The following is a 53,440-nucleotide window of genomic DNA, read 5'->3' as shown; positions in this document are numbered from 1 at the left end:
CCGAGACTAGCTTCGTGCTGCCTGCCCGCAACGCGGCGCATACGGCCCAGGTACGCATCTTCACGCCGTGCCGGGAGGTGCCGTTCGCCGGGCATCCGAACGTGGGCACCGCCGTCGTGCTCGCGCGCGAATGGGCGGCGGGCGGGCGCACCGTGCCGGAGACGTTCGTGTTCGAAGAAGAGGCGGGCCTGGTCCGCATTGCGCTGAAGACCGGCGCACAGGGCGTGGAGGGAGCGGAGCTACTGGCGCCGCTGCCGCTGGCGCGCGGCGCCGTGGCGCCGGCCGACGCGGCCGCGCGGGCGCTGGGGCTCGACGCGGCGGACATCGATACCTCGGCGCATCCGCCGCAGGTGGTGTCGGTGGGACTGGCGTTCCTGGCCGTGCAGTTGGCGAGCCGCGACGCATTGCGGCGCGCCGTTCCGAACGTGCAAGGCTACGCGGCCCTGCTGCCGCTGGATGGCGCAAAATCCATCTATGCCTACACCACGGATACCGCGGCGGAGCCGCAGACCGATATCCAGGCCCGCATGTTCACCGGCAGCATGACGGAGGATCCGGCGACGGGCAGCGCGACGGCGGCGGTTACGGCGCTGCGCGCGGCCTTGCGCGGCGCAGGGGCGTTGCACCTGCGTGTCGGCCAGGGCGTGGACATGGGCCGCGCCAGCCTGCTGTCGGCCCATGCCGAGCCGCGCTCCGACGGCGTCTGGGCGGGCGTGGCGGGCCAGGCGGCGGTGGTCATGGAAGGGACTTTGCCGGCGCCGGTCATGGATTGAGCGGGGCGCGTCCGTTGGCGGCCGCGCTGGCCTCCTGTATGCTTGCGCTCATGGAAGCACCGTTTTTTGCGCCACGCTGCGGCGCCTTCAGCCGACGAATCACTCGACGCCTGCGTTGAGTGGCTAGTCGCATCCGGGCGCTGAACGTTCAGCGCCTTTCCCGAAAGCCACGATACTCCTCGTGGCTTTTCTGTTTTTGCGCTGTTCTTCCCGCTGCCGAGGCGTATCGCAAGGTTTTCGTTTCCCTTACCGAAGGAACGAAGCATGAACTCTCAAGATATCGCCATCCGGCCCTACCATTCGTCGGACGAGGCTGCAATCATCCAGCTGTGGCACGACTGCGGCCTGACGCGCCCGTGGAACGACCCCAGCAAGGACATCGCCCGCAAGCTGACGGTGCAGTCGGATCTGTTTCTGGTGGGAGAGGCGAAGGGCGAGATCGTCGGGACGTTGATGGGCGGCTATGACGGCCACCGCGCCTGGATCAACTATCTGGCCGTGTCGCCGGCGCATCAGCGCCGCGGCTATGCGACGGCGCTGATGCGGGCCGTCGAGCGCAAACTGCTGGAGATGGGGTGCCCCAAGATCAATCTGCTGATCCGGTCCGGCAATGCCGCGGTGAAGGACTTCTATGAAACGCTGGGGTTTCAGCAGGACGAGGTCATCAGCCTGGGCAAGCGCCTGATCCCGGACCTGTGACGGGCCGGGGCCCGGGCGCCTGCCCGGGCCCGTCAGACCGCCACGGTCAGGTACACCGCTTCGCGGCCGACGACCGGCATGCGCGTGGGCATGAAGATCGTGCAGTCGTCGCAGGGGGAGCGGATTTCCTCGGTGCCGTTCATGGCGATCAGCTCGTTCTTGGCGAAGGTTTCGAAGCCGATGACCGGACGCGTGAACGTGAAGTCCGTGGACTTCACCATATGCACTTCCAGCAGCCGGTAGCGGCGCGGGGCCGGGGGCGGCGTTGCGCCGGCCGGGGCATCGATCAGGCCCAGGTGCGCCAGGAAACGCAGCGTGACGTCGGTGGCGAGCGTGGCGGCGGACTGGGCGAAGTGCTGGCCGCATTCCACCACCAGCGAGCCGCAGCTGTCGGAATCCGGATCGCCGTGGCGGCCATAGCCCATGACGCCCGTGCCGGGGAAAATGCCCGGCGGCATCACGAGATGGACTTCCGGCGCGCCGACCGCGCTGGCGAGCGCGGTGTTGCGGTCCATCTCCGTGTAGACCCAGAAGGGCTGAACGGGCGCGCGCGTGGAGTGGATGTCGAGCACGTAGTCGGCCGCGTCGAGCACGGGACGCAGCTCGCGGGCGCGGCGCAGTTCGGGGCTGTCATCCGGGCCATCCAGCATGTCGGCCGACCAGATGCGGTTCAGGTTGTGCACCAGCTGGCGGTTTTCGTAGGGCTGTTCGATATCGAAGGCCTCGTACGCCTCGACGTGGGCGAAGCTCACCGTAAGCGTGCCGATCTTGGGCCGCACGCCGTTATCGAGCAGATGGGTGGCGGCCACCATGCCGCAGATTTCATTGCCGTGCGTGATGGCGTTGATCAACACGTGCGGACCGGGCCGGCCCGACTCGAAGCGGTGGACGTAGGGAATGCCCACGTTGCCCTCGCGGTAAGCCGCGAGGTTGCGCGGCAGGACTTCCAAAGGAGCGGTATCGGGTTCGAAAGCGGGATTGTTCATGGAAATTGGGCCTATTCAGGTCGGATGCCGGCGCGGTTGATCAGGTCTTTGTACAACGCCAGGCGCTCGGACATCATGGCGGTGAACTGCTGGGGCGTCTGGTCTTCGGGCGGCAGGGCGCCGGCCTTTTCCAGGGATTGCGGCATGCCGTCCTGCGTGGCGGCGGTGCGCACGGCGGCCAGCAGCGTCTCGATGATGGCGGGCGGCGTGCCCGCAGGCGCGGCCAGGCCGATCCACGACATGGAGTTGAGCACCGGATAGCCCAGTTCCGCGAAGGTGGGCACGTCGGGCAGGGAGTCCAGCCGCTTGGGCGCCGCCACGGCCAGCGCGCGCATCTTGCCGACCTGGATGTGGGGCAGGAAGGGCGCGAGGTTGTCCAGCGCGAACTGCGCCTGGTTCGACAGCAGGGCATTGATCAGCGGCGAGCCGCCGCGATAGGGTACGTGCACGGCCTGCAGCTGCAGGGTGTTCTTCAACAATTCCGCGTTGAGCTGGCCCATGCTGCCGATGCCGGCGGTGGCAAAGTGCAGTTCATCGGGCCGGGTCTTCAGCAACGCCACGAATTCCGCGAAGGTGGCGGCGGGCACGTCGGCATTGGTCACCAGCACGTTGGGCGTGCGCGACAACTGCGAGATCGAGACGAAATCCTTGATCGGGTCATAGCCCAGGTCGCTGCGCATCAGGGGATTGGCCAGGTGCGAGCTCTGCGAGGACGCGACCAGCGTATAGCCATCCGGATTGGCGCGCGCGACGCGCTTGCTGCCGATGGCGCCGCCCGCGCCGTCACGGTTTTCGATGACGATGGTGGTGCCCAGCGCCTTGCCCAGCGATTCCGCGTAGATGCGGCCGATCAGGTCCACCGAGCCGCCGGCGGGAAAGGGTACGACCAGCGTGATGGGGCGCGATGGATAGGTGTTGGCGCGCGCGGCCAGCGGCAGCAGGGCGGCGCCCAGGCCGGCGGCGATCAGGCTGCGGCGGGTCAGGGACGGCCCCTGGGGGTGATGCTTCATGAAAGTCTCTTGTGGTGACGGCGTGTTTGGTCTATTTTGCAATGAAGATTGCAGAACGAAATATAAGATGCAATGTTGATTGTGAGATTTGGGGTTATCACCTAGGGCCTGTTGATACCAACTGGCCTGTGCAAAGCTCCAGTCAGTGTGAACAGGCCCTAAATGAATCTGAACCAACGCATCGCCGGCTACGGCAGAAAACTCAGCAAGACGGAACGCCTGCTGGTCGAGGAAATGCAGGCGCGCTATCCGCAGGGCCTGCTGGAATCGGCGACGGCGCTGGCGAAGAAGGTGGGCACGAGCGCCTCCACGGTGGTGCGGCTGCTGGCCAAGCTGGGCTACGAAAGCTATGCGCAGGCGCAGATGGAGGCGCGCGCGGAAGTGACGGCGCGGCTTGCGTCGCCGGGCGAACGCGCCGATGCCGTCGGGTCGGACAATTCCTCGGCGCGCGCCTGCCTCAACAACGCCTTGCTGCATGACCAGCACAATCTGAAGGAAACGTTCGCGTCGATCGACGTTGCGGCCTTCGAGTCGGCCGTGCGCTTGCTGACGCAGCGCAAGGCCCGCGTGCACGTGCTGGGGTTGCGGCAGGCCGCGCCGCTGGCGAGCCACGTGGCGCTGTACCTGAACATGTGCCTGCCCGCGGTGACGCCGATGGCGGCCGCCGGCCCGCTGCCGCTCGAAGACCAGTTGCTCTGGATCGACGACGCCGACGTCTTGCTGGCCTTCACCTTCAGGCGCTATTCCGTCGCCGCGGCCGGCGCGGTGAAGTACTTCCGGCAGCGCGGCGGCAAGGTGGTGCTGGTCACCGACTCGGCCTCGGCGCCCGCCGCCGCTTCGGCGCATCACGTGCTGGTCGCGCGCAGTTCCAGCGCGTCGCCCTTCGATTCCTACACGGCCGCGTTCTCCGTCTGCAACGCCCTGCTCGCGGCGGTCGCCCAGCGCCGCAAGCAGGCGCTGGGAGATGCGCTCGAGCGCGGCGAGGAGCCGTGGGACGCGCAGTGGATACGGCAGCAGGGCAGCGCATAAGCCGGCGCGCGGCATCGGGCAGGTTTTGTTGCGTTTGGCACAATAGTGTGCTTTGCGCTGGCGAAATAGCTCGGTACATTGGTACAGGTGACATCAACAAGGAGAATTCCATGTTTGATTCTTTTCCTGTCTTGCGCCGCACCGGCCTGGCTGCGGTGGCGATCGGCGCGGCCGGCTTGCTGTTCGCCGGCTGTACCACGACGAGTCCCAAGTCTTCCGCGACGGCAAGCGAGCAGCGCCAGTCGCTCAGCAGCGCGGCCGATGCGACGCTGGGCAAGCTCTACCAGGCTTCGCCGCAGTCCAAGGACCTGGTCGCGCGCGCCAAGGGCGTGCTGGTCTTCCCCGACGTGCTGAGCGGCAGCTTCATCGTCGGCGCGGAGCATGGCAAGGGCGTATTGCGCGTGGGCGGCGCCAATGCCGGCTACTACAGCACGACGGCGGGCTCGATCGGCTTCCAGGCCGGCGCGCAATCCAAGGCGATGGTGTTGCTGTTCATGACTGACGATGCGCTTAACAAGTTCCGCAACAGCAGCGGCTGGACCGTCGGCGCCGACGCCACGGTGGCCGTCGTCAATATCGGCGCTAACGGGCGCATCGATACCAATACGGCGCAACAGCCGATTGTGGGGTTCGTGATGAACAACGGCGGCCTGATGGCGGGCGTGTCGCTGGCCGGCACGAAGATCTCCAAGCTGGATCTCTGAGCGCGCCAGCCGGTAAAGCAAAACGCCGTGGATACCGTCCGCGGCGTTTTTTTGTCGCCGGGCCGCCCCAAGACAAAAAAGCGCCCCCTTGGGGGGCAGCAAGCGAGCGAAGCTCGCGCGGCGTGGGGGTATTTTTTGTCGCCGGGCCGCCCCAAGACAAAAAAGCGCCCCCTTGGGGGGCAGCAAGCGAGCAAAGCTCGCGCGGCGTGGGGGGACTTCCTGGCGTTGCGCTGGCGATTCAGCCGATCAGCGAATCGCTATTGCCGCGCACGGCGCTTTCGCGCTGCATTTCGGCGGCCTCTATGTTCGGATCCAGGCCGCGCCAGCGCTTGATCCGGCCACGGTCCTGTTCGGGTTCCCAGCCTAATAAGCCGTAGCGGGTGATTTCGGTTTCGCCGGTGTCGAATTCCACTTCGAAGTAGCCCTGACGATCGGGTAGCGTGCTGCCAGGGAACCAGTCGGTTTCAGGCATGGTTTGCTCCTTGCTAGACGATGGGAGGGGGCCGGGCGGCCCGCGCGTGGCGCTTTCATTGTGGGCCGGGCCGGTCGATCCCGCAAGCGGTGGCGTGGATATGGCCGCCGCGCCTCAGGAGAGCGGCACGGCGGTGGTGTAGAGCACCTGCTTGAGCGCGAAGCTGGACCGGATGCTGGCCACGCCCGGGATGCGCGTGATGTGTTCGACGATCAGGCGCTCCAGCGCGTCGACGTCGGGCACCAGGGCGCGGATCAGGTAGTCGGCATCTCCCGACATCAAGTAGCACTCCATGATCTCGGGCAGGACAGCGATTTCGCGTTCGAACACATCCAGCGCGGCCTTGCGCTGCTTGTCCAGCGAGATCTGGATGAATACGTTGACCTTCAACCCCAACTTGCGGGCGTTGAGCAGCGTGACGCGGCGGTCGATCAGCCCTTCGGCTTCCAGCCGGCGCACCCGGGCCAGACAGGGCGACGCGGACAGGTTCACGCGTGCCGCCAGCTCGACATTGGTCAGGCGTGCATCGCGCTGGAGCTCGTTCAGGATGCGGATGTCAGTGGCGTCGAGGTTGATTTCCGGCATAAGTCACCTAGGTACATTCAATATGCAGTTCAGATGTGCTGAGTATGCCGTGTGTTGCGGTGAATTGAGGTGAAATGTTCTGGGGTTTACCCTATAAACTATTCCATCGTTTTGCCATTCGGCCAAAACACGGAATATTCATGCGGTAAGTCGAGCAGTAATGAGTCAGCAGAATGCGTTGGGCAGGTTTTTGCCGCTGGTGGGCGCGGTGGCGATCTGGGGAGGCAATTGGCCCGTCATGAAGCTGGGGCTGATGCATATGAGTCCGCTATGGCTGGCCGCCAGCCGTTTCGGATCCGCCGCCGCGATCAGCGTGCTGGTGCTGGGCCTGCTGGGGCGTCTGCGCCTGCCCACGCGGCAGGAACTGCCCCTGGTCGCGGGCGTGGCGCTGTTGCAGATGGGTGCGTTCACCGCGCTGGCGTTGTGGGCAATGCAATATGTGGCGCCCGGACGCGCTTCGGTGATCGCGTACGCCACCTCCATCTGGGTGATCCCGCTGTCTTCGCTGGTCCTCAAAGAACGCCTGTCCCTGGCCCAATGGCTTGCGACGGCGTTGAGCTATGCGGGCATCGCCGTCATCGTGGCGCCCGCGTTCAGCCCATGGCAGACGCATACCGTCATCGGCCTGACGATGCTGCTGGGCGCGTCTTTCGCCTGGGCATGCAACATCATCCAGCTGCGGGGCAGCCGCCATGTCCGCCTGGGCGCGGACATGATTCCGTGGCAGACCGCCATCGCGGCGGCGCCGCTTGCCGCGCTGGCATGGATGCGTGACGGCGCGCCGGCGTTCCTCGCGGTGCCGGACGCCTGGCCCGTGATCCTGTACACGGGGCCGCTGGCCACGGCGCTCACCTTCATCGTGGTGCTGGGCATGACGCAGAAGATGCCGCCGGTGGCGACCTCGATCGCGATGCTGTGCGTGCCCGTGATCGGCCTGCTCGTGTCTTCGCTGGTCTTCCATGAACGCATCTCGGCCGACCTGGCGCTGGGCCTGGCCCTGATCGGCGCGAGCGTCGCGGCATCCGCCGCGGCGGCGCGCTACAAGCGCCCGCTGTTGCTGCGCACTTCGTAGAACGCTCTAGAATGGCATGCGCCGGGGAGGGCCCGGCTTCATGCAGGCATGCGGCGGATATGGATTCCCTTTATGTGCTGGTCGTGGTGGGCGCCATGACGGCCGGTTTCGTGCAAGGCCTTTCGGGCTTTGGCTTTGGCATGGTGGCGATGTCGTTCTGGGCGTGGACGGTGGATCCCAAGCTCGCGGCCGCGATGGTGGTGTTCGGCGCCTTGACCGGGCAGCTGCTGGCCGCGTTCACCGTGCGCCGCGGATTCGCTGTCGGCCACCTGCTGCCGTTCATCGCAGGCGGCCTGCTCGGCATACCGCTGGGCGTCAAGCTGTTGCCGCACCTGGATCCGCTGGTGTTCAAGACCTTCATCGGCGGGCTGCTGGCGGTCTGGTGCCCGATCATGCTGTTCGCGACGCGCCTGCCTCGCATCGCGGTGGGCGGAAAGCTGGCTGACGGCGTGGTGGGCGCGGTGGGCGGAATCATGGGCGGCATCGGCGGCTTCACGGGTGTGATCCCCACGCTGTGGTGCACCTTGCGCGGATTCGACCGCGACGTGCAGCGCGCGGTGATCCAGAACTTCAACCTCTCTATGCTCGTAGTGACGATGGCGAGCTATGTGTTCACCGGCGTCGTCACGCGCGACATGCTGCCGCTGTTCGGCGTGATTCTGCCGGCGATGCTGGTGCCCACGCTGTGGGGCACGCGCGTCTACGTGGGCATCAGCGACATGGCGTTCCGCCGCATCGTGCTGGGCCTGCTGACCGCATCGGGCGTGGCGTTGCTGGCGTCGGCGGTGCCTAAGCTGCTGGCCTAGGCGCGGGCCGCGCCATTGCGGTCCGCGGGCAGGTCCGTGACCCGGCGCCGCGGCATGCTATCGTTAGAGCGTTATAGAGAGAGTCACGCATGGCATTGCATCGTTTCCAGAAGGGTGAGCTGGGTCATTGGTTGCGGGTCGTCGCCGACAACGGCGAACCGGGCGCCGAACAGACCGAAGTGCCCGACCACGTTGCCAAGGCGCTGGAGACCTTGCGCTGCATCGAGGCCGGCGCCGACGGGCGCTGGCGCATCACGGACAAGGGCAGGCTTGCCCTGCGCATGGAAGAGCCGGGCGCCATCCACCTGGGATAGTCCGCGCAACCCAGCAAGTCCAGCCGCCGGCATCCGGCGCACACACGATCCCCCGGGCTTTCCGGCATTCCTGCCGCGTTTTGTTGCGTCTTGACCGTTTGCGGTACCGGATTTTGCACAATTTGCGAATGTTGTCGCAGTATTTCGCGCATTCGCGACGATTCACGGGCGCATACGGGAATCTCCTGAGACGGAATGCGCGATTTGGTCGCTTTCAGCATATCGCGGGCATCGTGTCGCCAGTAAGATGAACTTGCGTGACGTTTGCAGGTCTATTCATTTGCGCGGGAAAGCTGCTCCCGCAACGTCACGCGTGGTTCACGCGTTTAGGTAACCGACTGGGAGGTAGCACATGCAGCATCGTGACCAGGAAGTACTGATCGACGTTTCCACGGCGGCCATGGATACCGGCGGATATGGCGTTTTGCTGACGGTAACGGCCGAGGGCGGCACCGAGGTGGATGCCGCGTTTTCCCACTTGGGCAACTGCGCTTCGCTGGATGAAGCACGCGATCGCGCGGAAATCTTCGCGCAGAATTGGGTAGAGGAAAATATCTTCCGATAGGGCGTCCTGCCCTGGACGGAGTTGAACAGCAGGACCGGTCTGTGCGTGCATGAAACTACGGAGAATGCCCGGCGGTTTGCGGCGAAAATTTCGGTTATCGTTGCTGCTCCAAAACCTGGGGCTCCGGCCCGGCATGCGCCGTTCGAAGATGATTGCCGCACAGACCAACACCAATCTCGCGGCGCATATACGCGCATTGCGCGAGCATTTCGATTCCGTCGTCCTGCCCATGTGGATGGGGCGGGGCTTCAATGCCGCATTGGGTCTGCCTTTCGAATCGCTGGATTCGGCCTCCGGCGCGCCGCTGCCGGTCACGCGCTACCGCGCCATGGCCTGCGCGCGCCAGTTGTATGTTTTTTCCGGGGCGCAGGGCGCCGCTGCCGGCAAGCATGCGGACATTCTCTTCGAGTCGCTGCGCCGCGTGTTCCGCGACAAGGATCACGGCGGCTGGCGCTATAGCGTCGACGCCGGGGCGCGCCCGCTCGACGAGACGCAGGATCTGTACACCCATGCGTTCATCGTGCTGGCGTGCGCGGCTTATTTCCGCCGCAGCCGCCATGCGGATGCGCGCAAGCTCATGCTGGCTACCGCGTCGGCCATCGAAACGCGTTTCAAGACCGCCGATTCCCTGTATCACGCCGCGCTGAGCGCGGACATGGGCCAGGCGTTGCGCCCGCCCGCGCAGAATCCCATGATGCATCTGACCGAAGCGTATCTGGCGGCCGCGCAGGTGGCGGAGCCGGCGCTGTTCGCGCAGCATCTGCGCAGCCTGGCGCAAGGCATCAGCCATCACTTCGTGCATGCGCCCACGCAATGCATTTCGGAAGAGCGGCAGGGCACGGCCGGTAACCGGCTGGAGCCCGGGCACCAATTCGAATGGCTGTCGCTCGTGCAGGGTTCGGCGCCGGTATTCGAAGGCCTGGACCTGGCGGAATCGCTGCCGCGCGCCGTGCAATGGTCGCGCAGCCGGGGCGTGGATGCCGGCGGCGTGGTGGCTTCCCTGGACGAATCGGGCGCGGTGCTCGACGACACACGCCGGATCTGGGCGCAGACCGAATACCTGCGCGTGCTGGCGGTGCAGGGCGATCTGCCGGCGCTGGAGGCCGGCCTGGCCGGTTTCCGCGCCCGGTTCCTGCATCCGGGCGGCTGGCACGAATGCCTGGACGCGGGCGGAGCGGTCTTGCGGTCGGACATGCCTTCGACCTCGCCCTACCATCTTGCAACCTGCATTTCGGCGCTGCCCGGCGTTGTTTAATTGCGGCGTTAACAATTTTTTGTGGCGTTATAGACATAAATTGATAGAAAAGCATTGGTGAAATCCCTTACAATTTGGTAACTATGTTTGTGGGGAAGCATCAATGAGCGTTATGTGCTTGGCTTGCCAACGCATTAACCCGGGGCTTGCTGGCGTTGCGCCGCATGCTCAACTCGGACATCAAGGATTTACCAATCCGACGCAGAAAGGGCGTGAAGAAAGCCGCGAAGACCATTTCCGGTGCCTGAATTGCGGTGCGAAGTGGCTGCGTGAGACCGACAAGTGGGGCGTCGACCTGGGGTTCAAGCTCGCGCCTTGAGGGTTGCGGCGCGTCTATGAAAACAGGCTCCTTCCGGAGCCTGTTTTATTTCGAATCATTTCCCGGCGAATCAAGCAACCATGTGTTTCCGGCACGGGCCGCCGTGCGCGCGTTCACGACGCGGAGCCGGCCGCCAGCACATCGGGATCGCGGCCCGCGGTCTCCAGCAGCCATTGCCGGAAACAGGCCAGCGCGTAGTGGTCGCGGCGCTGGGCCGGGGCGCACAGGTGGTAGCCGCGGGCGATGCGTATGGGCAGATCGGGAAAGGGCGCCGCGACCCGCCCGGCCAGCAGGTCGTCGTGGACCAGGCAGCGTTGCAGCACGGCGATGCCCATGTCGGCCATGACGGCACGCACCAGGATGGATACCTGGTCGAAGCCATTGGACAACGTGATCGAACCGCGCGGCACGCCGGCGGCGGCGAACCATTGCGCCCAGTTGTCCATGCCGTTCGAGTGATACAGCAGCGCTTCTCCGAGCAGGCCGGCAGGCGTGTTCCAGAGGCCCTGCGCCCGGCGCGCGGCCAGCCGGCCGGGTTGGCAGATCACGACCATTTCGCGGCCGATCACATAGTCGGCCTGCCAGCCAGGCCACTGTTCGGGCGTGCCCGACAGGATGCTGGCGTCGGGCGTGGCTCCCGAGAAGTCCTCGTTGCGGCGGTAGGCCGCGAAGCTGAGCTGGATATCGGGGTGGCGTTCGTGGAAGTCCGGCAGGCGCGGCACCAGCCAGGTGCTGGCCAGTGTGGGGACCGTGGATAGCGTGAGGCGCAGGCGGCGGTCGTCCGCCCGCAATTCGGCGCTGAGCGCCTCGATCGCCTGCAACGGGGCCTGGGCGCCGTCATAGAGCCTGAGGCCGGTGTCGGTCAGGGTCAGGCCGTGGGCGTTCCGATGCATCAACGGCTGGCCGAAATGCGCCTCCAGCCTGGCGATGGCCCGGCTGACCGCGCCCTGCGTGACGCAGAGCGCTTCGGCAGCCAGCGTGAAGCTGCCCAGGCGCGCCGCCGTCATGAAGGCATGCAGTTCGGACATGGACGGCGATTGCAAGCGCATCTAGCATGACCATTGGTAATGAAAGAGTGCAATATAGTCGTTTGAAAGGGGACCGTAAAGTTTGGACACTGGCGGCCTTGTCGATTGACCTTCAACTTTCGGAGCCATCCCCATGTCCCGCCGTCCTTTCGGCCGGTCCGCGCGCTTCGCGCTCGCCGGCCTGTTTGCCACCCTGACTTTCGCCGGCGTCGCGCAGGCCGCCGACTATCCCGTTCGCCCGATCAAGCTGGTCGTGCCGTTTGCCGCGGGCGGTTCGACCGACATCGTGGCCCGCCTGGTCGCCGAGTACGCCGGCCGTGACCTGAAGCAGACCATCGTGGTCGAAAACAAGGCCGGCGCGGGCGGTTCGCTCGGCATGGAGCAGGTGGCGCGCTCGACGCCCGACGGCTATACGATCGGCATGGCCACGATGAGCACGCACGGCTCGAATCCGGCTGTCTTCCGGAAGATGAACTACGACCCGGTCAAGGATTTCGTGCCGGTGGCCAACGTGGTGGCCGTGCCCAGTATCTTCGCGATCAACCCGCAGGTTCCAGCTAAGAACATGGCCGAATTCGTGGCCTTGGCCAAAGCCGAGCCGGAACGCTACAGCTTTGCCTCGCCGGGCGTGGGTTCGCTGGGCCACGTGAACATCGAGAACTTCATGATGCTCTCCGGCATCAAGCTGCTGCACGTGCCGTACCGCGGCGCGGGCCCGGCCTTGAACGACGTGATGGGCGGGCAGGTGGACGCGATCACGGACAACCTGTCCTCGACCCTGCCGCAGGTGCAGGGCGGCAAGCTGCGCCCGCTGGCCGTGCTGGGCGTCGAGCGTTCGCCCCTGCTGCCGGACGTGCCGACCTACATCGAACTGGGCTATCCCGACATGGGCACGGGCGGCTGGTTCGGCCTGGTGGCGCCGGCGGGCACGCCGCAAGCCGTGGTCGACCGCCTGAACCAGGCTGTCCGCGCCGCGCAGCAGGATCCGGAGTTCCGCAAGAAGGCCGAGGACGTGGGTGGTACGCTGATGCCCACCACGCCCCAGGAATTCCAGGCGCAGATCGAACAGGCCCTGGCCCGTTACGCCAAAGTGGCCAAGACCGCGAACATTCAGGCTGATTGACGATGACACACGCCGACTTCGACGCCGTTTCCGTGCATGAACCCTCAGGCCAGGCATTGCCGCTGGTCTGTGATTCGCCGCATAGCGGCGAGCGCTATCCCGAGGATTTCGGGGCGGCGGCAACCCTGGCGCAGTTGCGCCAGGGCGAGGACACGCATGTGGATGCGTTGTGGTCGGCGGCGCCCGCCCTGGGCGCCACGCTGATTGCCGCGAACTTCCCGCGCGTCTATATCGATCCCAACCGTACGTTGCAGGACCTGGACCCGGAGCTGTTGGCGCAGCCCTGGCCTGAGGCGCTGGACCCGGGCGAAAAGACCCGCCTGGGCAAGGGCCTGATCTGGCGCAGGATGGACAAGGCGACGCCGATCTATGACCGCAAGCTGACGCTGGCCGAAGTGCGGCACCGTATCCAGGCGTATTACCAGCCCTACCATGCAGCCCTGTCGCGAGCGATCCAGCAGGTGACCCAGCGGTTCGGCGCCGTCTGGCACCTCAACCTGCATTCCATGCCCAACGACGCCTACGAGCGCCTGGGCCGCAAGAGCGAACATCCGCTGGCCGATTTCGTGCTGGGCGACCGCGACGGCACGACGTGCGAGCCGGAGTTCATCGCCTTGATCGAGGCGGCGCTGCGCGACAAGGGTTACACGGTGGCGCGCAACGATCCCTACAAGGGGGTGCAGCTGATTGCGCAGATCGGCCAGCCGGCCATGAACCGGCACAGCCTGCAGGTGGAGATCCGTCGTCCGTTGTACATGGACGAGGCCACGCGCGAGCGCAACGCGGGTTTCGCACCCTTGCAGGCCGACCTGTCGGACGTGCTCGCCCAGGTGGCGGCGTACGTGCGCGCGCGACAGGCAACCGTAACTTAAGTTTTCAGCTGGCGGGCCGTAAGTCGATAACAGGAGCCGCGCCGCTTTCGGGAACGGCCATACGGAGCCGCCATGGCTGAGAAAATCATCAATGGGTTCTCGGTGGTCGCGTATGCGACGCAACCGGAGGGCCGCACGCCGCCGCGCGCCTTTCTGGAAACGCGGCGGCTTGAACGGAAAGGCGGCGCGACGCCGGTGGAAGAGGGCCAGGATGGCGAATCGGAGCCGGACAACCTGGCGTTCGAGATCTTCGCGAGCCGCCGCTTCCGCAGCACCGTCGAAGCCATGTCGGCCGCGCGCAACGCGCTGGACCGGGTTGCCGGCGTGGACGCCGACGGCGTGCCGGACAATCTGCCCGAATAAGGCGCGGGCAATCGGTCCGCGGGCATCCCTGGCCTGCGGAGCGCCTCGGTTCAGGTCAGCGTGCTGCGCATCAGGATGTCGGTCAGCGCGCGGGTAGGCCGGTTGGGGGCGGGCGCCGAAATGACGATGAATTCCACTTGCGGCAGCGCCGGCAGATGCGCCGCGCCCGCGGGCGCGGCCAGCCCTGCGGTGGACAGGTGCGACGGCTGCACGGTGATGCCCAGGCCCGCGCGGGCCGCCGCCTGGCAGCCGGCGTAGCTGGTGCTGGTGCATACGATCTGCCAGCTGCGCCCCGCGCGCGCCAGCGCGTCCAGGGCAAGCGTGCGGGTGACGCTGGGCTCGCGCAGCAGGATCAGGGGCAGCGGCAGGTCGGGCGCCACGCGCAGCCCCTCCTTGGCCTGCCACAACAGCGCTTCCTTGTGCAGGGTCTGGCCGCGGCGGTCGCCGCGGCGGCGCTTGCCGATCATGACGTCCAGCCCGTTGTCGTCCAACAGCTTGTAGAGCTCGCTGGTGACCCCGATGGTCAGGTCCAGCTCCACCTCGGGGTGGGCCAGCCGGAAGGCGGCCAGCACGTCGGGCAGCGGCCCCATCGCCAGGTCGTCCGAGGTGCCCAGCCGCACGCGCCCGCGCAGCCGCGGCGCGTCGAACAGGCGTTCGGCGCGTTCATGGGCATCAAGGATGATTTCCGCATGCACGAGCAGGCTGCGCCCATCGCTGGTCAGGGCGAGCGAGTGCGTGTCGCGCAGGAACAGGCGGCGGTTCAGGGCCGATTCCAGCTGACGGATGTGTTCGCTGACAGTGGGCTGCGTCAAGTCCAGCCGCCGGGCGGCTTCGGTGAAGCTGGGGGCGGCCGCCGCGGCGGCGAAGGTCTTGAGCCATAAGGGATTGAGCATGGCGCTTGGTCATAGGATATTTCGATTACAGTTAAAGTAACCAGTGGCCTTCACGATGGCAAGAGGCGCGCCTATAGTTTTCCGCAAGTCTTTCGGAACCCCCCCATGCGCCGCTTTCTTCCCGACCAATTCACGCTCATCCTGATCGCCACCGTGGTCTTCGCCAGCTTTTTCCCGGCCGTAGGCAAGGGGGCGTCGTTCATGATGGTGGCCAGCAATGTGGCGATTTCGCTGCTGTTCTTCCTGCATGGCGCGCGCCTGTCGACGGACGCCATCGTGGCGGGGGTGAAGGACGTGCGCCTGCACGCGCTGATCCTGGCCTGCACCTTCCTGCTGTTTCCCGCGCTGGGGCTGGGCCTGCGGGCCCTGTTTCCAGGCTTGCTGACGCCGTCGCTGTGGCTGGGCGTGCTGTTCGTCTGCACGCTGTCGTCGACCGTGCAGTCCTCGATCGCCCTGACCTCGATGGCGCGCGGCAACGTGCCGGGCGCGATCTGCGCGGCCACCGCATCGAATCTGCTGGGCACCGTGCTGACGCCGTTGCTGGTGGCGGTGCTGCTGAACCGCCAGGGCGGGGGCCACGGCCTGGCCGATGCCGGCCGCATCCTGTTGCAGCTGCTGCTGCCGTTCGCGCTGGGCAGCCTGCTGCGGCCGTGGATCGGGGCGTGGGCCCAGCGCAATAGCCGCACGCTGGGGAAGGTGGACCGCAGCTCCATCCTGCTGGCGGTCTACACCGCGTTCAGCGAAGCCGTGGCGCAAGGGATTTGGCACGCGTTCCCGGCGATCGACATGGCCGCCATGGTGCTGGTGAATGCCTTGCTGCTGGGCACGGCCTTGCTGGTCACGACGTGGGGCGCCCGCAAACTCGGCTTGTCCAAGGAGAACGAGATCACCCTGGTCTTCTGCGGATCCAAGAAGTCGCTGGCCTCGGGCATCCCGCTGGCCACCGTCTTGTTCGGCACGTCGCAGATGGGCGTGGTGGTGCTGCCGTTGATGATCTTCCACCAGATGCAGCTGATGGTGTGCGCGGTGCTGGCCCGCCGCTATGCGGAGCGGCCGGCCGACGATCAGGCCGGGGTGTCTTCGGCCGGGCGGATCTTGCCGGCGGGCCGCCAGTAGACGCCGCCGTCGCGTTCTTCGACCGACAGCGCGGTCAGGCGGCCATTCTTGCACGGGCCGCCGACGCACAGGCCGGTGTCCGGCTTGTAGGTGGCGCCGTGGCGCGCGCACATGATCAGGTCGCCGGCCCGGGTGAAGAAGCTGCCTTCCCAATCCAGTTCCACGCCCACGTGGGCGCAGCGGTTCAGGTAGCCATGCACGCGGTCCTGGTAGCGCACGAAGAACGCGGTCGTGCGGCCCGAACCGTCGGACACAGGGACTTTCACGCCCAGGCCGCCATTGACGAGGTCGGTGGCGGCGCAGACGCGGAGTTCGGGGGCGGCGGAGGAATCCTGCATGGGAGGCCTGGCAATTAAAGGGTGCGATAGTCGGGCAAGGGGGCGGGCTTGTCAATCCGCCGGGGCGGTCTGGGCGCTTTCCTGCTGGCGGGCCCACATGCCGGCGTAGACGCCGTCCCGCGCAAGCAGTTCCTGGTGACGGCCGCGCTCGATGATGCGGCCCTCGGCCAGCACGATGATCTCGTCCGCGTCCGCCACGGTGGACAGCCGGTGGGCGATGATCAGGGTGCTGCGGCCCAGGCTGACTTCGCGCAGATTGGCCTGGATTTCGCGTTCCGTGTGCGTGTCCAGGGCGCTGGTGGCCTCGTCGAACAGGAAAATGGCCGGATTCTTGAGCAGAGTGCGGGCGATCGCCACGCGCTGCTTTTCGCCGCCGGACAGCTTCAGGCCGCGCTCGCCGACCATGGTCTGGTAGCCGTCGGGCATGGCCATGATCAGGTCGTGGATGTGCGCCAGGCGGGCGGCCGCCTCGATCTCCGCGTCGCTCGCGTCCGGGCGCCCGTAGCCGATGTTGTAGCGGATGGTGTCGTTGAACAGCACGGTGTCCTGCGGCACGACGCCGATCGCCGCCCGCAGGCTGGCCTGCGTCACGTCGCGGATGTCCTGGCCGTCGATCAGAATCGCGCCGCCGTCGGCGTCGTAGAAGCGGAACAGCAGGCGCGCGATGGTGGATTTGCCCGCGCCCGACGTGCCCACGACGGCAACGGTCTTGCCGGCGGGGATCGTGAAGCTGACGCCCTTCAGGATCGGCCGGCGGGTGTCGTAGCCGAAATGCACGTCGCGGAATTCCACCTGGGCGCCCGTGACGCGCAGGGCGTGGGCGTCCGGGCGGTCGGCCACCTCGCGGTCCTGGCCCAGTAACTCGAACATGCGTTCCATGTCGACCATGGCCTGCTTGATCTCGCGGTAGATGAAGCCGAAGAAGCTGAGCGGGGAGTACAGCTGCAGCAGGTAGGTGTTGACTAGGACGAAATCGCCCAGGGTGTAGCGGCCCTCGGCGATGCCGGTGGCGGCCATCCACATGACGAGCGTAAGCCCGGCCGAGATGATCGCGGCCTGGCCGATGTTGAGTATCGACAGGCTCACCTGGCTGCGCACGGCGGCGCGTTCGTACCGCGTCAGCGACGCGTCGTAACGGCGGGCTTCGTGCTCTTCGTTGCCGAAATACTTGACCGTTTCGTAGTTCAGCAGGCTTTCGATCGCCTTGGTGTTGGCCTCCGAATCGGTCTCGTTCATCTGCCGCCGGAACTTGGTGCGCCATTCCGTCACGATGAGCGTGTACGCCATGTAGAGGATGACGGTCGCGCCGGTGGCCAGGGCCAGCCAGGCGTCGAACATCTTCCACAGCACGATGCAGACCAGCCCGATCTCGAAGAAGGTCGGCAGGATGTTGAAGAGCAGGAACGACAGCAGCGTCTGGATGCCTTTGGTGCCGCGCTCGATGGCGCGGCTCAGGCCGCCGGTCTGGCGCGCCAGGTGGAAGCGCAGCGCCAGCGCGTGCAGGTGCCGGAAGATCTGCAGGCCGACCGCGCGGATGGCGTGCTGGCCGACGCGGGCGAAGATGGCGTCGCGCAGTTCGGAAAACAGCAGGGAGAACACCCGCGCGGTGCCGTAGGCCAGGATCAGCCCCAGGGGCACCGTGACCGTTCCCGGCGCGCCCTTGCCCAATTCGTCCACGGCCTGCTTGTACAGCAGGGGAACATAGACCGTGGCCGCCTTGGCGGCGAACAGGCACAGCAGCGCCGCGACCACGCGGGCCTTCAGGCCCGTCTCGCCGGGCGGCCAGAGGTAGGGGAAGAGCGTGCGCAGCGTATGGAGATTACCGCGGCCTTTGGGCCGCGTTTCGGTAGGCGTCATGGGGCGGACAGAGTCGGTTTCGCATGGCAGGCCGCGAGGCGGCGGGCCGGGTGAACGGCATTATCGGGCACTCGCCGCATTCCTGCCCGGCGGCCCGCCGGCAGGGGCGGCAATGGCCGTGGGGGTATCATCGGGAACATGGCCCCGGGGATGGGTAGGTCCCTCCGGCGGCTTTCCATCCGGTATTGCGGCACGGGCGCAGCCTGGCGGGCCCGCTTTTTTACTGTTCCAACCAAGGATCGAGCCCGGCTGCCCCTTGGTTGCGCGACCTGGCGCGTATTCGCCGCGCAAGCGTTGCGTTGCAAGCTACGGAGGATCTTATGGCGAAGGTACCCGCAGTGAAATTGAACGACGGCGGCAAGATTCCGCAGCTGGGCCTGGGTGTTTGGCAGGTGCCGGATGAGCAGGCGGCCGCCAGCGTGAAAGAGGCGCTGGCGGCAGGTTACCGCTCTGTGGACACCGCGGCCATCTACGGGAACGAGGCCGGCGTGGGCGCGGGATTGCGCGCGTCCGGCGTGGGGCGCAAGGACCTGTTCATCACGACCAAGCTCTGGAACGACCGGCACGGCTACGACGAGGCCCACAAGGCCATGGACGAGAGCCTCGAAAAGCTGGGTTTGGCGTATGTGGACCTGTACCTGATCCACTGGCCGGTGGCCGGCAGCGAGAAGTTCCTGGATGCCTGGCGAGCCATGGTCGAGATGAAGGAAGACGGGCGGGCGCGCTCGATTGGCGTCTCCAATTTCACGCAGGCCAACCTGGAGCGGCTCATCGATGCGTCCGGTGTCGTGCCCGCGGTGAATCAGATCGAACTGCACCCCGGGTTCGCCCAGCGCGGCCTGCGGGCCTTCCATGCCCGGCACGGCATCGCCACGGAATCGTGGAGCCCCTTGGCCCAGGGCGGCGTCGCCAAGGAAAAATCGATTGTGGACCTGGCGCGGAAGTACGGCAAATCGCCCGCCCAGGTGACGCTGCGCTGGCATCTGCAGAACGATCTGATCGTGATCCCGAAGTCCGTCACGCCGGCCCGCATCCGCGAAAACATCGATGTCTTCGACTTCGAACTGTCGGCGGCGGACATGGCCGCGATCGACGGCATCCCGGATGGCAAGCGCCTGGGGCCGGATCCGGAAGCGTTCGGCAAGTAAGGCGGGCGCGCTACTGGCGGATCGGGAACGCCCAGTAGCGCACGATCACCGCCAGCAGGATGGCCAGGGCCACCCAGGACGCCCAGTGCCAGCCGCCCGTGCCGAGCAGGGCGGCCATCAGGCCGAATACGCTGAGCACGCCCAGCACGATCGGCGTGCCCCAGACAAACATGAAACCTCGGGTGGCTTTCGTCATGCGGGCGTCCTGTTCGGGATGGCGGCGCCCTGGTGCTTGCGCACGAGTTCGGCGATGCGCGCTTCGGTGGCGCGTCGCCGCGCCAGCCAGAGATAGAGCCCGCTGACCAGGACGATGATGGTGATGATGTCCAGCAGGGCCCAGATGATCTTCAGGGGCATGCCGGCGTAGTCGCCGAAGTGCAGCGGGCGGGAGAGTTCCAGCGCCGTCAGGTACCAGGGCATGCGGGCCACGGTCGTTAATTCGCCGGTCTTGCCGTCGACCAGGACGGGCGTATTCAGGCGCGAGGTGAGCGGCGAATCGCCGCGCATCCAGGCGATGTAGTGGTGGGGGCTGCCGAAGGCGTTGCCGGGGAAGGCGATGAACGACACCTCGTTGCCGGGCATGGCCCGCCGCGCCGTGTCGGCGGCGACCTGCGCCGAGGCCAGCTCGGTGGGCACGCTCTCGCCCTTGTAGGGTTCCAGGATGCGCACCAGCTCGGTGGACTGCCACAGGCGGAACAGCGGCGTCGACAGCTCGTTGATGACGCCGGTGACGCCCACCACGAAGGCCCAGACGAGCGTCACGATGCCCAGCAGGTTATGCAGGTCCAGCCACTTCAGGCGGGTGGAGCGGGTGGCGCGCACCGTGCCGAATTCCAGTTTCTTCATGAATGGGCCGTAGAGCACGACGCCGGAGACGATGGCCACGCAGAACAGCAGCCCCATGAAGCCCAGGAACAGCTCGCCGGGCAGGCCGGCGAACAGGTCCACGTGCAGGGCCAGCATGATGCCCATGAACGAAAAGCGGTCCTGGGTATAGGGCGGGCCATCCAGCAGCACCTCGCCCGTGCGGCCGTCCATGCGCACGGCGTGGCCGGACACCTGGCCGTCGCCGGGCTTTTTCGCCATGCCCACGTAGACCTGGGGCTCGTCGGGGTCGAAGAACAGGTAGTCGATGACTTCGCCCGGGTACATGGTCTTGGCGGTGCCGACCAGCTTGTCCAGGTTGGCGGGCGGGGTCGAGGCGGGCACGTCCGACAGCGGCTTGGCGTCGTCCAGCCAGTGTTCGATCTCGTGATGGAACACCAGGGGAAGGCCCGTCAGACAGATGATGAGCAGGAAGATCGTGCAGACCAGGCTGGTCCATTTATGGACCAAATACCAGGTTTTGATGGTGGACGCGGCTGTCATGGAGCAGGGCAGGGGCGGCGGGTTGCGCGGCCTTTAAGGCACGATTAGGGAAAGTCGGAACATTATCACGAATAATATCGATTCTCGTCACGGAATTTTTCCAGAGGCGGGAAGGGAACGACTGCGGGGACGGATCGAAAGCGGGTTAAAAAGAAGAGTTAAGCATCAACACGGTGGTCGTTCCGGATCATGGAGCAGCGTTTTCTCAAAGTCCCGCGCAACGAGCTCGGCCGCGATTTCGCGGTGGGCGACCTGCATGGGCATTTTTCCCGGCTCGAGGACGGCCTGGATCAACTGGGCTTCGAGCCGTCCAAGGACCGCCTGTTTTCCGTGGGCGACCTGGTGGATCGCGGCCCGGAAAGCGAGGCCGCGCTGGACTGGCTGGCCCGTCCCTGGTTTTTCGCCGTGCAAGGCAACCACGAGGACTACGCGATCCGGCATGTGCGCACGGGGCAGGTGGACGTGGAGAACTGGCGCGGCTATGGCGGCGGGTGGTTCCTGGACCTGCCCCAGGACAGGCAGGAGGTCTTTGCCGAGGCCTTTGCGCAATTGCCCATCGCCATCGAGGTCGAAACGTCGGCCGGCGCGGTGGGGCTGCTGCACGCCGATTGCCCGGTGCTGTTCTGGCCGCGCCTGGAATCCGCGCTGCAGGACCGCTACCGGCGCACCAGCGAGGCCTGCCAGTGGTCGCGCGAACGCCTGCGCCAGATGAACCGCACCGGCATCCAGGGCGTGCGGGCGGTGGTGGCCGGGCATACGCCGGTTCCGGCGCCGCTGGCGCTGGGCAACGTCTATCACATCGACACCGAGGGCTGGAAGTCGGGTTACTTCACGTTCCTCGAACTGGAGTCGCTGCAGGCCTGGCCGCGCGAGGTCGTGACGGAAGTCTGATGCCCCGTGTGTCTGGCGCCGGCCGGAATTGAACGGCCGGCCCCGGTTGTGCGAGGCCTGGGCAGGGCGGTCGGGTGTCAGACACCCGGGGAGCGCCGCGGCAGCTTGCAGGGCGGCGCGTGAGGGTGTCAGACACTGAGGCCTGGCGCTAGAGCGGCCGGGTGGGCACCGCGCCGGGGCCGCTGACGGCACCGGCCTGGGCCGGAGCATCGGCATCGACGCGCGGCACGGGGATGGGGCGCGTGACGGTGTCAGACACTGAGGCCTGGCGCTAGAGCGGCCGGGCGGGCACCGCGCCGGGGCCGCTGACGGCACCGGCCTGGGCCGGGGCGTCGGCATCGACGCGCGGCACGGGGATGGGCGGGAAGAACGGCGTGTTGCCGGCCGGCGCGCCGCCGGCGCGGGGCACGGGGATCGGCAGCGCCTGTGGCGTCTGGAGGGGCGCGTCGAGCGGCGCCGCCCCGCCGTTGGGCGGCGGCAGCGGCTTCACCGAGGTGTCGACGCCGTCCGTCGACCGGTTGTTGTTCAGGAAATCCGTCAATTCGTCGCCCGACGACAGATCCAGCGAGGCCACGGCCTGCCCCGGCGGGAACTCCGAGAAATAGTATTCGCCGTTGTCCACCAGCAGCCCGTCGGGGCGCGGCGCGGGCTTGCTTTCCGGGACGCCCTTGAGCGCGGGCTGCATGTAGTCCAGCCAGGTGGTCAGCGCCAGGCCGCTGCCGAATTCGTTGGTTCCCAGTGATCGGGGCTGGTCGAACCCCATCCAGACGGTGGTGGCCAGATTGGGGGTGAAGCCCGAGAACCAGACGTCCACGGCTTCGTTGGTGGTGCCGGTCTTGCCGCCCACGTCGTTGCGTTTGAGGACTTGATGCGCCCGTGCGGCCGTGCCGTTGACCGTGACGCCGCGCAGGATGTCGTCCATGACCCAGGCGGTGCGCGGGTCGATGGCGCGCGCCTGCTCGTCGCCGGCGACGACGGGTTGCGCCTGCATCAGTACGTTGCCGGAACGGTCGGTGACGCGGTCCACCAGGTAGGGCGTGACGCGGTAGCCGCCATTGGCGAACACGCTGTAGGCGTTGACGACCTGCAGGGGCGTGGCGCCGCCCGCGCCCAGCGCCAGGGGCGGCACGGCGGGCCAGCGGGACTTGTCGAAGCCGAAGCGGGTCAGGTAGTCCTGCGCATACTGCGGCGTGATGGCCTGCAGGATGCGGATCGAGACCATGTTCTTGGAGCGCACCAGGCCCTGGCGCAGCGTCAGCATGGGCTCGTACTTGTTGCCGTCGTTCTTGGGCTGCCAGGCCTTGGAGCCGGTCTGCTCGGCGGTGAGCATGAAGGGCTGGTCCGAGATCTGCGTGGCCGGTGTCAGGCCGCGTTCCAGGGCCGCCGCGTAGACGAAGGGCTTGATGTTGGAGCCGGGCTGGCGCCAGGCCTGGGTGACGCGGTTGAAGCCGCCGCGGTTGTAGTCGAAGCCGCCGATCATGGCGCGGATGGCGCCATCCTGTGGGGTCACCGACACCAGCGCGGCCTGCAGCGCCGGCATGTTGATGATTTCCCAGTTGTCGCCGTTCTTGTGGAGGTACACCACCGAGCCACGGCGCAGGCGCTGGCTGTCGCTGGCCTTGGGGTTCAGCGCGCGGGCGACGACCGCCAGCGCTTTTTTGTCGGAGATGGTGATGATCTCGCGCGCGCTGCGGGCCAGTGTCACTTCGGTGGGGCTGGCAGACAGCACGACGGCGGTCAGCAGGTCTTCGCTGTCGGGCGTCTTTTCCTGCACGCCGTCCAGGATCTCGTCCAGCGCGACCGGGTCCTTTTCCACGTCGGCGGGCAGGTCGATCTGGTCTTCCGGGCCGGGGTACGGGGCGCGGCGCGTGTAGTTCAGCACGCCGTCGCGTACCGCGAGATAGGCGGCTTCCTGGTCCTTGGAGTCGATGGTGGTGTAGACGTCGATGCCCTTGGAGTAGGTATCTTCCTGGAACACGCCGTACATCAGCTGGCGAGCGAGCTCGGCGGGATAGTCGCCGTGGATGGCGAAGCCGCGCGCGCTCGTGCCGTCCGCGCCACGGACGGTGAGGTGCTGCTTCAGCGCTTCGTCCGTCTGTTCGGGCGTCAGGTAGCCCAGCGTCTTCATGCGGCCCAGCACGTAGTGCTGGCGGATCTCGGCGCGCGGGAAATTGGTGATGGGGTTGAAGCGTGAAGGGGCCTTGGGGATGCCGGCGAGCATGGCGGCTTCGGCGGGGGTGACCTCGGACAGGGGCTTGCCGAAATAGGTGCGCGAGGCGGCGGCGAAGCCGTAGGCGCGGTGACCCAGGTAGATCTGGTTCATGTAGAGCTCGAGGATCTGGTCCTTGGTGAGCTCCGATTCGATCTTGAAGGTCAGCAGCAGTTCGTAGAACTTGCGGGAATAGGTTTTTTCCGAGGACAGGTAGAAGTTGCGCGCCACCTGCATGGTGATCGTGCTGCCGCCCTGGCTCTTGGAGCCTTTGACGATGTTGGTCAGCACGGCGCGGGCCACGCCCATCCAGTCCACGCCGCCGTGGCTGTAGAAGCGGTCGTCCTCGGCGGCCAGCACCGCCTGGCGCATCACGGGCGGGATTTCGTCGAAACGCAGCACGTTGCGGTGTTCTTCGCCGTATTCGCCGATCAGCACCTTGTCCGCCGTATAGATGCGCAGCGGCACCCGGGGGCGGTAGTCCGTCATGGCGTGCAGGTCGGGCAGGCTGGGCCAGGCGAGGGCCAGCGCCAGCCCGAGCAGGACGGCGCCGCACACGCCGGCGCCGGCGGCGGCGATGCCCGCCTTGACGAGAAGTCGTTTCCAGGGGAAACCCGGTTTGCCGCCCGGGGTGGCGGGAGATTGCTGGGGGGTGCTCATTGCAGGCGATTCTAGGACAGAACGGTATAGACCGCCCAGCGTGCAATAAGGTTTCGGTAACCAAACTTGCCCGGGGGACGGCGGGGCGCGGGGGGGTGGGAAAAATCAGGGACGGGGCCGGGCATATGCGCGGCGCGCTTTTGCCGCGCCGAATCCGCCCGCGCGCGGACTGAAATGTATTGCGCGCCGTGACAAACGGCAAGGCCGCTTGCCGTTTCCGGCCGCCCGGTCAGCCATTTGGGGCCGGCCGCAGGTAGCGGTGGGGCGGCGCGCCCAGCGCGCGGTGGAACATGGCCGAGAATGCGCTGGGGCTGCGGTAGCCCAGGTCGGAGGCGATCCGCGCGATGGGCTCGCCCAGGGACAGCCGGCACACGGCGTCCGCCAGCCGCACCTGCTGCACCCACTGGCGGTAGTTCAGGCCCAGTTCGGCCTGGAACAGCCGGATCAGGGTGCGGGCGCTGGCGCCGACCTCGCTGCCCCAGTCCTCGACGTTGCGTTGCAGGCCCGGCCGGTCCAGGATGGCGGTGCAGATGGTCTGCAGGCGGCGGTCGCGCGGCCAGGGGATCTGGATGGGCGCGACCCGGGCGGCGGACAGTTCGGACAGGACCAGGGCGGCGATCTGCTCGGCCCGGCCGCCCAGCGGATAGTCGATGGGTTCGGCCGTGAGCGCCAGGATCAGTTCCCGCAGCAGCCCGCTGACCTCGACCACCTGGCATTGCGGCCAGTAGCGCTCGGCGGCCTCGGCCTGGAGGTAGAGCGAGCGCATGGAGACGGCGCCCACCATGTCTACGCCATGCGGCACGCCGGCCGGCACCCAAAGCGCGCGCAGCGGGGGCAGGGCCCATAAGCCGCTGGGCGTGGTGACGCGCATGATCCCCTCGACGGCGTAGACCAGCTGGGCCCGGGGGTGGGAGTGGGTGCCCGTCTGGGCGCCGGCCGGAAATTCCTTGGCCATGGCCGTAACCGGGCGCGGCCGGTCCTGGTAGTCCTGCGCATTGATGCTGCGGGCGGGATCGGGCAGGGTGGGGAGCGAGGGCATGGGTGTCACTTCCGGCGTAAGGATGAGCGGGGCGCCAAAAGGGCGATATCCATATTTTGTCACTTGTACGACGAAAATTGGCAGTTCGGCCCGGCCCTGGATTCCTACACTGTCCACAGGTCCCGGCGCGGTGCCGGGCAGGCCCCTCCTTATCGTCCGAAACCATGAACTCCGCCCAGAATCCCGCCGCCGTTGCCGACGGCAATCCTGCCGCATCCCCGGCCCCGGCCGCCGCCTCGGATCCGTCTACCGCCTTCAAGGTGCTGGGCGCGATCAGCGTGGCGCACCTGATGAACGACATGATCCAGTCGATTCTGTTGGCCATCTACCCCATGTTGAAGGATTCGTTCAGCCTGTCGTTCGCGCAGATCGGGCTGATCACGCTGGTGTACCAGCTGGCGGCGTCGCTGCTGCAGCCCTTCATCGGGTTCTACACCGACCGCAACCCCAAGCCGTATTCGCTGCCGGTGGGCATGGGCTTCACCCTGGTGGGGCTGCTGATGCTGTCGGTCGCGCCGTCGTTCGGCTGGCTGCTGGTGGCCGCGGTGCTGGTGGGCACGGGCTCGTCGGTGTTCCACCCGGAGTCGTCGCGCGTGGCGCGGATGGCGTCGGGCGGGCGCCATGGGCTGGCGCAGTCCCTGTTCCAGGTGGGCGGCAACGTCGGGTCGGCGCTGGGGCCGCTGCTGGCCGCGCTGTTCATCATCCCGCACGGCCAGCGCAGCGTGGCGTGGTTCTCGCTGGCGGCGTTGTTCGGCATCGTGGTGCTGACCGGCATCGGGCGCTGGTACAGCGCCAACCGCGTCAGGCTCAAGCCGCGGGCGCGGCGCGAAGGGGCCGGCAACGGGCTGTCGCGCAGGCAGGTGCTGGGCGCCCTGGCCGTGCTGGGCGTGCTGGTGTTCTCCAAGTATTTCTACCTGGCCAGCCTGAACAGCTACTTCACCTTCTATCTGATCGACAAGTTCGCTTTGTCGGTGCGGGAGGCGCAGCTCTACCTGTTCCTGTTCCTGGCCGCGGTGGCGGTGGGCACGGTGGTAGGCGGCCCCGTCGGCGACCGCATCGGCCGCAAGATCGTGATCTGGGTATCGATCCTGGGCGTGGCGCCGTTCACGCTGCTGCTGCCGCATGCGAACCTGTTCTGGACCGGCGTGCTGGTCGTGATCATCGGCATGGTGCTTGCCTCGGCCTTCTCGGCCATCGTGGTCTATGCGCAGGAACTGGTGCCGGGCAAGGTGGGCATGATCGCCGGCCTGTTCTTCGGCTTCGCCTTCGGCATGGGCGGCGTGGGCGCGGCGGCGCTGGGCAAGCTGGCGGACGCCACGAGCATCGGCTACGTATACCAGGTTTGCGCCTATCTGCCCTTGATGGGCGTGGTGGCGATCCTGCTGCCGAACGTGGAGAAGGCGCGGGCCTGAGCCGGGCGCGCGCGGGCGGCGCCGCGCCCGCGCGGTTTGATGGTTGCGGTCAGGCTGTCCGCAAGGCGCTTAGCAGCGGGCTGCGGCTTTCGATCCCGGTGATCTCTCCTTCCGGCCCGTGATGGATGACGGCGGAGCGGGCGGACCGCAAGTGCGACAGCTGCGCCGGCGTGAGGGCGAAGCTGATCGCCAGCCGGCGGTCGCTCAACGGCTTGATCGGCTTGCGGCGGTCCTTGCCGGAAAAGCGGAGATGGTTGTAGACCGCCCACGCCACCAGCACGGCGGCGTTGGCCGCCGCGAGCAGCGCGTAGCCCGACAGCGTGCGCATGGTGGGCACAAAGGCCGGCCACGGCGCCAGGCCGGGGCCCTCCGCCGCGTCGCGCACGATGGCCAGGATGCCCGCGCCGAACAGGTAGACGAACGCGAACCAGCCGACGGCCGTCAGGACGAGGTCGAACAGGTAGCCCGCGCGGGAGCGTTGCGTGGTGATGATCATGATGCGTCCGGTGATTTGATGCCCCGGTCCGGGCTGGTCCAGCGCGCGCGCCGGGCCTGCTTGCGGAGCATGACTTTGGGGAAACTGACCAGGGTGGTGAACAGGCTCACCATCCAGAAGGCCAGCGGATACCAGATGACCCAGTACAGGGCGCGCGGCAGGCCGGGCTCGTAGCGGCGGTCGATCAGGATGCTGACGACGAATTGCAGCAGGCACACCACCGCCAGCATCATGCCGGTGAAGGCGGGCGGCATCAGGCTGGCGATGTGCATGTTGTTGGGCAGGCTGACCACTTGGCTGACCGCCCAGAGCAGCACCGAGATGCCGAAGGCGAAGGCCCAGGCGGTGGACAGGCAGAATTCCGCCACCAGCGGCCACAGGCGGCGATGGCGCCAGCTCCAGATGGAGCGCAGGTTCTTCAGGAAAACCTCGGCGCCGCCCTGCGCCCAACGCAGCCGCTGCTTCCACAGTCCGCGCAGGGTTTCGGGCATCAGGATCCAGCACAGGCCGCGCGGCTCGTAGAAGATCGACCAGTGGTCGCGCTGCAGCTTCCAGCTGATGTCGATGTCCTCGGTGATCATGTCCAGGCTCCAGTAGCCCACGCGGTCCAGCGCCGCGCGCCGGAACGCGGCGACCACGCCGGACACCGTGAACACCTGGCCATAGACGCGCTGCGTGCGCTTGATCAAGCCGATGATCGAGGAGAATTCCCCCACCTGGATCCGGCCGATCATCGTCGACCGGGTGCGGATGCGCGGGTTGCCGGTGACCGCGCCCACGCGCGGATTGTCGATCAGCGGCGCCACGAGGTAGGCGGCCGCGTCCGGATCCAGCATCGCGTCGCCGTCGATGCAGACCAGATATTCGCTGCGCGCCGCCAGCGCGCCCATGCGCAGCGCCATGGCCTTGCCCTGGTTCTGCGCCAGGTGCACCACGCGCAGCCGGCCGTGCCGCGCCGCCATGCGGTCCAGCATGTCGGCCGTGCCGTCCGTGGAGCCGTCATTGATGGCGATGACCTCGATGTGCGGGTAGTTCTGGGCCAGCGCGGCCAGCAGCGTATCTTCGCCATGGTCGGCTTCGTTGAAGCAGGGCACCAGGATCGACACGAGCGGATTGCCCGCGAGCGCCGGCGGCTCGCGGTCCTTGCCCCATTTCCAGTGCCGTTCCCAATGCCACCAGAAGTAGAGGCCGCCGGCCATCCACATGCCGGACATGAACAGGGGGTAGAAGAATACGAAGCCCAGCAGCGCTTCGCCGGTCAGCATCAGGGTGAAGCCGAAAGGCGCGCCGAGCATCGCGCAAAGAATAATCAGGGCGATCAGGCGGTCTATCATCGGATGGGGTACCAGGCGTCGGAGATGGCGGGCCGGATGCCTTGCAGCCGGGGCTGGTCTTGCGAGAAATCGTCGGGGTAGTAGCCGAAGCTGCGGGCGCCGCGCAACTGGAGCCGCGCCATCCAGCCCGCAAGCACGGCCGTGTCGATGGGCGTGGATTCGGGCCGGCCGGGGCCGGTGCGCCAGTCGCGCGCCTGCAGTTCGAACACCGTCCTGTCTAGCGCGCCGGGACGCCGCGCGACCGCGTCGACCAGCCGGTCCAGCCAGGCGTGTTCCTGCGCCTCGGGCACGTTTTCCATGCGCGGCATCGCCATGGGGGCGGTCCAGTCGTAGGCGCCCAGGAAGTCGTCCAGGTTCTGCGCGAACCAGGTCTCGCTGCCGGGATTCAGGATGGCCTCCGCGTAGAGGTTGCGGGCCGTCTTGACCTGCGGGCCGCGCACGGCGCGCACGCGTCCGGCCAGCTCGGCCGTGAAATCGACCAGGGCGCGGCTTTTCAGGCGAGTCCAGCGTTGCAGCGTGTCAGGGTCCGCGCGCAACTCGGCGATCGAGCCGGGCAGGCCGGCCTTGCGGTAGGCCGCCAGGGCGCCGGGGCTGGCGTCCTCGAAGTCGCTCAGCAGGGCATCGTCATGGAACAGCACGCCGTCGAAAAGCGTGTAGCGTGCAAGGTCCTCGTACAGATCGCCGATGCGCTGCCGCGCCACCGGATCGAAAGGCGAAAGACGCAGGTACTGGTCGGGGTCCGGCGCGGGCGCGGCGTCGGGATGCGCGGGGTCCCAGCGCGTGACGCGGGCGATGGCGGGGTCGAGGTCGACCGCCAGCACCGGCATCCAGGCATAGACGCTTACATGCGCGCGGTTCTGCAACTGCCACGAGACGCGGTTGAACAGGTCGGCGCGCATCGGCAGCCAGCGGTTGGGGAAATAGACCGACCGGACCAGCCCGTCGGCCTCGGGATCCGCGAACGCCTGCAGGAACACCGTGTTGATCTGCATGTCCACGATGCGCTGCACCAGCTCGCCCAGGTTGCGATCGGCCTGGGCCGGGTCCGGATCGTAGACATAGTCCAGGTCCACGTGCGCGACGCGCATCATGGGCAGGGCCTCCATGCCGGCGACGCTATCGGCGAAGGCGCGCAGCTGCGGGTCGTTGGACAGCAGCAGCCGCGGCGTCGACATCAGGCGGGACACCCGGCTCGGGCCATCTTCCAGCGTGAGGGCCATCTGGTAGCCGTGTTCGCCCGCGATCTTCAGCGTAGAACCGCCTTCCGCGCCGTAGGGCCACACCCAGACGCGCGGGGCACGGCCGGTGGCGCTGCGGATTTTTTCGGTGATGGCGGCGACGTCGCGCCCCATGCGGGCCTGGAATTGCTCCTCCGATTCGTACTGGCGATTGCGGCCGTCGTAGACGCGGATGGCGGCCGCCGGCTCGGTGTTGCCTTGCGGATTGGCCAGCGCGCCATAGTGGGAGGCATCCGTATGCGCGGCGATCTCCACCAGGCCCGAACGCGAGATCTCACGGACCTCGTTCCAGTCGAGAAAGCGGTCGCGCGGTTGCGGGCTGCCGCCGAAGTCCACCTGCCTGTTCGCGGGCGTGTCCATCCACATGCCTACCGGCGCTAGCAGGGCCGGCCAGCGGTAGGCTTTCAGGATGGGCAGGACGCGGGTGTGGAAGCTGCGGTAGCCGTCGTCGAAGCTCAGCAGCACGGCGCGGTCGGGCAAAGGCTTGCCGCCGTTGCGCGCTTCCAGGATCTGGTCCACGGACACGGCCTGGTAGCCGTTCTCGCGCAGCCAGGCCAACTGGTCAACGAGGCGGTCGGTGCGCACGCTGAGAAAGCCCTGGTCGGGATCTTCATCTTCGACGTCGTGGTAGGCCAGGGCCAGGAACTGGCCGGATACCCAGGGCTGGTCGACGGGCGCGGCGGCCCGTTCGGCCGGCGGCGTATAGCGGGGAATGTCTTTCGCGCAGGCCGTCAGGAACAGGATCAGCAGCAACAGCAAGCCTGCCAGAAGAATGCGGGTATGGGTTTTAAGCATGGAAACGGTCTCAGAAGCGGTAGGCGAGGTCGAACACGATGCGCAGTTCGCGCTCGCGGTCGCCGTCGTACGGGCGGCTGATGCCGGTGATCATCGCGCCCATGTCGAGGACGTCGTTGGCGCGATAGCGCTGGCCGTAACCCAGGGCGATTACGCCGCCGGTGCCGTAGTCCCGCTGCGAATACGCGCCCGCGCCGACCGTGCCGATCTGCTCCCAGGCGGTCTCGTAGCGGCGGTACAGCGTGTGCGTCAGCCGCAGGCTGGGCAGCAGCATCAGGTCGGCGCGCGGATTGAAGTAGGGCACGTCGCTGCCGCCGCTATTGCGCTGCGTGGAGATGTCGAACTCCAGGTCGGCCTTCAGGTGCGGCGTGGTGTAGACGCGTTCGCGCCCGCTCAGGCCGAGCGACCAGCGGTTGTTGCCGTCGCTGAAATGCGAGGGCGACAGCGCCAGCGTCCACTCGCGGCGTTCATTGGCGCGCCAGCGCACGAACCCGGACAGGCTGTTGGACGAGATCCCGCTGGCCAGCGCGCGCAGCGGCGTTTCACGCGATATCCGCTCGGCGGAGCCACCCACCTGCCAGTGATCGTCCACGTCGTAGGCGGCGCTCAGGCGCAGCCCCGGCTTGACGCCATGGCCGTAGTCGTGCGTGGAGACCTCGCCTTCGACGGTGAGGTCGCGGTCGCGCCACTGCGCGCCGGTGCGCACCCAGCGGTAGGTGCCGCGGCCTTCCTCGAAGTCGCCGGCCGCATAGCCGCCGCCGCCGAAGACACGCCAGTTGTAGTCCAGCGGCTTTGAGTACAGCACGGCATCGATGCCGAAGTCGCCGCTGCCGGAAACCGGACTGTCGGACGCCAGGCCGCGATAGCCGTTGATCTGGAGTTCGGCCTTGTTGTGAACTTCCCACTGCCGGGCCAGCCGGCGCGACACCAAGTCTTCGGGCGCGCGCGCGAGCGTGTCCTGGCTCAGCGCTTCGGCCTGGCGCCATTCCTGCAATTCGAGCGCGCCGAAGCCCTGGCCGTTTTCCACGCCCAGGCTGCGAGGCGTCAGCGTTTCCGCCATTTTCAGCGTGCGTTCCGACGCGCGGGGCAGCGAGCGCGCCCGGTACGTTGCGGCGAGCTGTGCGAGCAGGGTGGAGTTGTTGGGCGCCTCGCGCACCATGTCTTCCAGGCTGCGCTGGGCGGTCTCCGTGTCGTCGGCCAGCAGGCTGGCGGAGGCGTCGGTCTGCAGGCGTTCCAGCTTCAGGTCGTTCGGGATGCGGCTGGGCTGGCCCCTGACGTAGACCCACTCCGGATAGCCGTCGCGCGTGGCCGTCAGCGTGTCGGAGGCATCCTCGAACGCCTCGGCCTCGACCAGGGAGTAGTACAGGCCGGTTTCGTTGCTCAGGCGGTCCACGGGATCATCGTCGCGCGTGGCGCCATCCGCGGCGACCTGCCGGTAGAGGTCGCGGGCCTTTTCGGGCTCGCGCAGATACAGGTAGGCCGATGCGACGTCGTTCAGGGCGTAGCGGGGCACGTCAACGCCTTCCGCGCGCAGCGCCTCGTATTCGCGCACGAGATCCGCCATGCGCACGCGGGCATGCAGGGCGTGGAGGCGGTCGATGCGCGCGCGCAGCACGTCGCCGCGGGCGGCCTCGCCCAATTCGCGCCAGGCGGGAATCAGTTCGTCATAGCGGGCCAGCGCGCGGTCGGCGATGATGAAACGTTCGGCCTCGCTGCGGGTGGGCATGGAGGCCAGGCGCACTTGCTGGGCCACGGCATCGGCTTCGAAGCGCCGCATGTCGGCGGCATCGAACAGGCCGGGATGTTCGGCGGCTCGTGAGAGCGCTTCGCCGGGTAGGCGGGCGCGCTGCAGCGCGTAGATGTATTCGCGCTGGACGTAGGGCGCGCTGGGGGCGATGTCCAGGGCCTGGTCGGTCTGGTGCAGGGCGTCGAAAGGGCGGCCCTGGCGGGCGTGGACGTAGCCGAGCGCCAGGCGGGCATCGGCGTTGCGGGGCTGGCGTGCGACCCATCGCTCGCCAGCCGTCAGCGCGGCTTGCGCCTGGCCCGCATCGGCCAGCGTCATGATTTCGCCGGCCTGGAAAGCCGCCTGCCCTGGATGGCCGCGCAGGCCCGCGCGATAGGCGGCCAGGGCCTCGGGCCAGCGTTGCAGGTCGCGGTAGGCGCGCGCCGCGGCCAATTGGACGTCGGCGGGCGGCGTGGCGCCGGCCGGCAGCGTTTCGTAGGCGGCCGCCGCTTCGGCGGGCCGGCCGGCCCAGCCGGCGATGAGGATGCGGTCTTGAATGGCCCGCTGGCTGGCGGTCGGGCCTTGTTGCCGCAGCATGACCAGCGCGGGTTCGTATTCGCCGGCGCGCGCGCGGGCGATCAGGCTGTCGTAATCATTGCCGGGGCTGGCCAGGGCCAGGGCGGGCGCCAGGGCGGCGCAGGCGGCAAGCAGGCTCAAGCCTGTCAAGCCGGCCGTGGCATTGCAGGGCGATAGCGGCCGGTTGGCGGCTATCCCCGCGGATCTTCCTTTGCATGGCATCTGTAGTACTTCCGCAGTGCGACTAAGGGCGTTCGCGACCTCCATCGGACATGCCCGGGCAAGTGCGAGCGACCGGCGTGACGGCCGGACGCCGCGCGGGCGCGAGGCGTCGGCGACGGAGGTGGAAACATGGGTTTTGGTTGCGCGGCGCCCGCTGCGGGGACCTTCGCACTCGCGCAATGGGAGTGCATGGCTAGTACGCGCCACGCCCGTGGGGCGTGATCGCGGCGCTCTTGCGGCGCCGTCAATAGACCGAACTTTAGGTGCTTTCAGGAAAATTAACTGTCAATTAGTGCAAAGGAAGCGCGCGCGAGGCCAGCCTTGGCGTATTCTTCATTGCCTAGTAACAAAACGCATCAGTAATGCTGAGATGTAACTTGCCCCGCTGCGCGGACCGAGAACAACGGCAATTCCGAGCGACGGCGAATGCCCAGAAGGCGTTGGCCGATAAGAACCATGACAACTTCCTTATTCTTCCTGATGTGGGGCCTGGCCACGGCACTGGCATTGCCATTGCTCGTGCCTTTCCACGCCCGCGGTCTGGGAGGCATTAAGGCGTTCACGGCGGCCAATGCGCTGGCGGTGGTGTCGCTGCTGGCTTATGCAACGTCCCAGATGCTGCCGCCGGGCGTCTACGTCATCGTGTCGAACGCCGCCTGGGTCAGCGCGCTCAGCCTGGCCTACATCGGCGTGCGGCAATTTTTCGGCATGCGTCCGCATATCCGGCGCGCGGCCGTCCTGGGGGCGCTCTTCGTCCTGGCATTCGCGCTGATGCTGTACGGCCAGGACGATCTGCGCGGGCGCATGCTGCTGTTCTCGGGTTTTACCTGCGCGGCCGCTCTGGCCACGGGACGGGTGATTTTCCGGCAGCGCCGGCGGCTGCAGACCCGCGGCGTGATGCTGTATCTGATGCTGGCGATTTTCGGGCTGGCGGCGCTGCATGCGTTGCGCATCGCGGTCTATACCGTCGGCGGCGAGGCGCCCGCGTCGCTGCTGGAACCATCGCCGTGGGGGCTGTTCTTCATCGTTTGCGGGACGGTCACCGTGCCGGCGCTATTCCTGGCGCTGCTGCTGCTGGTGCAGACGAGCCTGTCCGAGCAGATGCAGGCCGCGCTGACTTTCGACAGCCTGACGCGGGCCTATTCGCGGCGCAGCATCCTGGACGAGCTCGATCGTGAACTGCGGCGCTGCAAGCGCGCCGGCGGCAAGCTGGCCGTGCTGGTGCTGGATATCGACCATTTCAAGTCCATCAACGACCGCCACGGCCATGCGGGGGGCGACACCGCGCTGCGCCACTACGCGCAGGTCGTGCAGCGGGCCGTCCGGACCAGCGACCGCTTCGGCAGGCTGGGCGGCGAGGAGTTCGCGCTGCTGATGTACGACTGCGATCCCGCGCACGCGCTGGTGCAGGCGCAGCGCGTCTGCGATGCCTTGCGCGACGCGCCCCTGTTCCTGCATGGCGTCGAAGTTCCGATGACCACCAGCGGCGGTCTGGCGGTGTATCAGCCGGGCGATACCGCCGACGGCATCCTGGCCCGCGCCGACGCGGCGCTGTACCGCGCCAAGCAGCAGGGCCGTGACCGCGTGGAGCTGGCGTGGGCCGGGCGCGCCCCGGGCCGCGCGCAGCCGGCCGGCCCAGCGGAGGCGGCAGGCGCCGCCGCTGCCGGGCAGGGCGTGGAGTCTACGGCTTGAGGTGTTCCGTCAGGAACTTTTCCATGGCTTCGTAGAACTCGAACTTGTTCTCGTCGTTGTGGAAGCCGTGGCCTTCGTTGTCCTTGACCATGTATTCGACCTCGACGCCGCGCGCCCTGAGCGCCTGGACCATCTGGTCGCTTTCGTCCTTGTTCACGCGCGGGTCTTTGGCGCCCTGCGCCACGAACAGCGGCGTTTTGATCCTGTCCGCGTGCAGGGCGGGCGAGGTCGCCGCCAGGCGGTCGCGGTCGCGTTCGGGGTCGCCCACCATGTCGTACATCTTGTCCAGCATGGGCTTCCAGTACGGCGGGATGGACTTCATGAACGTGAACAGGTTCGAGACGCCCACGTAGTCGACCGCCGCCGCGTAGAGGTCGGGCGTGAACGCGACGCCCGCCAGCGTGGCGTAGCCGCCGTAGCTCGCGCCGTAGATCCCGATGCGCTTGGGATCGGCGACGCCTTGCTGCACCAGCCACTGGACGCCGTCCGTGATGTCGTCCTGCATCTTCAGGCCCCATTGCCCGAAGCTGGCTTCCCAGAAGGCGCGGCCATAGCCGGTCGAGCCGCGGAAATTCATTTGCAGCACGCAAAAACCGCGGTTGGCCAGGAACTGTATCTCGGGGTTATAGCCCCAGCTGTCGCGCGCCCACGGGCCGCCATGCGGGTTCACGATGCAAGGCAGGTTCGTGGCGGCGCGGCCGGCGGGCAGCGTCAGGTAGCCGTGGACCGTCAGGCCGTCGCGCGTCTGGTAGCTGATCGGCTGCACGCGGGACATGTCCGCTTCCGGGATGGCCGGGTTGATGTCGGCCAGCTTGGTCAGCGTGTCGGCGGCGGCGTCGTAGATATAGCGCGAGCCAGGGGTGCGGTCGTTGTAGGCGGCGACGATGAATTTGTTCTCGTCGCGGTTGGCGCCCTGGATGGCGAATTCATAACCCGCGAGTTTGGCCGACAGCTTCTTGAACAGCGTCTCGGTTTCCGCGTCGAAGAACCGGTACTGCGGTTTGTCGGTCTGGTAGGCGGCTAGGGTCAGCACGCGGCGCTTGCGGGAGTAGGCCGCGGCGTCCAGGTCCACGGTGTCGGGGGTGAAGATCTCTTCTTCGGCCTCGGGGCTGGCCGGGTCGACGACCACCAGCGCCAGCTTGTCGCGCCCGCGGTTGGAGAGGGCGTAGAGTTTCTTGTCGTCGAAGGTGAAGAACGCCGGGCTGACGCTGGTCCGGTAGTCGGTGGTGATCAGCGGACGGAATTCGGACGCTTCGTCGTCGCGGTAAAGCAGGGTGGTGTTCAAGCCGTCGCTGGTGACCGCCGCGCGCACCTTGCCGGCGTGATCCGTCTGCCAGCCGACGATGTTGCCCGGATTCTGCGCCACCAGCACGCCGGCGCCGGTATGCACGTTGACGCGGTAGACGTCGAAGACCTCCGGGTCGCGCTGGTTGTGGCTGATGAGGACGTGGTCGGGGTCGTCTTCGAGGTCGTCCTCGATGCCGGCGCGCACGCCCTCGTAGGGCGTCAGGTCGGTGATCTTGCCGGTCTTGGCGTTGACCGCCAGCACGTGGAAGTTCTCGTCGCCGCCGAAGTCCTTCTGGTAGAGCACCACGTCGGCGCCTTTCCAGAAGAAGTTGCTGATGTCGCGCGCGGTTTCGCTGGTCAGCTGGCGCGGTTCTCCTATCGGCGTGCTGCCCTGCAGCGGCTGCACGTAGATGTTCATTCGGGCCGGGTTGCCGTCCACGCTGGTGGGCTGCATGAAGCCCAGCGTCTTGCCGTCATCGGCGAGCCGGAAGAAACCGCGTTCCGGGTTGCGGAAAAAATCCTTCAGGGGATAGGCGCGGGGCGGCTGCGCGGCGCTGGCGCCCAGCGATGCGCCAACGATGCTGGCGGCCAGGACGGTGCGCTTCAGGAATGAGAACAAGGGGGACCTCCGAGGTTGCTGCGGCCGCGGGCAGGGCCGGCTGCCGGTTGGTCCACCGATAATGCCATAGCGGCGCCGGCAGTGTCGAACCGCCGGCGCGGCGCGCGCTATTGCGGCTCCAGCCCCGCCGCCTTGATGATGCCGGCGTACTTCGTCATCTCCGTGCCGATGAAGGCCTTGAAGTCCTGGGGCGACTTGTACGAGATGGCCAGCCCCTGGCCCTCCAGCTTCTCCCGGACGTCGGCGGCCTGCAGCGCCTGGGCGACGTCCGCCGAGATGCGCTCCACCAGGGCGGGCGGCATGCCGGCGGGGCCGAACAGGCCGAACCAGTTGGAAATGTCGAAATTGTCCAGACCGACTTCCTTGGCCGTGGGCGTGCCGGGCAGGATGTCCTGGCGCCGGGGGCCGGCGACGAACAGCGGATGCAGCTTGCCGGCGTTGATGTGGCTGATGATGGCGGGCGCGGTGGCGAAGAAGATGTCGATCTGGCCTCCTACCAGGTCGGCGACGGCCAAGGCCGTGCCGCGGTACGGCACGTGCATCAGGTTCATGCCCGAGCGCACGCGCAGCAGTTCGCCCGCCAGGTGCTGCTGGCCGCCCGTGCCGGGCGATCCGAAGACGAGCGAGGCCTGCGCCGCCTTGGTCTTCATCTCGGCATAGCTGTCGACCGGCAGTTTGGGGCCGCTCACCAGGATCAGCGGCGCATCGGCGACGAGGGCGATGGGCTGCAAATCCTTCAAGGGGTCGTAGCGCATCTGTTTATAGACGAGCTTGTTGATGGACACTTCGGGCGTATAGGCCAACAGCAGGGTGTAACCGTCGGGCTTGGCGCCTACGACCTGCTCGGCGCCGATCATTCCGCTCGCGCCCGAGCGGTTCTCGACGATGACCTGCTGCCCCCACTTGGCCGTCAGCTTCGCGGCCATGACGCGGGCGATCACGTCGGTCGCGCCGCCGGGCGTGTAGGCCACGATCAGGCGCACGGGCTTGTCGGGAAACGTCTGCGCCTGGGCGAACAGGGGAAGGCAGGCAGCGGCCAGCATTCCCGCGATTTTCATTCCGATTCGAAGCATGCGATGACTCCTGGCGATAGAGAAGTTGAAATCAGGCGCGGTGGATGAGCAGCAGCGCGTGGCCCGGCCGGCCCTGGCGGGTGTATTCGGCCCGGGCCTCCTCGCCTTCCACCGCCTCCTGGGAGAGCAGGTCGATGACGCGCTTGCAGGGAGCGGCCCAGGCGTGGCGCTGCACGGCGGGCGCGGGGCCATAGGCAAGTTCGTATTCCTGACCGCCGGTGCGGAAACGGCAGAGGCGCGAACCGGCCGGACCGTCCATCCGCTCGACCGAGGCCGCGCCCGGAATGTCGAACACGGCGTTCAGGGCGGCCAGCGCCACGCCCGCGGGCCGGGGATCGTAGCGGCGGTTGATCAGGCCGTTGCGCGGGAAGTAGCCCCGGTCCACGTCCATGAACGTGTCGAAGGAGTAGGTCACCGCGTCCGAGGCCCGCGAAGCCAGGAAGGCTTCGGCGACCAGGGCGGCGATGGCGGCATCGTCCGTGTTCGCCGAGGCGAGGCGGTCGGCCAGCTTCACTCCCACGTTCACGGCCATGCCCCAGGCCCGGGCCCGTTCCGCCAGTTCGCGATGCGTGGCGATGAGGTCCGATCCCCAGTCCAGGCGGACGGTGATGCCGTCGATGTGTTGTTGCTCCAGGTGCGCAACCAGGGCGGACTGCCCGGCCTCCAGTTCGGCGGCGCGCAGCCCCGTATTGACGAAATGGCTGTAATGCTTGCCGTCGAAGTGCGCATCGTCCGCGCCGGTCCGGATCTTGCCGTAGATGAGTCGGGCGGAAGTATGGTTGCGCAGCTGTCTGAGCGCGGGGCCCGCGTCCTGGAGCGCCTGCGCGTTCAGGTTGATCTCGATGGCGGCGATGGCGATGCCATGCTCGCGCGCCCTGTCCAGCAACTTCGTGTCCGGTATCCCGAGCGACGTCAGGACGAAACGGTGCCCCACGTCGGTCATGAGGCGGGCCCGGCGCAGGGTCTTGTCGTCATGCAGGTCCTGCGTGGGGATCTTGAGCGTGCGCAACCCCATTTCCCACATGGCCATGAGCGGGTAGTCGTTGCGGGCGAGCTTGCGGCCGAACTCCTGCACGCCGCCGGTGCAGGGAATTTCGACGATCTCGGCCCAGGGGTGCCGCAGCTCGACGGCGATGCCCTCGCTGGCCGCCGTCTTGGTGTGGACGGTGGGCAAGGCGCGGGCCGGGGCCTCGCCGCTGGCGGTTTCGCCGCGCATGGCGCCGTGGGTGCGGATCAGCTTGGCCACGTGCCCGCGCTCGTGCACGTCGACGATGAAATAGCCGAATTTCTCGACGTCGCCGCGGCCGAATTCGTCGGCCGGCGGCACGCGGTAGAACTCGGAGTAGTCGTGCCGCAGGAAGGCGGTGGACGGCAGCATGTACATCTCGGCGCCGCCGATGACGTCATACCAGAAATTGTGGACGTGACCGGCGAAGATGGCCTCTACCTTGGGATTCTCCAGGCGCGACAGGAGCCAGCCGCGGCCGGGTTCGTCGATATTGTCGTACGAACCGCGCTCCTGCGCGTCGTGCAGGTAAGGCGGGTAATGCAGCGACACGAACACGCGGCCGCCGGCGCCGGCGATCTGCTCGTCGATCCAGGCGCGCTGCGCGCCATCCGTCTCCAAGCCCGAATTGAACAGCAGCGCGTTGACGAACAGAAAGCGGACTCCGCCATGATCCATGGCGTAGTAATCGGGCCCGAAGACCTCGCGGTACTTGTCCAGGTAGCTGTCGCAGACGATGTCGGCCGGCATCCAGTCGATGCGCTTGTCGCCGACGTCGTGGTTGCCGGGGACCAGGTGCAGTGGTATGTCGATCTGGCTCGCGATGGCCTTGAAGCGGCGCGCCGCCTCGTCGAACGACGGCATGCCCGGCACCGGATGGACGATGTCGCCCAGGTGGATGGCGAACGCCGGGGCGGGGTTCAGGCGGGCGATATCGGCGAAAACGTGCCGGGCCCGGGCATTGGCCCGCGCATTGGTGGCGAACGGCGAGGCGCAAGTGTCCTCGGATTCGTTGACGTGCGTGTCCGCGACGACGGCGAAGCTGAACAGGCGGGCGCCCAGCGGCTGCCTGGAGAACTGCGGTTCGGTCATGATTGCTGCCTTTTCAATTTCAATAAATGGAATTAAAATATAACTATTGAACGGAAAGTTTGTATTTCGGCAGGCGATATACTGTCAATGCTCCGGAACCCTAGGTCGATATGCACTCGAAAACGCCGCTTCATTACGAACTCGAATCCCGCGCGTCGCTGGAAGCGCACCCGCGGTTCGCGTCCACGCTTTCCAACGGGCTGGACGTGCTCAAGTGTTTTTCAGCGTCCGAGCCGCTGCTGGGAAACAAGGAAATTTCCGAAATGCTGGGCCTGACGCGCCCGACGGTGTCCAGGCTGACGTTCACGCTGGTGGGGCTGGGCTACCTGCGCCGCGACGAGCGCACCGGCAAGTACTCGCTGGGGCCCGCCGTGCTGACGCTGGGCTATCCCTTGCTGGTGCACCTGACCCTGCGCCAGCTGGCGGCGCACGACATGGTCGAACTGGCGCGTTACGCCAGGGGGCCGGTCTCCATGGCGATCCGGGACCGCCTGCAGGTGGTCTACGTGGAAACCGTCCAGGACGGCGCGTCGAACGCGTCGCGTCCGGACATCGGTTCGGCGCGTCCCTTGTTGCGCACGGCCACGGGCCGCGCCTTGCTGTATGCCCAGACCGCCGACGAACGCAAGCTCATCTGCGGCCGGCTGGCGGAGGAATTCCCCGAGGAATGGGAGCGTTTCGGCCCGGCGCTGCAACCCGCCTACGATGAAATCGACCAGCACGGCTTCTGCGTGGTCAGCAAGGACTGGCGCGCCGAACTATGCGGCATCGCCACCCCGATGCGCTATCGTTCCAACGATCTGCCGCTGGCGTTCAACGTGACGATCCCGGCCGACGGCCTGGACGAAAAGTACGTGTACGAAACCCTCGGCCCGCGCCTGAGGACCCTGGTCAAGAACCTCGAGTACCGCATCGGGATCCTGTGAGCGGCCCAGCCGCCGATCGCTCCGGGCCGATATGCGGGATAATCGCGGGCACTGATTTGGAGATACACATGTACAGGAAACTGGTCGCGGCATCGGCGCTGGCTCTGGGCCTGGCGGGATGCTCGATAGGCATTTCGCAGAACGGCTCGTCCCCGCACAGCGAGTTCAAGGCGCCGGTGGCATTCAAGGATGCCTATGCGACGGCGATCCGGCAATCCCGGGATTGCCTGCGCAGCACGGACAACGCCTACCGCGTGGTGGCCGACCTGAACGAAAGCGCGCAGTCCGGCGTGGTGCAGGTGCTGGCGCCCTTCAGCAACAACGAAATGTCGCGCGTCGAACTGAAGGCGGCCGGCGCCAAGAGCACGGACGTGCGCATCGTCATGTGGGGCCAGGGCACCTGGGACCCGGCGGCCATGCGCGCCATGCAGGACGCCGTCTATTACGGCCTGGTGTCGTGCAGCAGCTATATGCCGCTGGATCCGCGCCCCCAGGTCAAGCCTTCGCGCGACCTGCCGGACTGAGCCGGGGACGCCGGACGCGTCAATCGCCGCCCGGACGGCGGCGGATGATCTTGAACGTGGCGGTGGCGCGCGCGACCAGTTCGCCGTCGGCGCGCCGCACGTCGCCTTCGCAGAACGCGATGGAGGCGCCGCGGCGCAGGCAGCGCGCCTCGATGGTCAGGTCGCCCGTGCCAGGAGACAGGAACGACGTGTTCATGTCGATGGTGGCCATGCCTTCCAGTCCGTCGGGCGAACCGCGGGCGGCGGCGCTGAGCGTGAAGTCCAGCACGCTCATCAGCGTGCCGCCGTGCACGTCGCCGCGGCTGTTGGTGAGGTCCTGCCGCCAGGGCAGGGTGGTGCGGGCGTAGCCTTGCTCGATGTGCTCGGGTACCAGGCCGATGAAATGCATGAAGGGAATGGTGAGGCCGAAATAATCGGTCTGGGCAGTTGCGGGTGCAGTCATGGAACCGTTATGGACGGGAAGGGATAGCGGGTTGTCGCCGGTCATAATATATGTTTTTGCCACGGGATTTCAGGCGATGACAGGCCATGGAGGCCGCCGCGCCCAGGTGGGACGGCGGACGGGCGCGGCGCGGAGGCGCCATGTCTGAGGCGCGCAAGATCGTGCATGTGGACATGGACGCGTTCTACGCGTCCGTGGAGCAGCGCGACAACCCGGACCTGCGCGGCAAGCCGGTGGTGGTGGCCTGGACCGGCCCGCGCTCGGTCGTCTGCGCCGCCTCGTACGAGGCGCGGCGCTTCGGCATCCATTCGGCCATGTCCGCGGCGCGCGCCGAACGGCTTTGTCCGCACGCCATCTACGTGCCGCCCGATTTCAACCGCTACCGCGAGGCGTCGCGCCAGGTCCGGCAGATTTTTTCCCGCCACACCGACCTGATCGAACCGCTGTCGCTGGACGAGGCCTATCTGGACGTTACCATCAACAAATGCGGGCTGCCTTCGGCCACCGAGGTCGCTCAGGTCATCCGCCACCAGATCCGCGAAGAAACCGGCCTGACCGCGTCGGCGGGCGTGGCGCCCAATAAGTTCCTGGCCAAGATCGCGTCCGACTGGAACAAGCCGGACGGCCTGTTCGTGGTCCGCCCCGGCAAGGTGCTGGCCTTCCTGCAGCCCTTGCCCGTGCGCAAGGTGCCGGGCGTGGGCAAGGTCACGCAGGCGCGCCTGGAGCAATTGGGCATCCATACGGTGGGCGACCTGGCCACGCACAGCGCCCAGGAGCTCGAGCATTACTTCGGCCGCTACGGCCGGCGCCTGTACGAATTGGCGCGCGGCATCGACGAGCGCGAAGTGCAGACCGACGCGCCGTTGCAGCAGGTGTCGGCGGAGACCACTTTCTCGCAGGACGTCCGCCTGGACGGGCTGGGCGAGGCCATCGACCGCATGGCGCAGAAGGTATGGGATCAGGCGCTGAAGAAGGGCGCGCTGGGCCGCACCGTGGTGCTCAAGCTGAAGACCGACCGCTTCCGCATCCTGACGCGCAGCCAGACCAGCCCGAACCCGCCCGGGTCTGCGGTGGAGCTTGCCGCGGTTGCGAGGCTGCTGTGCGAACGCGTGGAACTGCCGCCAGAGACGCTTTACCGGCTGGCGGGAGTGGGAATGAGCAATTTCGCCGACCCGGCGGAGCTGTCGCGCCAGCCGGATCTGTTCGGCGGCGCGTTCTGAGGCCGCGCCCGGGCCGCAGGGCGATCAGGCCAGGCGGGCCTTCACTTGTTGCGACAGCGCCGTCATGTCGGCGCGGCCAGCCAGGGACTGCTTGAGCAGGGCCATGACCTTGCCCATGGCGGGCGCGCCGGTCACGCCTTGCGCGGCCACTTCCGCCATCGCGGCGTCGATGGCGGCGGAGACTTCTTCCGGCGTGGCGGCCTTGGGCAGGAATTCCTGCAGCACGACCACTTCGGCTTTTTCCTGCTCGGCGGTTTCCGTGCGGCCGGCCTGTTCGAACGCGGCGATGGATTCGCGGCGCTGCTTTACCTGCTTTTCGATGATGGCGGTGATCTCGGCGTCGGTCAGGTCGCGGCGTTCGTCCACTTCCTTCTGCTTGACGGCGGCCAGGAGGAAACGCAGCGTGGCCAGGCGCTCGGTGGCCTTGGCGCGCATCGCTTCCTTGACGGAATCGGAGAGGCGGGTCTTGAGCGTAGCTGTGCTCATGGGTGAACCTTTTGTGGTGTTGCGGCAAACAAAGAGTGTAAACCGGCGGCCGGCGATCCGCCCCGGGGCGGTCGCGAAACCGGGCTGCCGGGCCCGTACCTACTTGACCTTGGCCAGGTCGCCGCGCAGCGCGACGCCCGCGACTACGGCGCCCGCATGGCACTCGTAGTCGGTCTTGCTGCTGTATTCGTTTTTGCGATAGTAGCTAACGATGTTGGTGACCGCGTTGGCGCCCGCCTTTTTCGCTGCTTCGTGCAGCGCGATGACGGCGGATTGGGCAACCCACAGGCAAGCCTCTTCGTCTTTCTTCGCGAATGCGTTGGTCTTGCGGTTCGTGACGACATCCGCCTGCAGTACCCGTCCCTTCGGGCCCGTGCCTGCCAGATAGAAGCTGACGCTGCCATCGATCTTGCCGGCGGCCAGCGCCGCTTCGACCGCAGGCTTGAGCGGCAGGTGGACGGTGCGATCCGCGGCGGCGGCCTGGGCGGAGCAGGCGAGCGACAGGGCCAGGGTGCCAAACAGCTTGTAAGACAGGTTCATGGTGGAAGGTCCGATAGCGAAACGGGAGAGGCAACGTGCCGCGGAAATCAGCTCCAGCGGCGGAAAATCAGCGACGTATTGATTCCGCCGAAGGCGAAGTTGTTGTTCATGACATATTCATTGTTCATGCGGCGGCCTTCGCACAGATAGTCGAGCTCGCCGCAGCGGGGGTCGACGTTGCGCAGATTCAGCGTGGGGGCGTACCAGTCGCGGTTGAGCATTTCGATACTGAACCACGACTCCAGCACGCCGCAGGCGCCCAGGGTATGGCCGAGATAGCTTTTCTGCGAGCTGATCGGCATGCGGCTGCCGAACAGGCTGTGGGTCGCCTGCGTCTCGGCGATGTCGCCCTGTTCGGTCGCGGTGCCGTGGCCATTGACGTAGCCGATGGCTTGCGGCGGCAGGTTGGCGTCCGCCAGCGCTAATTCCATGGCGATGCGCATCGTCTTCGCTTCCGGGCGGGTGATGTGCGTGCCGTCCGAATTGCTGCCGAAACCGACGATTTCCGCATGGATGCGCGCGCCTCGCGCCAATGCATGGTCCAGCGATTCCAGGACCAGCATGCCGCCTCCCTCGCCGATGACCAGGCCGTCGCGGTCGCGGTCGTAGGGGCGGGGGGTGAGCTCGGGGGTGTCGTTCTTCTGGCTGGTTGCATAGAGCGCGTCGAACACCAGGGCTTCGCTTGCGCAGAGCTCTTCCGAGCCGCCGGCCAGCATCAGGTCCTGGCGCCCGTAGCGGATGGCCTCGTAGGCGTAGCCGATGCCCTGGCTGCCGGAGGTGCAGGCGCTGGACGTCGGAATGATGCGTCCCTTCAGTTCGAAGAAAATGCCCACATTGGCCGCGGTCGTGTGCGGCATCATGCGGACGTACGAGTTGGCGTTCAGGTCGTCCGTGACGCCATTGAGCAGCATGTTGCCGAACGCACGGATTTCCGCCGTGCTGCCCACGGACGAGCCGCAGGCCACGCCCATGCGCCCGTCCGCGATGCAGGGCTCACCCAGCAGGGCGGCATCGGCCAGGGCCATTTCCGCGGCCCGCACCGCCAATTGGGAGACGCGCCCCATGCTGCGCAGTTGCTTGCGGGTCCAGTGGGCGGGAGGCTGGAAGTTGTCGATGGGACCCGCCAGCCGGGTGTTCAGTTCGGTATAGCGCGACCAGTCCGGCATGGTCCGGATGGCGCTTCGGCCCGATTGCAGCGCTTCCTGCACGGTGGCCCAGTCGGACCCGAGTGCGCTGATGCCGGCCATGCCGGTAATGACGACGCGCTTCATCAGCACAGCCCCCCGTTTACGCCAATGACCTGGCGCGTAATGTAGGCGGCGCCCGGGGACATCAGGAAGACAACGGCGGCCGCCACTTCCTCGGGACGCCCCATCCGCTGCGCGGGCACTGCCTTCAGGATGTCTTCGACCGGCACGTGTTCATCCAGCATGTCGGTATCGATCAATCCGGGCGCGACGCAGTTCACGGTGATCTGGCGCTTGGCCAGCTCGACCGCCAGCGCCTTGGCCGCGCCGATGAGGCCGGCCTTGGAAGCGCTGTAATTCACCTGGCCGCGATTGCCGATGATGCCGGAGACGGACGCCATGCAGACGACGCGGCCCGGCGCGCGGCGGCGGATCATGGGCATGGCCAATGGGTTGAGCACGTTATAGAAGCCGTCCAGGTTGGTGCGCAGCACGGCGTCCCAGTCGTCACCGGTCAAGGCGGGGAACGCGCCGTCGCGTGTCAGGCCGGCATTGAGGACGACGCCGTAATAGGCGCCGTGCCCGTCGATATCGGCCTGCAGCGCGGCCGCGCACTGCTGGCGGTCCGCGACGTCGAATTGCAGGATGCGCGCCTGCCGGCCTCGCGCCTGGATTTCGGTTTGCACGGCTTCTGCCTGGCCGCGTTGCTGGCGGCAGTGCAGCACCAGATCATGGCCGGCGTCCGCCAGCGCCAGCGCAATCGCGCGGCCGATGCCGCGGCTCGAGCCGGTTACGAGGATAGGGGCAGCGCTCATTCGGGTGACTCTTCCTGGATAAAGGCGGTGGGGTCTTGGGGCTGGTAGACATTCAGCCGAGCCTGAGCAAGCAGGCGGACTTCATCATGCAGTTCGCATTCGAAGATGCTTATGCCGCTGGCGTCGGCCAGTCCGCGGCACACATGGATGGTAAGGCGGGCGCCGGCCGGCAGCGTATCCGCATGGCTTTCATAGCGGCGCGTGCCGAGGAGAAAGCCCAGTTTGACGGGGTCGCCTGCCTGGCGGGCCTGGCAACCGGCCCAGGCGCCCACGGCTTGCGCCATGAGTTCCATGCCCAGCCAGGGCGGCAGCGAGCCGTCGGGCAGGGAGTAGGGGCCCGGCCTGACGACGGCGGCCGCGCAGAGGCTGTCTGCATCATAGCTGCGGACTTCGTCGATCAGGATCATGTCGCCGGCGTGCGGCAGCAGGCTGGCGATGGGCCACGGGGTCATTGCTGCGCTCCGAAAATCAGGCTGACGTTGTTGCCGCCGAACGCGAAGGAGTTGCTCATGGCCATGCGCGGCCGGCCCCGCGCGTAGCGATGGGCCGGCGTGCTGAAATCGAGCGCGGGCAGTTCCGGATCCGGCACGCCATCCCAGACATGGCGGATCAACTGCCCGCCGGCATTGCTGGAAGACAGCGTTGCCCAGGCCAGCGCGGCCTCCAGCGCGCCGGCCGCGCCCAGCGCGTGGCCGGTGAGCGCCTTGGTCGAGGCGCAGGGCACGCCCTGCGGGAATACGGCGTGCATCGCATGGCTTTCCATGGCGTCGTTATGGACCGTGCCGGTGCCGTGCAGATTGACCCAGCCGATCTGGCCGGCGTCGACGCCGGCCGATTCCAGGGCGGCGAGCATGGCTTGGCGCGCGCCGGCTCCGGTGGGCTCGGGCGCCGACATGTGCCAGGCGTCGGAACTGGCGCCGCCGCCGAGAAATGCGACGGAGCGGGCGTCGGCCGGTTCGCGTTCCATCAGGAACAGAACGCCGGCCTCCCCGATATTGATGCCGCGCCGGTTGGCCGAGAACGGCAGGCAGAGCGTGTCGTCTATCGCTTCCAGCGTGGCGAAGCCGTTGATGGTGAGGCGGCAGAGGGTGTCCGCGCCGCCGCAGACCACGGCGTCGCAAAGGTTCAGTTCGAGCAGGCGACGGGCCGACAGCAGCGCGCGGGCGCTGGAGGTGCAGGCCGTAGACAGGGTATAGGCCGGCCCGCGTATTCCCAGCCAGTCCGCGAAGAATGCGGTGGGTGAGGACAGGACCTGGCGGCGGTAGTCGTAGTTGCCGGGCCAGGCGCCGCGCGCCGCCAGCTCGCGGAAGGCGGGGGCGTTGTTGTTGACGCCGGACGTGCTGGTGCCCAGCACCACGGCGACGCGGGCGGGGCCATAGCGCGCCACGGCGCCGCGCAATTGCGGTTCGATCTGCAATGCGGCAGCCAGCAGCAATTGATTGTTGCGGCTATGGTGGTGCGCCGGCAAGGTCTCGGCGATGGCGGGCAGGGCGCCGGCATAGTCGCCCAGCGTCAGGTCGCGGCCATGGACCCAGCCGGTCCGGGCGCGCATGCCCGAGATGTCGCCGGCGAATGCGGCCTGCACAACGGCGTCCATGCCCGAGCCCAGCGCGCAGACGACGCCAGGCGTGGCCAGCCAGGTGGTCATGGCTGCTCCTTCAACGGCGAAATCCGCCAGGTGATGCCATCCGAGCCAACGATGGCGAATGTGTCGGCCTGGGCGGCTTGCGGCCAGCGCACGGTCCAGCGCGGACGGCCGTGTTCCAGCAGTTCGCGCTCTTGCGTGCCGCCCTCGCGGCGCGCTCGCCAGTTGCCCGCGCCATAGGCGGCATCCAGCTCAGCCTCGGGCGTCCAGGCGAAGATCAGGGCGGCGAACAGGTTGCGGGCCTGGCCGTTCGGCCGCAGGAACCCGTCGTTGCGCCATTGGCCGTGCTCAAGCATCTGGCGGGCCTGAGGCACGCCCATGGGATCGAACAGAGACCAGCGCAAGGCCGCGCCTTCGCGCTGCACCACCAGCAGCGTGTCCAGCGACGGCTGGCCGGCCGAAACCTGTACGACATGGAGCTGACGGGGCAGCGAAAAAACCGCATCGCGGCCGGGCACCGGCGGCGCGCCGGCGCAGCCTGCCAGCGCGGCCAGCAGCGCCGCCGCGCCGATGGCGCGGCGGACGGCCGGCACGGAGAACCGGGCGGTTGCGATGAGACGCTTCATGCGGGCATCGGCGGCGCTTCGGCGCCGCGGCAAAGTTCGCTCAGCATGCGCAGGCGGCGCTGCGGACTGGCGACGAAGGGGTTGTTCTGGTCCCAGGCGTAGCCCGCCAGGATGGAACTGATCATGCGGCGGATTTCAGGCTGCGCGTGTTCGTAGAAAACCACGTCCTGGAATTCTCCCGTGTACCAGCCTTGCACATAGGCGCGGAACGTTTCGACGCCCACCATGAGCGGATCCGCGAATTCGGTTTGCCAATCGACGTCGGCGCCGGTCAGTTGGCGATGCAGCGCGTCGGCCGCAAGTTTGGAGGAGCGCAGGGCGATCGTGACGCCGGAGGAAAACACGGGGTCCAGGAACTCGGCCGCGTTGCCTAGCAGCGCATAGCCGGGGCCGTGCAGCCGCTCCACGCTGGCCGAGTAGCCGCCGATCGTGTTCGCGGGCGTGTCCCAGACTGCGTTCTTCAGGATGCGCTTCAGGTTCGGCGCGGCATCCGCCAGCGCGCGCAGCGTGGCCATCTGGTCTTCCCCCGGGCCGCCGATGAGGTTTTCGCCGCCCACGACGCCGAACGAGCAGCGGCCGTTGGAGAAGGGGATCAGCCAATACCAGATGCCGCGCGCTTCGGGATGCACGGTGATCAGGATCTTCTCGCGATCGAAACCGGCGTCATCGATGCGATCCTCGATATGGGTGAAGATGGCTTTGCGCGGGGGCATCGAGGAGGGGCGTTCGAGATTCAACAGACGCGCCAGCACGCGTCCGTAGCCGCTGGCGTCGAGCACGAACCGGCTCTTGACCTGGTACGGCTGCCCGTCCGCGCCGCACACCTCGAGCAATGGGCCGTCGCCGCCGAATTCGGCCGCGGTCACTTCCTGCAGATAGCGCACCTCCACGCCTTGGCGCGCGGCGTCGTCGGCCAGCACCTTGTCGAAGTGCGCGCGCTGCACCTGGAACGTGGTGCCGGGGCCAGGGGTGAATTTGTCGCGGAAGTCGAAGAATGTGTAGCTGTCGCCGCAGGCGAACGCGGCGCCGTTCTTGACCTGGAATCCAGCAGCCTGGACGGCGGGCAGCATGCCTGCTTCCTCCACGAATTCCAGGCAGTGGGCAAGCAGGCTCTCGCCGATCGAAAAGCGGGGGAACTGCTGCCGTTCCAGCATCAGGACGTCATGTCCTTGGCGCTTCAACAGGGCGGCGGCAACCGCGCCGGCAGGTCCTGCCCCAATTACCACGACTTCCCGATGTTCCATTTTCTGTGTGTCCACTTTAGTTATTGAAAGAGGAGGGCTGTCCGGTTTCCCCGGGAGCACGGATCCAGGGGGCCCAAAGCAGCGAAAAGGCTACCCCCAGCGCCACGGCAAGCCCGAAGTTGGCGAGGGCGGGCGTGCGGCTGAGGCCGAGCAGCCCGAAGGACAGCAGCGTGGTGGCGGCGCTCAGCAGGATGCCGACGAGGCTGGCGGGCGCGCCCGCGACCCGTTCATACATGAAGATCGCATAGTCGACGCCGATCGCCGACACCAGCAGCAGGCCGAACAGGCTGAACAGCGTGAGCGGCTGGCCCAGGTAACCGAGCGCGGCCAGACTGCAGGCAGTGGCCGCCAGGGGTACGGCCAGGATACGCCAGGTTGCGGCGCGTCCCAGAGTGAGCAGCAGCAGAACGGCGGCCACCACGTAGGACAGCAGTTTGAGTTCGGCGGCTTCTATCCGGGTGGCCGCGAACATACGGTTCAGTTCGCCGCTGCGGTCCACGAGCGTTACGCCCGGCGCGGCTTCGGCTATGGCATCCAGGGCGGATGCGTTGCGCAGGCCCAGCAAGGTCACCATGCCCGCGGCCTGCCCGTCATGCACGCCCAGCCACAACGAACGCCAGCGCTCGGCTTGCTGGCCTTGCAACGCCTCGTCGATCGTGAGCGCGGGCAACGCGGCCATGGACAGCAGTTCCTGCCGCAGGGCTTCGTAGGGGATCCCGAGGTCGGTAAGGGGCTTCCAGATCCCGGGCCGGGCGGCGCTCGAGGCCAGGCTCAGCCCCAGCGCCTTCTGGTCGGCCGCCGGCGATACCAATTGGCTTAAGGCGCTATAGGCCGCCAGGTCGCCGCGTTCGATCAATCGGTCCAGCGCCTGCGAGACCCGCGCTTGCCGGCGCAGCAGCTCGTCCGTATCGGGCGCGCGAACGAGGAAGAACTGGCTGGTCGGCACGAAGCCGGTGATTTCGCCGATTTGCCGGGCTTGTTGCACCAGCGGAGCGGGCAGGCTCAGCCACTGGCGCAGGTCGTCCTGGATGCTGAGCCGGGAAACGCCGCCAATGGCGACGGCAGCCACTGCCAGGGCGCCGAGCCATAGCGCGCCGCGGCTTGCGGCAAGGTGCTCGCGGGCGCGCAGCGCGGCCTGCGCGAAGCGCATCAACGGCGGCCAGGGACGCGGGCTCCAGCCGTCCATCCAGGCGGGCAGCTGGCACACGGTGCACGCATAAGCGCCCAGCAGCCCGGCGGCCGAGAACACTGCCGTCTGCGTGAGCGCCGGGAACGGGGTGAACGCCAGGGCGATGTAACCCACGAGGCTGGCGGCAAGGCTGATCGTGAGGCCGGGCAGGACGCGCCGCAGCGCGGGCCAGGCCCGCCAGTCCGCCATGCCGTAGCTTTTGCCCAGCCAGTGCAGCGGGAAATCCACCGCCACGCCGATCAGGCTCGCGCCGATCACGAGGGTAAGGAGATGAATCGATCCGAACACCGCGACGCAGGTCACGGTGCCGGTCAACAGGCCGACGGCCACGGGCGCGAAGGCCAGCAGGGCGCGGGCGCGTCGCAGCGCCAGCAGCAGGACCAGGATGATGCCGATGGTGGCGCCGGCGCCGATCCAGCCGCTTTCGGCCATGGCCTGTGCCCGGCCGGCGGCCGCGTACAGGGGGCCGCCCGCCACCAGCAATTCGGCGCCGTCCGCGCCCAGGACCAGGCGGTCTTGCTCCAGCTGCGCGGCGACGCGCTGCGGCGCGCCGGAGTCGAAGGCATTGTCCTGGGTTTCGGCGCGCACCAGCACCCAGCGCTTGCCAGCCTGTTCCGCCTGCAGGGTGCCCGTGCGGAGGTCGTATTGCACGGCGCCGCCGGGGTGTAGCGCCTGTTCGGCGCGGCGGGTGAGCCCCAGCCAATCCTGGTCCGCGGGCACCAGCCCGGAAGAGGAAAAGGGATCCGACAATTCACGCGCGCGGCGCTGGGCATAGGTGGCGGGGGCCGTTTCGAGCTGGCGCCGGTCCGCCGCGGGCAGCATGGCCAGCCGGCCAGCCACCAGTTGCGCGCGCAGCGCCGTCAGGTCGACTGCCAGCTCCATCTGCACGGTGGAGAACAGCTCGCTATCCGTCCAGCGCTGTGCCAGCCGGCGCGCGGGCTCCGCGGAGTCCGCGCCGGAGCGGGCCGCGACCAGCGCGATGATCTGGCGGGACAGGGGTTCCTGGATGCGGGTCTCGGCCAATTGGCGCGTGGCGTCGGCGCCGGCTTGCGGCACCAGGTCCATCAGGTTGGCCGACACGGGCCAGCCGTTGCGGCATTGCCATGCGCCGAGGCATAGGATCAGCAGGAACCCCAGTTTGAACAGCCGGGGCAGCCAGCGTTCAATCGGCGAACGCACGTTGTTCCTCGGCCGTCAGGGTTTGGGCGGCTGCCGCGTCCGTCATCTGCAGCACGCTGCGGTCGCCCTGGGTCTCGCGCAGTTCGATACGGTCGACCAGCGCCGCCCCATTGATCTGGATGCTGTCGAAGATCTGCCGCAGGAGGGCCGATTTGGGCGTCAGCACCAACTGCCAGGCATTCGATTCGCCCGTCAGTTCCAGGTTGAAGTTCTCGCGCAGCCCCGTCGTGTCGCCCGCCAGCACGGCCAGGAACAGCTGGTTCTCGCGGCCCGCGCCCGAGCGCTGCGGCAACGCCTGCCATTTGCCCGCATCGTCGCGGCGCGAGATGCCCGTGGCGTCGATGCGCAGGTCTTGCGCGATGGGGGTGCGCAGCAGCCAAAGCAGGCCCTTGCCCGCCGCCAGGGTGAATTCGCCCCGGCTGGTCAGCGGCTGCGGGAGCGAGCGCAGGAATTTCTGCTGCACGAATTGGCCCCGTACGACAGGGGCGGCGCGTAGTTGTTCTTGCAGGTCGGCCAGCTCGAAGGCCTGGGCGTTCCAGGACAGGAAGGCCAGCGCCAGGAAGGCGCACAGGCGGTGCATGAGGCGGGGAAGGCAGCGTTGCTTCATGCCGGCGCATCCATCGATTCCAGCTGGCGCCGCACGGCGTCCCGTAGCTCGGCGGGCGAAGTCAGCTGCATTTCGCGGGTCTGGATGCAGACGGCGACCTGTTCCGAGGCGGCCCGCGTGAGGCGCCGGCCGCTCTCGGCGTCCAGGATCAGGTAATTGATCTTCAGGCGGTGTTCCCATTCCACGAGTTCGGCGCGCACGCGCAGGCGCTGGCCGAACTGTGCGGGTTGCGCGTAGCGCAGGTGCAGGTCGATCACCGGCCAGGCGTAACCGCTGGCCCGCATGGCGTCATAGCTGTAGCCCAGCGCATCCAGCAGTTCGCAGCGGGCCAGCTCCAGGTACTTCACATAGTGGCCATGCCACACGACGTTGATCGAATCGACATCGAAAAAGGGCACCCGGATTTCGACTTCAGCGCCGATGACGCCTCGTTTACGCATCGTCTTTCCAGAAGGGATAAAAGTTGAACCATTGCAGGGGCGCCTGGCGGCAGTGCGCGGCCAGGCGGTCGGCATAGCGCTGGGCCAGGCCGGCGATCCGCGCCTGGCGGGTGGCGCGCGTCCATTCGATGCCATCGGAAAACCGTTCCATGGCCACGCGGTAGCGCGAGCCGTGGCGCGTGCAGAACAGCAGGTTGACCGGGCAGCGCAGCAGGCCGGCGAGCAGCCAGGGGCCCTGGGGAAACGGGGCGGCGGCGCCAAGAAAATCCACCGGCGTCTTGCGGTCGCCTTGTAACGGAACGCGGTCGCCGGCGATGGCCACCCATTCGCCGCGATCCAGCCGTTGCGCCAGATCCAGCATGGCGGGGGCG

Annotated in this window: 53 protein-coding genes (2 of these 53 only partly in view); 21 read left to right on the top strand and 32 right to left on the bottom strand. The window is 67.4% G+C overall.

What is annotated here, in order from left to right:
* Nucleotides 1–773, top strand: partial view of a PhzF family phenazine biosynthesis protein gene (locus AGI3411_RS20870; RefSeq protein WP_129529241.1) — the 3' portion only. 133 nt of this gene lie to the left of the window's left edge; the window shows 773 of its 906 coding nt (coding positions 134–906); the start codon falls outside the window, past its left edge; it ends in the stop codon at nt 771–773.
* 264 nt (nt 774–1,037) lie between these two features.
* On the top strand, nt 1,038–1,472 hold the full coding sequence (locus AGI3411_RS20865; RefSeq protein ID WP_129529240.1) for a GNAT family acetyltransferase: 435 nt from the start codon (nt 1,038–1,040) through the stop codon (nt 1,470–1,472).
* 32 nt (nt 1,473–1,504) lie between these two features.
* Here the strand turns inward: AGI3411_RS20865 and AGI3411_RS20860 are convergent, their stop codons facing one another.
* Both AGI3411_RS20860 and AGI3411_RS20855 read right to left on the bottom strand, forming a co-directional pair.
* Nucleotides 1,505–2,458, bottom strand: a complete 954-nt coding sequence (locus AGI3411_RS20860) for a M14 family metallopeptidase (RefSeq protein WP_129529239.1) — start codon at nt 2,456–2,458, stop codon at nt 1,505–1,507.
* Nucleotides 2,459–2,469: 11 nt separating this feature from the next.
* On the bottom strand, nt 2,470–3,468 hold the full coding sequence (locus AGI3411_RS20855) for a Bug family tripartite tricarboxylate transporter substrate binding protein (protein WP_129529238.1): 999 nt from the start codon (nt 3,466–3,468) through the stop codon (nt 2,470–2,472).
* A 162-nt stretch (nt 3,469–3,630) separates the two neighbouring features.
* On the opposite strand from AGI3411_RS20855, the gene AGI3411_RS20850 reads away from it, so the two are divergent.
* Together AGI3411_RS20850 and AGI3411_RS20845 are read left to right on the top strand one after the other, a co-directional pair.
* Nucleotides 3,631–4,497 carry a MurR/RpiR family transcriptional regulator gene (locus AGI3411_RS20850; RefSeq protein WP_129529237.1) on the top strand — a complete coding sequence of 289 codons (867 nt, stop codon included), beginning with the start codon at nt 3,631–3,633 and terminating at the stop codon, nt 4,495–4,497.
* A 110-nt stretch (nt 4,498–4,607) separates the two neighbouring features.
* Nucleotides 4,608–5,201 carry a BPSL1445 family SYLF domain-containing lipoprotein gene (locus AGI3411_RS20845; RefSeq protein WP_129529236.1) on the top strand — a complete coding sequence of 198 codons (594 nt, stop codon included), beginning with the start codon at nt 4,608–4,610 and terminating at the stop codon, nt 5,199–5,201.
* Nucleotides 5,202–5,439: 238 nt separating this feature from the next.
* Here AGI3411_RS20845 and AGI3411_RS20840 read toward each other — a convergent pair whose 3' ends face one another.
* Together AGI3411_RS20840 and AGI3411_RS20835 are read right to left on the bottom strand one after the other, a co-directional pair.
* Nucleotides 5,440–5,673: a hypothetical protein gene (locus AGI3411_RS20840; protein WP_129529235.1), complete on the bottom strand. Its 234-nt coding sequence runs from the start codon at nt 5,671–5,673 to the stop codon at nt 5,440–5,442.
* Between the two features lie 114 nt (nt 5,674–5,787).
* Entirely contained in the window at nt 5,788–6,258 is a 471-nt protein-coding gene (locus tag AGI3411_RS20835) for an Lrp/AsnC family transcriptional regulator (RefSeq protein ID WP_043545250.1), read from the bottom strand.
* A 160-nt stretch (nt 6,259–6,418) separates the two neighbouring features.
* Here AGI3411_RS20835 and AGI3411_RS20830 point away from each other — a divergent pair, with 160 nt between their 5' ends.
* The 6 genes from AGI3411_RS20830 (at nt 6,419) to AGI3411_RS30585 (ending at nt 10,589) form a co-directional block, all read left to right on the top strand.
* Nucleotides 6,419–7,330 carry a DMT family transporter gene (locus AGI3411_RS20830; protein ID WP_129529234.1) on the top strand — a complete coding sequence of 304 codons (912 nt, stop codon included), beginning with the start codon at nt 6,419–6,421 and terminating at the stop codon, nt 7,328–7,330.
* Nucleotides 7,331–7,389: 59 nt separating this feature from the next.
* Nucleotides 7,390–8,136 carry a sulfite exporter TauE/SafE family protein gene (locus tag AGI3411_RS20825; protein ID WP_129529233.1) on the top strand — a complete coding sequence of 249 codons (747 nt, stop codon included), beginning with the start codon at nt 7,390–7,392 and terminating at the stop codon, nt 8,134–8,136.
* An 89-nt stretch (nt 8,137–8,225) separates the two neighbouring features.
* The gene (locus AGI3411_RS20820; RefSeq protein ID WP_129529232.1) at nt 8,226–8,450 is read left to right on the top strand and encodes a hypothetical protein; all 225 of its coding nucleotides are present in this window, start codon (nt 8,226–8,228) and stop codon (nt 8,448–8,450) included.
* A gap of 352 nt (nt 8,451–8,802) precedes the next feature.
* Nucleotides 8,803–9,015 (top strand): hypothetical protein, encoded by a 213-nt coding sequence (locus AGI3411_RS20815; protein WP_006218759.1) that lies wholly within the window; start codon nt 8,803–8,805, stop codon nt 9,013–9,015.
* Nucleotides 9,016–9,163: 148 nt separating this feature from the next.
* Nucleotides 9,164–10,270 (top strand): AGE family epimerase/isomerase, encoded by a 1,107-nt coding sequence (locus AGI3411_RS20810; protein ID WP_129529265.1) that lies wholly within the window; start codon nt 9,164–9,166, stop codon nt 10,268–10,270.
* A gap of 103 nt (nt 10,271–10,373) precedes the next feature.
* Nucleotides 10,374–10,589: a hypothetical protein gene (locus tag AGI3411_RS30585; protein WP_102771612.1), complete on the top strand. Its 216-nt coding sequence runs from the start codon at nt 10,374–10,376 to the stop codon at nt 10,587–10,589.
* A gap of 113 nt (nt 10,590–10,702) precedes the next feature.
* Here AGI3411_RS30585 and AGI3411_RS20800 read toward each other — a convergent pair whose 3' ends face one another.
* Nucleotides 10,703–11,638, bottom strand: a complete 936-nt coding sequence (locus AGI3411_RS20800) for a LysR substrate-binding domain-containing protein (protein WP_129529231.1) — start codon at nt 11,636–11,638, stop codon at nt 10,703–10,705.
* A 112-nt stretch (nt 11,639–11,750) separates the two neighbouring features.
* On the opposite strand from AGI3411_RS20800, the gene AGI3411_RS20795 reads away from it, so the two are divergent.
* From AGI3411_RS20795 to AGI3411_RS20785, 3 genes are all read left to right on the top strand, one after another.
* Nucleotides 11,751–12,740, top strand: a complete 990-nt coding sequence (locus AGI3411_RS20795; RefSeq protein WP_129529230.1) for a Bug family tripartite tricarboxylate transporter substrate binding protein — start codon at nt 11,751–11,753, stop codon at nt 12,738–12,740.
* Between the two features lie 2 nt (nt 12,741–12,742).
* Nucleotides 12,743–13,612, top strand: coding sequence for an N-formylglutamate amidohydrolase (locus AGI3411_RS20790; RefSeq protein WP_129529229.1), 870 nt, complete (start codon nt 12,743–12,745; stop codon nt 13,610–13,612).
* Between the two features lie 72 nt (nt 13,613–13,684).
* Complete coding sequence (locus AGI3411_RS20785; RefSeq protein ID WP_129529228.1) at nt 13,685–13,975, top strand: hypothetical protein; 291 nt, start codon at nt 13,685–13,687, stop codon at nt 13,973–13,975.
* Between the two features lie 50 nt (nt 13,976–14,025).
* Here AGI3411_RS20785 and AGI3411_RS20780 read toward each other — a convergent pair whose 3' ends face one another.
* Nucleotides 14,026–14,868, bottom strand: a complete 843-nt coding sequence (locus AGI3411_RS20780; RefSeq protein ID WP_129529227.1) for a LysR family transcriptional regulator — start codon at nt 14,866–14,868, stop codon at nt 14,026–14,028.
* Nucleotides 14,869–14,973: 105 nt separating this feature from the next.
* Between AGI3411_RS20780 and AGI3411_RS20775 the strand changes: the two genes are divergently transcribed.
* Complete coding sequence (locus AGI3411_RS20775; RefSeq protein ID WP_129529226.1) at nt 14,974–15,984, top strand: bile acid:sodium symporter family protein; 1,011 nt, start codon at nt 14,974–14,976, stop codon at nt 15,982–15,984.
* On the opposite strand, the gene AGI3411_RS20770 is transcribed toward AGI3411_RS20775, so the two are convergent.
* Complete coding sequence (locus AGI3411_RS20770; RefSeq protein ID WP_129529225.1) at nt 15,933–16,322, bottom strand: Rieske (2Fe-2S) protein; 390 nt, start codon at nt 16,320–16,322, stop codon at nt 15,933–15,935. The genes AGI3411_RS20775 and AGI3411_RS20770 overlap by 52 nt on opposite strands.
* Before the next feature lie 51 nt (nt 16,323–16,373).
* On the bottom strand, nt 16,374–18,179 hold the full coding sequence (locus tag AGI3411_RS20765; protein WP_129529224.1) for an ABCB family ABC transporter ATP-binding protein/permease: 1,806 nt from the start codon (nt 18,177–18,179) through the stop codon (nt 16,374–16,376).
* Nucleotides 18,180–18,499: 320 nt separating this feature from the next.
* Between AGI3411_RS20765 and AGI3411_RS20760 the strand changes: the two genes are divergently transcribed.
* A complete protein-coding gene (locus AGI3411_RS20760) occupies nt 18,500–19,327 on the top strand; it encodes an aldo/keto reductase (protein ID WP_129529223.1) in 828 nt (275 codons plus the stop codon).
* 10 nt (nt 19,328–19,337) lie between these two features.
* On the opposite strand, the gene AGI3411_RS20755 is transcribed toward AGI3411_RS20760, so the two are convergent.
* Both AGI3411_RS20755 and AGI3411_RS20750 read right to left on the bottom strand, forming a co-directional pair.
* On the bottom strand, nt 19,338–19,523 hold the full coding sequence (locus AGI3411_RS20755) for a hypothetical protein (RefSeq protein WP_129529222.1): 186 nt from the start codon (nt 19,521–19,523) through the stop codon (nt 19,338–19,340).
* The gene (locus AGI3411_RS20750; RefSeq protein WP_129529221.1) at nt 19,520–20,695 is read right to left on the bottom strand and encodes a PepSY-associated TM helix domain-containing protein; all 1,176 of its coding nucleotides are present in this window, start codon (nt 20,693–20,695) and stop codon (nt 19,520–19,522) included. The genes AGI3411_RS20755 and AGI3411_RS20750 overlap by 4 nt, the downstream gene beginning before the upstream one ends.
* A 189-nt stretch (nt 20,696–20,884) precedes the next feature.
* Between AGI3411_RS20750 and AGI3411_RS20745 the strand changes: the two genes are divergently transcribed.
* Nucleotides 20,885–21,586, top strand: a complete 702-nt coding sequence (locus tag AGI3411_RS20745; protein WP_129529220.1) for a metallophosphoesterase — start codon at nt 20,885–20,887, stop codon at nt 21,584–21,586.
* A 271-nt stretch (nt 21,587–21,857) separates the two neighbouring features.
* Here AGI3411_RS20745 and AGI3411_RS20740 read toward each other — a convergent pair whose 3' ends face one another.
* Both AGI3411_RS20740 and AGI3411_RS20735 read right to left on the bottom strand, forming a co-directional pair.
* Nucleotides 21,858–24,455 carry a penicillin-binding protein 1A gene (locus AGI3411_RS20740; RefSeq protein ID WP_129529219.1) on the bottom strand — a complete coding sequence of 866 codons (2,598 nt, stop codon included), beginning with the start codon at nt 24,453–24,455 and terminating at the stop codon, nt 21,858–21,860.
* Between the two features lie 229 nt (nt 24,456–24,684).
* Entirely contained in the window at nt 24,685–25,494 is an 810-nt protein-coding gene (locus tag AGI3411_RS20735) for an AraC family transcriptional regulator (protein ID WP_129529218.1), read from the bottom strand.
* 164 nt (nt 25,495–25,658) lie between these two features.
* Between AGI3411_RS20735 and AGI3411_RS20730 the strand changes: the two genes are divergently transcribed.
* The gene (locus tag AGI3411_RS20730; RefSeq protein WP_129529217.1) at nt 25,659–26,906 is read left to right on the top strand and encodes an MFS transporter; all 1,248 of its coding nucleotides are present in this window, start codon (nt 25,659–25,661) and stop codon (nt 26,904–26,906) included.
* 49 nt (nt 26,907–26,955) lie between these two features.
* Here AGI3411_RS20730 and pgaD read toward each other — a convergent pair whose 3' ends face one another.
* From pgaD to pgaA, 4 genes are read right to left on the bottom strand one after another with little or no spacing between them, the layout of a single operon-like run.
* Nucleotides 26,956–27,402 (bottom strand): poly-beta-1,6-N-acetyl-D-glucosamine biosynthesis protein PgaD, encoded by a 447-nt coding sequence (gene pgaD, locus AGI3411_RS20725; RefSeq protein ID WP_129529216.1) that lies wholly within the window; start codon nt 27,400–27,402, stop codon nt 26,956–26,958.
* The gene (pgaC, locus tag AGI3411_RS20720) at nt 27,399–28,736 is read right to left on the bottom strand and encodes a poly-beta-1,6-N-acetyl-D-glucosamine synthase (RefSeq protein WP_129529215.1); all 1,338 of its coding nucleotides are present in this window, start codon (nt 28,734–28,736) and stop codon (nt 27,399–27,401) included. Before pgaC ends, pgaD begins: the two co-directional genes overlap by 4 nt.
* On the bottom strand, nt 28,733–30,769 hold the full coding sequence (gene pgaB / locus AGI3411_RS20715; protein WP_129529214.1) for a poly-beta-1,6-N-acetyl-D-glucosamine N-deacetylase PgaB: 2,037 nt from the start codon (nt 30,767–30,769) through the stop codon (nt 28,733–28,735). The genes pgaC and pgaB overlap by 4 nt, the downstream gene beginning before the upstream one ends.
* Nucleotides 30,770–30,779: 10 nt before the next feature.
* A complete protein-coding gene (pgaA, locus tag AGI3411_RS20710) occupies nt 30,780–33,209 on the bottom strand; it encodes a poly-beta-1,6 N-acetyl-D-glucosamine export porin PgaA (protein ID WP_244240405.1) in 2,430 nt (809 codons plus the stop codon).
* Nucleotides 33,210–33,746: 537 nt separating this feature from the next.
* Between pgaA and AGI3411_RS20705 the strand changes: the two genes are divergently transcribed.
* Nucleotides 33,747–34,982, top strand: a complete 1,236-nt coding sequence (locus tag AGI3411_RS20705) for a GGDEF domain-containing protein (protein WP_129529212.1) — start codon at nt 33,747–33,749, stop codon at nt 34,980–34,982.
* Here AGI3411_RS20705 and AGI3411_RS20700 read toward each other — a convergent pair.
* From AGI3411_RS20700 to AGI3411_RS20690, 3 genes are all read right to left on the bottom strand, one after another.
* The gene (locus AGI3411_RS20700) at nt 34,972–36,888 is read right to left on the bottom strand and encodes a S9 family peptidase (RefSeq protein ID WP_129529211.1); all 1,917 of its coding nucleotides are present in this window, start codon (nt 36,886–36,888) and stop codon (nt 34,972–34,974) included. The genes AGI3411_RS20705 and AGI3411_RS20700 overlap by 11 nt on opposite strands.
* 107 nt (nt 36,889–36,995) lie before the next feature.
* On the bottom strand, nt 36,996–37,961 hold the full coding sequence (locus AGI3411_RS20695) for a Bug family tripartite tricarboxylate transporter substrate binding protein (protein ID WP_129529210.1): 966 nt from the start codon (nt 37,959–37,961) through the stop codon (nt 36,996–36,998).
* 31 nt (nt 37,962–37,992) lie between these two features.
* Nucleotides 37,993–40,059 carry a metallophosphoesterase gene (locus AGI3411_RS20690; RefSeq protein ID WP_129529209.1) on the bottom strand — a complete coding sequence of 689 codons (2,067 nt, stop codon included), beginning with the start codon at nt 40,057–40,059 and terminating at the stop codon, nt 37,993–37,995.
* A 110-nt stretch (nt 40,060–40,169) separates the two neighbouring features.
* On the opposite strand from AGI3411_RS20690, the gene AGI3411_RS20685 reads away from it, so the two are divergent.
* Together AGI3411_RS20685 and AGI3411_RS20680 are read left to right on the top strand one after the other, a co-directional pair.
* Entirely contained in the window at nt 40,170–40,985 is an 816-nt protein-coding gene (locus AGI3411_RS20685) for an IclR family transcriptional regulator (RefSeq protein WP_129529208.1), read from the top strand.
* A gap of 68 nt (nt 40,986–41,053) precedes the next feature.
* Complete coding sequence (locus AGI3411_RS20680) at nt 41,054–41,509, top strand: BPTD_2524 family lipoprotein (RefSeq protein WP_129529207.1); 456 nt, start codon at nt 41,054–41,056, stop codon at nt 41,507–41,509.
* A 19-nt stretch (nt 41,510–41,528) separates the two neighbouring features.
* On the opposite strand, the gene AGI3411_RS20675 is transcribed toward AGI3411_RS20680, so the two are convergent.
* Entirely contained in the window at nt 41,529–41,951 is a 423-nt protein-coding gene (locus tag AGI3411_RS20675; protein ID WP_129529206.1) for a PaaI family thioesterase, read from the bottom strand.
* A 140-nt stretch (nt 41,952–42,091) separates the two neighbouring features.
* On the opposite strand from AGI3411_RS20675, the gene dinB reads away from it, so the two are divergent.
* Nucleotides 42,092–43,171, top strand: coding sequence for a DNA polymerase IV (gene dinB / locus AGI3411_RS20670; protein ID WP_129529205.1), 1,080 nt, complete (start codon nt 42,092–42,094; stop codon nt 43,169–43,171).
* Between the two features lie 24 nt (nt 43,172–43,195).
* On the opposite strand, the gene AGI3411_RS20665 is transcribed toward dinB, so the two are convergent.
* From AGI3411_RS20665 to AGI3411_RS20610, 12 genes are all read right to left on the bottom strand, one after another.
* On the bottom strand, nt 43,196–43,657 hold the full coding sequence (locus AGI3411_RS20665) for a GatB/YqeY domain-containing protein (protein ID WP_129529204.1): 462 nt from the start codon (nt 43,655–43,657) through the stop codon (nt 43,196–43,198).
* A gap of 99 nt (nt 43,658–43,756) precedes the next feature.
* On the bottom strand, nt 43,757–44,197 hold the full coding sequence (locus tag AGI3411_RS20660; protein ID WP_129529203.1) for an excinuclease: 441 nt from the start codon (nt 44,195–44,197) through the stop codon (nt 43,757–43,759).
* A 47-nt stretch (nt 44,198–44,244) separates the two neighbouring features.
* Nucleotides 44,245–45,468, bottom strand: a complete 1,224-nt coding sequence (locus AGI3411_RS20655; protein WP_129529202.1) for a beta-ketoacyl-ACP synthase — start codon at nt 45,466–45,468, stop codon at nt 44,245–44,247.
* Nucleotides 45,468–46,199: a 3-oxoacyl-ACP reductase FabG gene (gene fabG / locus AGI3411_RS20650; protein ID WP_129529201.1), complete on the bottom strand. Its 732-nt coding sequence runs from the start codon at nt 46,197–46,199 to the stop codon at nt 45,468–45,470. The genes AGI3411_RS20655 and fabG overlap by 1 nt, the downstream gene beginning before the upstream one ends.
* A complete protein-coding gene (locus tag AGI3411_RS20645) occupies nt 46,196–46,651 on the bottom strand; it encodes a hotdog family protein (protein WP_129529200.1) in 456 nt (151 codons plus the stop codon). Before AGI3411_RS20645 ends, fabG begins: the two co-directional genes overlap by 4 nt.
* The gene (locus tag AGI3411_RS20640) at nt 46,648–47,847 is read right to left on the bottom strand and encodes a beta-ketoacyl-ACP synthase (RefSeq protein WP_129529199.1); all 1,200 of its coding nucleotides are present in this window, start codon (nt 47,845–47,847) and stop codon (nt 46,648–46,650) included. Before AGI3411_RS20640 ends, AGI3411_RS20645 begins: the two co-directional genes overlap by 4 nt.
* Nucleotides 47,844–48,410, bottom strand: coding sequence for a DUF3261 domain-containing protein (locus tag AGI3411_RS20635; protein WP_244240404.1), 567 nt, complete (start codon nt 48,408–48,410; stop codon nt 47,844–47,846). The genes AGI3411_RS20640 and AGI3411_RS20635 overlap by 4 nt, the downstream gene beginning before the upstream one ends.
* Nucleotides 48,407–49,654, bottom strand: coding sequence for an NAD(P)/FAD-dependent oxidoreductase (locus AGI3411_RS20630; RefSeq protein WP_129529198.1), 1,248 nt, complete (start codon nt 49,652–49,654; stop codon nt 48,407–48,409). The genes AGI3411_RS20635 and AGI3411_RS20630 overlap by 4 nt, the downstream gene beginning before the upstream one ends.
* Before the next feature lie 16 nt (nt 49,655–49,670).
* On the bottom strand, nt 49,671–52,022 hold the full coding sequence (locus AGI3411_RS20625; protein ID WP_129529197.1) for an MMPL family transporter: 2,352 nt from the start codon (nt 52,020–52,022) through the stop codon (nt 49,671–49,673).
* Nucleotides 52,006–52,629 (bottom strand): outer membrane lipoprotein carrier protein LolA, encoded by a 624-nt coding sequence (locus AGI3411_RS20620; RefSeq protein ID WP_244240403.1) that lies wholly within the window; start codon nt 52,627–52,629, stop codon nt 52,006–52,008. Before AGI3411_RS20620 ends, AGI3411_RS20625 begins: the two co-directional genes overlap by 17 nt.
* Entirely contained in the window at nt 52,626–53,069 is a 444-nt protein-coding gene (locus AGI3411_RS20615; RefSeq protein ID WP_129529196.1) for an acyl-CoA thioesterase, read from the bottom strand. The genes AGI3411_RS20620 and AGI3411_RS20615 overlap by 4 nt, the downstream gene beginning before the upstream one ends.
* Nucleotides 53,062–53,440, bottom strand: the 3' portion of a protein-coding gene (locus AGI3411_RS20610) for an LpxL/LpxP family acyltransferase (protein ID WP_208748147.1). Its footprint extends 545 nt past the window's final position; the window shows 379 of its 924 coding nt (coding positions 546–924); its start codon lies off the right edge, out of view; its stop codon occupies nt 53,062–53,064. The genes AGI3411_RS20615 and AGI3411_RS20610 overlap by 8 nt, the downstream gene beginning before the upstream one ends.

Origin of the sequence: Achromobacter agilis, from assembly GCF_900496965.1 — a bacterium.
Lineage (GTDB): Bacteria > Pseudomonadota > Gammaproteobacteria > Burkholderiales > Burkholderiaceae_B > Achromobacter > Achromobacter agilis.
The sequence above is the reverse complement of the archived record's forward strand: the minus strand, read 5'-3'. Positions and strand labels throughout refer to the sequence as shown.

What these genes read in the sequence shown, in the direction of transcription:
- AGI3411_RS20865 (WP_129529240.1), top strand. Translation starts at nt 1,038, where the DNA reads ATGAACTCTCAAGATATCGCCATCCGGCCCTACCATTCGTCGGACGAG.
- AGI3411_RS20860 (WP_129529239.1), bottom strand. Translation starts at nt 2,458, where the DNA reads ATGAACAATCCCGCTTTCGAACCCGATACCGCTCCTTTGGAAGTCCTG.
- AGI3411_RS20855 (WP_129529238.1), bottom strand. Translation starts at nt 3,468, where the DNA reads ATGAAGCATCACCCCCAGGGGCCGTCCCTGACCCGCCGCAGCCTGATC.
- AGI3411_RS20850 (WP_129529237.1), top strand. Translation starts at nt 3,631, where the DNA reads ATGAATCTGAACCAACGCATCGCCGGCTACGGCAGAAAACTCAGCAAG.
- AGI3411_RS20845 (WP_129529236.1), top strand. Translation starts at nt 4,608, where the DNA reads ATGTTTGATTCTTTTCCTGTCTTGCGCCGCACCGGCCTGGCTGCGGTG.
- AGI3411_RS20840 (WP_129529235.1), bottom strand. Translation starts at nt 5,673, where the DNA reads ATGCCTGAAACCGACTGGTTCCCTGGCAGCACGCTACCCGATCGTCAG.
- AGI3411_RS20835 (WP_043545250.1), bottom strand. Translation starts at nt 6,258, where the DNA reads ATGCCGGAAATCAACCTCGACGCCACTGACATCCGCATCCTGAACGAG.
- AGI3411_RS20830 (WP_129529234.1), top strand. Translation starts at nt 6,419, where the DNA reads ATGAGTCAGCAGAATGCGTTGGGCAGGTTTTTGCCGCTGGTGGGCGCG.
- AGI3411_RS20825 (WP_129529233.1), top strand. Translation starts at nt 7,390, where the DNA reads ATGGATTCCCTTTATGTGCTGGTCGTGGTGGGCGCCATGACGGCCGGT.
- AGI3411_RS20820 (WP_129529232.1), top strand. Translation starts at nt 8,226, where the DNA reads ATGGCATTGCATCGTTTCCAGAAGGGTGAGCTGGGTCATTGGTTGCGG.
- AGI3411_RS20815 (WP_006218759.1), top strand. Translation starts at nt 8,803, where the DNA reads ATGCAGCATCGTGACCAGGAAGTACTGATCGACGTTTCCACGGCGGCC.
- AGI3411_RS20810 (WP_129529265.1), top strand. Translation starts at nt 9,164, where the DNA reads ATGATTGCCGCACAGACCAACACCAATCTCGCGGCGCATATACGCGCA.
- AGI3411_RS30585 (WP_102771612.1), top strand. Translation starts at nt 10,374, where the DNA reads ATGAGCGTTATGTGCTTGGCTTGCCAACGCATTAACCCGGGGCTTGCT.
- AGI3411_RS20800 (WP_129529231.1), bottom strand. Translation starts at nt 11,638, where the DNA reads ATGCGCTTGCAATCGCCGTCCATGTCCGAACTGCATGCCTTCATGACG.
- AGI3411_RS20795 (WP_129529230.1), top strand. Translation starts at nt 11,751, where the DNA reads ATGTCCCGCCGTCCTTTCGGCCGGTCCGCGCGCTTCGCGCTCGCCGGC.
- AGI3411_RS20790 (WP_129529229.1), top strand. Translation starts at nt 12,743, where the DNA reads ATGACACACGCCGACTTCGACGCCGTTTCCGTGCATGAACCCTCAGGC.
- AGI3411_RS20785 (WP_129529228.1), top strand. Translation starts at nt 13,685, where the DNA reads ATGGCTGAGAAAATCATCAATGGGTTCTCGGTGGTCGCGTATGCGACG.
- AGI3411_RS20780 (WP_129529227.1), bottom strand. Translation starts at nt 14,868, where the DNA reads ATGCTCAATCCCTTATGGCTCAAGACCTTCGCCGCCGCGGCGGCCGCC.
- AGI3411_RS20775 (WP_129529226.1), top strand. Translation starts at nt 14,974, where the DNA reads ATGCGCCGCTTTCTTCCCGACCAATTCACGCTCATCCTGATCGCCACC.
- AGI3411_RS20770 (WP_129529225.1), bottom strand. Translation starts at nt 16,322, where the DNA reads ATGCAGGATTCCTCCGCCGCCCCCGAACTCCGCGTCTGCGCCGCCACC.
- AGI3411_RS20765 (WP_129529224.1), bottom strand. Translation starts at nt 18,179, where the DNA reads ATGACGCCTACCGAAACGCGGCCCAAAGGCCGCGGTAATCTCCATACG.
- AGI3411_RS20760 (WP_129529223.1), top strand. Translation starts at nt 18,500, where the DNA reads ATGGCGAAGGTACCCGCAGTGAAATTGAACGACGGCGGCAAGATTCCG.
- AGI3411_RS20755 (WP_129529222.1), bottom strand. Translation starts at nt 19,523, where the DNA reads ATGACGAAAGCCACCCGAGGTTTCATGTTTGTCTGGGGCACGCCGATC.
- AGI3411_RS20750 (WP_129529221.1), bottom strand. Translation starts at nt 20,695, where the DNA reads ATGACAGCCGCGTCCACCATCAAAACCTGGTATTTGGTCCATAAATGG.
- AGI3411_RS20745 (WP_129529220.1), top strand. Translation starts at nt 20,885, where the DNA reads ATGGAGCAGCGTTTTCTCAAAGTCCCGCGCAACGAGCTCGGCCGCGAT.
- AGI3411_RS20740 (WP_129529219.1), bottom strand. Translation starts at nt 24,455, where the DNA reads ATGAGCACCCCCCAGCAATCTCCCGCCACCCCGGGCGGCAAACCGGGT.
- AGI3411_RS20735 (WP_129529218.1), bottom strand. Translation starts at nt 25,494, where the DNA reads ATGCCCTCGCTCCCCACCCTGCCCGATCCCGCCCGCAGCATCAATGCG.
- AGI3411_RS20730 (WP_129529217.1), top strand. Translation starts at nt 25,659, where the DNA reads ATGAACTCCGCCCAGAATCCCGCCGCCGTTGCCGACGGCAATCCTGCC.
- pgaD (WP_129529216.1), bottom strand. Translation starts at nt 27,402, where the DNA reads ATGATCATCACCACGCAACGCTCCCGCGCGGGCTACCTGTTCGACCTC.
- pgaC (WP_129529215.1), bottom strand. Translation starts at nt 28,736, where the DNA reads ATGATAGACCGCCTGATCGCCCTGATTATTCTTTGCGCGATGCTCGGC.
- pgaB (WP_129529214.1), bottom strand. Translation starts at nt 30,769, where the DNA reads ATGCTTAAAACCCATACCCGCATTCTTCTGGCAGGCTTGCTGTTGCTG.
- AGI3411_RS20705 (WP_129529212.1), top strand. Translation starts at nt 33,747, where the DNA reads ATGACAACTTCCTTATTCTTCCTGATGTGGGGCCTGGCCACGGCACTG.
- AGI3411_RS20695 (WP_129529210.1), bottom strand. Translation starts at nt 37,961, where the DNA reads ATGCTTCGAATCGGAATGAAAATCGCGGGAATGCTGGCCGCTGCCTGC.
- AGI3411_RS20690 (WP_129529209.1), bottom strand. Translation starts at nt 40,059, where the DNA reads ATGACCGAACCGCAGTTCTCCAGGCAGCCGCTGGGCGCCCGCCTGTTC.
- AGI3411_RS20685 (WP_129529208.1), top strand. Translation starts at nt 40,170, where the DNA reads ATGCACTCGAAAACGCCGCTTCATTACGAACTCGAATCCCGCGCGTCG.
- AGI3411_RS20680 (WP_129529207.1), top strand. Translation starts at nt 41,054, where the DNA reads ATGTACAGGAAACTGGTCGCGGCATCGGCGCTGGCTCTGGGCCTGGCG.
- AGI3411_RS20675 (WP_129529206.1), bottom strand. Translation starts at nt 41,951, where the DNA reads ATGACTGCACCCGCAACTGCCCAGACCGATTATTTCGGCCTCACCATT.
- dinB (WP_129529205.1), top strand. Translation starts at nt 42,092, where the DNA reads ATGTCTGAGGCGCGCAAGATCGTGCATGTGGACATGGACGCGTTCTAC.
- AGI3411_RS20665 (WP_129529204.1), bottom strand. Translation starts at nt 43,657, where the DNA reads ATGAGCACAGCTACGCTCAAGACCCGCCTCTCCGATTCCGTCAAGGAA.
- AGI3411_RS20660 (WP_129529203.1), bottom strand. Translation starts at nt 44,197, where the DNA reads ATGAACCTGTCTTACAAGCTGTTTGGCACCCTGGCCCTGTCGCTCGCC.
- AGI3411_RS20655 (WP_129529202.1), bottom strand. Translation starts at nt 45,468, where the DNA reads ATGAAGCGCGTCGTCATTACCGGCATGGCCGGCATCAGCGCACTCGGG.
- fabG (WP_129529201.1), bottom strand. Translation starts at nt 46,199, where the DNA reads ATGAGCGCTGCCCCTATCCTCGTAACCGGCTCGAGCCGCGGCATCGGC.
- AGI3411_RS20645 (WP_129529200.1), bottom strand. Translation starts at nt 46,651, where the DNA reads ATGACCCCGTGGCCCATCGCCAGCCTGCTGCCGCACGCCGGCGACATG.
- AGI3411_RS20640 (WP_129529199.1), bottom strand. Translation starts at nt 47,847, where the DNA reads ATGACCACCTGGCTGGCCACGCCTGGCGTCGTCTGCGCGCTGGGCTCG.
- AGI3411_RS20635 (WP_244240404.1), bottom strand. Translation starts at nt 48,410, where the DNA reads ATGAAGCGTCTCATCGCAACCGCCCGGTTCTCCGTGCCGGCCGTCCGC.
- AGI3411_RS20630 (WP_129529198.1), bottom strand. Translation starts at nt 49,654, where the DNA reads ATGGAACATCGGGAAGTCGTGGTAATTGGGGCAGGACCTGCCGGCGCG.
- AGI3411_RS20620 (WP_244240403.1), bottom strand. Translation starts at nt 52,629, where the DNA reads ATGAAGCAACGCTGCCTTCCCCGCCTCATGCACCGCCTGTGCGCCTTC.
- AGI3411_RS20615 (WP_129529196.1), bottom strand. Translation starts at nt 53,069, where the DNA reads ATGCGTAAACGAGGCGTCATCGGCGCTGAAGTCGAAATCCGGGTGCCC.